This window comes from Inquilinus ginsengisoli, assembly GCF_031453975.1.
In the GTDB taxonomy this organism is placed as follows: domain Bacteria; phylum Pseudomonadota; class Alphaproteobacteria; order DSM-16000; family Inquilinaceae; genus Inquilinus; species Inquilinus ginsengisoli_A.
Genome location: NZ_JAVDPW010000004.1, coordinates 1 through 55831, shown reverse-complemented (window position 1 = coordinate 55831; position 55831 = coordinate 1). Strand labels below are relative to the sequence as shown.

Here is a 55831-nt window from a genome sequence, read left to right as displayed (position 1 = left end):
GGTGCAGGGGGACGGTGCGTTGCTGGGTCGCACCCTGGGGCGCTGCCGCCTGCGGATCGCCCGCGACTGCCTGCTGGTGTTCCGCGAGCGTCGCCACCTGCCGGAGGTGACCGGCGCGGCCGTCGGTTCATCCTTGCTCTGGGACGGCCGTTTCCGCATCGAAATGCCGGCCGATGCCGCCCCCGACGATCGGATCGCGGCCTGGGGCGAGGGGGCCGCCGGGGCCGCCCGGTCGCACGGAATGCCATTCGATGCCGCTGCGGTGCTGCCGGCGCTGTGGCGCGCCGAGGGGGTATTGCGTCCGCCAAGCCTGGAGGAAACGGCCGGAAACGGGCTTTCCGTGCGTTTCAGCCCATTGAGACCCGCGCTGACGAATGGATTCCCGGTTGTTTAGCCGAGGCGCTATATTATCTAGTAATGACTCCCTGGGCCTTCCGGGGCACCCACGATGCCGTGGATCCGCGCGAGCGGTGACCGCGGGACATGAGGCGACCGTCCGTGAATAATTTTGGCAAGAACTTCGCGCTCTGGATCATCATCGGTTTGCTGCTCCTGGCGCTGTTCAACCTGTTCCAGACCTCGGGCGGCCGCAGCGCTCAGGGAGAGCTCGCCTACAGCGACCTCGTGACCGCGGTCGAAAAAGGGCAGGTCTCCGACGCCAAGGTCCAGGGCAACACCATCACCGGCCACTACAATCCGACCGGCGGCGGCGGCTCGTTCCAGACCTACACGCCTGACGGCACCGATATCGTCAACCGGATGACCCAGGCCGGCGTCAAGGTCAATGCCGCGCCGATCGAGGGCCCGAACGTGCTGGTGGGCGCGCTGATCTCCTGGCTGCCGATGCTGCTGCTGATCGGCGTCTGGATCTTCTTCATGCGCCAGATGCAGTCGGGCGGCGGCAAGGCCATGGGCTTCGGCAAGAGCCGCGCGCGGCTGCTGACCGAACGCACCGGCCGGGTCACCTTCGACGACGTCGCCGGCATCGACGAGGCCAAGCAGGAGCTCGAGGAGATCGTCGAGTTCCTGAAGGACCCGCAGAAGTTCCAGCGCCTGGGCGGCAAGATTCCCAAGGGCGTGCTGCTGGTCGGCCCGCCCGGCACCGGCAAGACCCTGACCGCCCGTGCGGTCGCCGGTGAGGCCAACGTGCCGTTCTTCACCATCTCGGGCTCGGACTTCGTCGAGATGTTCGTCGGCGTCGGCGCCTCCCGCGTCCGCGACATGTTCGAGCAGGGCAAGAAGAATGCCCCCTGCATCATCTTCATCGACGAGATCGACGCGGTCGGCCGCCATCGCGGCGCCGGCCTGGGCGGCGGCAACGACGAGCGCGAGCAGACGCTGAACCAGCTGCTGGTCGAGATGGACGGCTTCGAGGCGAATGAGGGCGTGATCCTGATCGCCGCGACCAACCGGCCGGACGTGCTGGACCCGGCGCTGCTGCGTCCCGGCCGTTTCGACCGCCAGGTCGTGGTGCCGAACCCGGACATCATGGGCCGCGAGAAGATCCTCAAGGTCCACATGCGCAAGGTGCCGTTGGCACCGGATGTCGATGCCCGCGTCATCGCCCGCGGCACGCCCGGCTTCTCCGGTGCGGATCTCGCCAACCTCGTCAACGAGGCGGCGCTGCTGGCCGCCCGGCGCGGCAAGCGGGTGGTCGCCCATGCCGAGTTCGAGGAGGCCAAGGACAAGGTCATGATGGGCGCCGAGCGCCGTTCGATGGTCATGACCGACGAGGAGAAGAAGACCACCGCCTACCACGAGGCCGGCCATGCCATCGTCGGGCTGTACGTCCCCGAGCACGACCCGATCCACAAGGCGACGATCATCCCGCGCGGCCGTTCGCTCGGTATGGTGGTCAGCCTGCCGGAGAACGACCGCATCAGCTGGGCCAAGATCCAGATGGAATCGCGGTTGGCGATGACCTTCGGCGGCCGTCTGGCCGAGGAGCTGATCTTCGGGCCGGAGCGGGTGACCAGCGGAGCCGCCAGCGATATCCAGCAAGCGACCAACCTGGCGCGTGCGATGGTCACGGAATGGGGCATGTCCCCGCGGTTGGGCCGGCTGCGCTACAGCTCGAACGGCCAGGAGGTCTTCCTCGGCCATTCGGTGACGCAGACCCAGAACGTCTCGGAAGAGACCGCCAAGATCATCGACGAGGAGATGCGTCGCATGATCGAGGAGGCCGAAGGCAAGGCCAGGACCATCCTGACCGAGCATCTCGACCAGCTGCACCTGCTGGCCAACGCCCTGCTCGAATACGAGACGCTGACCGGCGACGAGGTGCGTGGCCTGATCCTGCGCGGCGAGGCGATCGTGCGGCCGGAGCCGAATGACGAGCCGCCGCCGCCGAAGCGCCCGACCAGCGGCAAGCGCACCTCGGTGCCATCGGGCGGCGCCAAGGGCATGGACCCGGAGCCCCAACCTGGTACGTAATCGGACCTGACCGGGTGAAGACCCCTGATCGTGACCCCGGGCCGCGCTTCGACGCGGCCCGGGCCGTTTTCCTCTCCGACGATTTTGCACCCTGGGCCAGCCGGCCCAGGGTGCGCCCGTATCTGCGCCCGCTCAGCCTGGCCGATCACGCGCCCGGCGCGCTGCCCCTGGCCGGCGGCCCGCTGTCCTTCGACCGCGTCGAGCTGATCCTGCGCGACGGGGCAGGGCAGAGCGAACGCGCCGTCGCCGATCTTGCCACGCTGCGCCGCTGGGCCGGGCTGCGCGGCCTCGATGCAGCGATCGCGGAACGGCTCGACCGGCTCAGCCGGCCGCGCCCGGCCTTCGCCGGCCTTGCCCTCGACCGGCCCCGGCTGATGGGCATCGTCAACGTCACCCCGGACAGCTTCTCCGACGGCGGTGACTTCGCCGATGCCGGCCGCGCCGTCGCCCATGGCCTGGCGATGGCCGAGGCGGGGGCCGAGATCCTCGATGTTGGCGGCGAATCCACCCGGCCGGGATCGGCCACGGTGTCGCCGGACCAGGAGATCGCGCGGATCGAGCCGGTGGTGCGCGACCTCGCCAATCGCGGCCTGACCGTCTCGATCGACACCCGCCATGCCGTGGTGATGGCCGCGGCGCTGGCGGCCGGCGCCCGCATCGTCAACGACGTCACCGGCCTCACCGGCGATGCCGAGAGTCTTGGGTTCGTCGCCCGCGCCGGCTGCCCGGTGGCGCTGATGCACATCCGGGGCGAGCCGCGGACGATGCAGGACGATCCGGTCTATGACGACGTCCTGCTCGACGTCCATGATTGGCTTGAAGCGCGGGTGGCGGCCTGCGTCGCCGCCGGCATCCCGGCCGGCCGCATCGCCATCGATCCCGGCATCGGCTTCGGCAAGCGGCCGCTGGCCCACAATCTGCCGCTTTTGCGTGGTCTCTCTCTGTTGCACGGGCTCGGCTGCCCCATCCTGCTCGGGGTGTCGCGCAAGCGCTTCATCGGCAGCCTGTCGGGCGCCGAGGAGCCGAAGGCGCGGGGCCCAGGGTCGATCGCGGCGGGGCTGTACGGCATCGCCCAGGGCGTGCAGATACTGCGCGTGCATGATGTCGGGGAGACGCATCAGGCGCTCGCGGTGTGGTCGGCGCTGCAGGCGGGAGTGAATTGAGGAGTGGGGGACAGATGACGCGCAAGCTCTTCGGCACCGACGGGATCCGCGGCCGCGCCAATGTCGAGCCGATGACGGCGGAGACGGCGCTGAAGGTGGCGACGGCGGCCGCGGCGCAGTTCCGTCGCGGCGACCACCGCCACCTCGTGGTGATCGGCAAGGACACGCGCCTGTCCGGCTACCTGCTGGAGCCGGCGCTGACCGCGGGCTTCATCGGCGCCGGCATGGACGTCATCCTGGTCGGCCCGATGCCGACCCCGGCCATCGCCATGCTGACCCGGTCGTTGCGCGCCGATCTCGGGGTGATGATCTCGGCCTCGCACAACCCGTTCGAGGACAACGGCATCAAGCTGTTCGGGCCGGACGGCTACAAGCTGTCGGACGAGGTCGAGAAGGCGATCGAGGACCGCATCGTCCTGCCGCCGGACGACCAGCTGGCCCCGCCGGCCAAGCTCGGCCGCGCCCGCCGGCTGGACGATGCCTCCGGCCGCTACATCGAATACGCCAAGAACACTTTCCCCAAGGGGCTGCGGCTCGACGGGCTCAAGGTGGTGGTCGATTGCGCCAACGGCGCCGCCTACAAGGTAGCGCCGGCGGTGCTGTGGGAGCTGGGGGCCGACGTCATCTCCATCGGCGTGGCGCCTGATGGACTCAACATCAACAAGGGCTGCGGCGCCACCGCGACCGATGTGATGCAGCAGGCGGTGGTGGCCCATGGCGCCCATCTCGGCCTGTCGCTCGACGGCGATGCCGACCGGCTGATCATGGCCGACGAGACCGGCCGCCAGATCGACGGCGACCAGCTGATGGCGATGATCGCGCGCGACTGGTCCGCCGGCGGCCGGCTGGCCCAGCCGGCGGTGGTGGCGACGGTGATGTCCAACCTGGGCATGGAGCGCTTCCTCGGCGGCCTCGGCATCGAGCTGATCCGCACCGCGGTGGGCGACCGCTACGTGGTCGAGACCATGCGCGAGCGCGGCTTCAACCTCGGCGGCGAACAGTCCGGCCACATCGTCATGAGCGACTACGCCACCACCGGCGACGGGCTGATCGCGGCGCTGCAGGTGCTGGCGGTGATCCAGCAGGCCGGCCGGCGGTCGAGCGAGGTGTTCCGGGTGTTCGAGCCGATGCCGCAGCGGCTGCGCAGCGTCCGCTTCACCCTGGCGGCCGGAGTCGCGTCGCCGCTGGAGCAGGCGCCGGTGAAGGACGCCATCGCCGCGGCCGAGGCCCGGCTGGGCAAGGACGGGCGGCTGCTGATCCGCAAATCGGGCACCGAGCCGGTGATCCGGGTGATGGCGGAGGGGGAGGACGCGGCGCTGATCGAGACCCTGGTCGGCGAGATCTGCGCCTCGATCGAGCACGCCGCGGCCTGATTTCCGTCCTTTCTCTTGTCATGCCACGGCTTGACCGTGGCATCCAGGGCCACCCAGGGCGGTTCTTCGTGGCCCCTGGATTGCCCGGTCAAGCCGGGCAATGACAAGTGAAGGGCGTGGCGTCGCTCAGAATTTCTCCGGTCGTCTGTGTTTCCGGCCCAACCGGACACCAGTGGGTCAAGCCCGAGGATGACGGTGAAAGTGGCGCAGCCTCCAAATACCGATTGACGGAACCGGGCCGATCTCTATCCTCCGCGGCGGGCCACGTCCCCCCACCGGGACGCTGCTATCTGGAAGGATAGACTATGACTGCGAGTGCGCTCGCCCCCACGCCCGGACTCCGTCCGCGCAACCCCAATTTCTCCTCCGGTCCCTGTGCCAAGCGTCCCGGCTGGTCGCTCGAGGCGCTGCAGGATGCCGCCCTTGGCCGGTCGCATCGCGCCGGCATCGGCAAGGCCAAGCTCGCTGACGTGATCGAGCGGTCGAAGCGCGTGCTGCGCATGCCCGCCGACTGGCGCCTGGCCATCGTGCCGGGGTCGGACACCGGCGCCGTCGAGATGGCGCTGTGGACCCTGCTCGGCGCCCGCGGCGTCGACCTGCTGGCCTGGGAAAGCTTCGGCGAAGGCTGGGTCACCGATGTGGTCAAGCAGCTGAAGCTGCCCGATGTCCGCACCTTCGCCGCCGCCTATGGCGAGCTGCCGGACCTCGGCCAAGTCGATTTCGACCGCGACGTGGTCCTGACCTGGAACGGCACCACCTCCGGCGTCCGCCTGGCCGATGGCGCCGCCATCCCGACCGGCCGCAAGGGCCTGGTGATCTGCGACGCCACCTCGGCCGCCTTCGCCATGGACCTGCCCTGGGACAAGCTCGACGTCGTCACCTGGTCCTGGCAGAAGGTGCTGGGCGGGGAGGGGGCTCACGGCATGCTGGCCCTGTCGCCCCGCGCGGTGGAGCGGCTGGAGTCCTACACCCCGGCCTGGCCGTTGCCGAAGGTGTTCCGCCTGACCTCCAAGGGCAAGCTGGCCGAGGGCCCGTTCAAGGGCGAGACCATCAACACCCCGTCGATGCTGTGCGTCGAGGACGCGATCGACGGCCTGCGCTGGGCCGAGGAGATCGGCGGCCTGGATAAGCTGATCGAACGTTCGGAGAATAATCTCGCCGCCGTCGCCGGCTGGGTCGCCCGCACCCCCTGGGTCGACTTCCTGGCGGTGCGGCCGGAGATCCGGTCCTGCACCTCGATCTGCCTCAGGATCGTCGACCCCGCCATCACGGCGCTGGACGACGAGGCCCAGGCCGCGGTGCCGAAGAAGATCGCCTCGCTGCTGGAGAAGGAAGGCATCGCCTTCGACATCAACGGCTATCGCGACGCGCCCCCGGGCCTGCGGATCTGGGGCGGCGCCACGATCGACACCGCCGATCTCGAAGCGCTGCTGCCCTGGCTCGACTGGGCGTTCGACCGCGCCCGGGCCGAGCTGAAGCTGGCCGCCTAGTCTCTCCCATCTTTCATCGTCATTGCGAGCGCAGCGAAGCGGTCCATAGGGCAGCCCGGACTGGCACCATGGATTGCTTCGTCGGCTTCGCCTCCTCGCAATGACGGCTGCTCTTACGGAGCCACGTCCATGCCCAAGGTTCTCATTTCCGACGCCCTGTCCCCGGCCGCCGTCGCCATCTTCCGCGACCGCGGTGTCGAGGTCGACGTCAAGACCGACCTCAAGCCCGAGGAACTCAAGGCCATCATCGGCCAGTATGACGGCCTCGCCATCCGTTCGGCCACCAAGGTGACCAAGGAGGTGCTGGCTGCCGCGACCAACCTCAAGGTCGTCGGCCGCGCCGGCATCGGCGTCGACAATGTCGACGTCCCGGCCGCCACCCAGCGCGGCGTGGTGGTGATGAACACGCCGTTCGGCAATTCGATCACCACCGCCGAGCACGCGATCGCCATGATGTTCGCGCTGGCCCGGCAGCTGCCGGACGCCAACGCCTCGACCCATGCCGGCAAGTGGGAGAAGTCCCGCTTCATGGGCGTCGAGCTGTACGGCAAGACGCTGGGCCTGATCGGCTGCGGCAACATCGGCTCGATCGTCGCCGACCGCGCCATCGGCCTGAAGATGAAGGTCATCGCCTATGACCCGTTCCTGTCGCCGGACCGGGCGCTGGACCTCGGGGTCGAGAAGGTCGAGCTCGACGGGCTGTTCCAGCGCGCCGACTTCCTGACCCTGCACACCCCGCTGACCGACCAGACCCGCAACATCGTCGACGCCGCGGCGATCGCCAAGATGAAGCCGGGGGTGCGCATCATCAACTGCGCCCGCGGCGGCCTGATCGTCGAGGAGGACCTGCTGGCGGCCCTGAAATCCGGCCATGTCGCCGGCGCCGCGCTGGACGTCTTCGCGGTCGAGCCGGCGAAGGAGAGCGCCTTCTTCGGCCTGCCCAACGTGGTCTGCACCCCGCATCTCGGCGCGGCGACCAGCGAGGCGCAGGAGAATGTGGCGCTGCAGGTGGCGGAGCAGATCTCGGACTTCCTGCTGTCCGGCGCCGTGACCAACGCGCTGAACATGCCGTCGGTGACGGCGGAGGAGGCGCCGAAGCTGAAGCCGTACTTGGCGCTGGTCGAGCAGCTCGGCGGCTTCGCCGGGCAGATCACCGAGACCCGGCTGAAGGCGGTCAACATCACCTATGAGGGCGATGTCGCCCAGCTCAACACCCGGCCGATCACCAGCGTCATCCTGGCCGGGCTGCTGCGGCCGCTCTTGGACAGCGTCAACATGGTGTCGGCGCCGGTGGTGGCGCGCGAATACGACATCGATGTCAGCGAGACCAAGCGCGAAACCTGCGAGGACTATCACACCCTGGTGCGGCTGACGGTGACGACCGAGCGCCAGACCCGGACCATTGCCGGGTCGCTGTTCGCCGGCACCAAGCCGCGCATCGTCGAGCTCGAGGGCATCTCGCTCGAGGCCGAGGTGGCGCGCAACATGCTGTTCGTGCGCAACGAGGACAAGCCGGGCTTCATCGGCCGGCTGGGCACGGTGCTGGGCGACGCCGGCATCAACATCGCCAACTTCAACCTCGGCCGCCGGCCGGAAGGCGGCAGCGCCCTGGCGCTGGTGTCGGTCGACAGCCCGGTGGCGGACGAGGTCGTCAAGGCCGTGCTGGCCCTGCCCAGCGTGGTCCAGGCCAAGGCGCTGAACTTCTGAACGGGCGCCACTGATCCTAAAGAGAAACCCCGGCCTTGAAGGCCGGGGTTTTGCTTTTTGTTCGTCATTGCGAGGAGGCGAAGCCGACGAAGCAATCCATCTCACCACCTGGCATGGATTGCTTCGCTGCGCTCGCAATGACGGAGAGGGGGACGTCCCTCCTCAGAACGGCGAGTCGGGGTAGTAGAACTCCTTGGCGTTGTCCTTGGTCACCAGCGTGGCGTCGAGGATGTAGCGGCCGCGCACCGGCAGCTGGGCGTAGAGGTTGGCGGCGGTCAGGTCCATCGCCACCGCGACCATCGCCGGCGGGTACAGCACGTCGACCGGGATCATCTTGTCGCCGTCCATCACCCGCTTGACCATGTCCTTCATGCCGGCGCCGCCGACCACGAACTTGATGTCGGTGCGGTTGGCCTGCTTGATCGCCTCCAGCACGCCCACGGCCATGTCGTCGTCCTGGCACCACACCGCATCGATCTGCGGATACTTCGCCAGGTAGTCCTGCATCACCTTGAAGGCGTCGTCACGGCTCCAGTTGCCGAACTGCTTGTCCAGCACCTTGATGCCGCTGCCCTGGATCGCCTCGTCGAAGCCCTTGATCCGCTCCTCGTCGATCACGATCGGCAGGCCGCGGATGACCACGACGTTGCCGGTGCCCAGCGTGTCCTTGATGTAGCGGCCGGCGACGCGCCCCAGCTCCGGGTTGTTGCCGGCGACGTAGAGGTCCTGGATCGACGGGTCGCTGAGCGCCCGGTCGACCACGGTGATGAACACGCCCTTGCTCTTGACCTGGCGCAGCGGGTCGGTCAGCTCGTCGGAATTGTGCGGCAGGGCCACCAGGGCGTTGATGCCCTGGGTGGTCAGGTCCTCCAGCGCATTGGCCTGGGACGCGCCGTCCGGCGAGGTCTTGACGATGACCTTGAGCCCGGGATAGCGGGCCTCCAGCGCCTTGGCCGCCTGCTCGGCGTGATACACCACGCCGCCGGTCCAGCCATGGTCGGCGGCCGGGATCGACACCGCCATGGTCTTGGCCTCCTGCGCCTGGGCCGTGCCCGCGATCGCCAGCAGCGCCGCGGCCGCCAGGCCGATGAAACGGAACTTCATGATTCCTCCCCACAGATCGAGCCCTGTTGTCGGACGGGCGGCTCTTTCCCGCGTTCAACTACCGCCGGGCCGGCGCAGCAGTGACCGCTGCACCAGCATGGCGATGATGATGATGGCGCCCTGCACCGCGCTGATCAGGTACTCGCTGACCAGGTTGGACAGGGTCATGACGTTGCCCACGACCTCCAGGATCAGGGCGCCGCAGATGGTGCCCCAGATCCGGCCGACGCCGCCGCGTAGCGCGGTGCCGCCGACCACCACGGCGGTGATCGCCTGCAGCTCCCACAGCAGCCCGGTGGTCGAGGTGGCGGAGCCGAGGCGGGGCACATAGACCAGCACCGCGACGGCGACGCAGACGCCCTGGATGACATAGGTCAGCGTCCGCACCCGGTCGACCGAGATGCCGGAATAGCGCGCGACCTCCTCGCTCGACCCCACCGCGCGGACATGGCGGCCGAAGGCGGTGCGGTAGAGGACGAAGGCGCCCAGCGCGCCGACCGCCAGGATCACCAGGATCGGGACCGGCACGCCGAACACCGTGCCGAAATAGACCGGCCGGTACAGGGCGCGCAGGTCGGGCGCCTTCATCGCGATCGACCCGCCCTCGGCCAGCCAGATCAGCAGGCCGCGGAAGATGCCCATGGTGCCGAGGGTGACGATGAACGGCTCGATCCGCCCCACCGTGGTGACCAGCCCGTTGCCCAGGCCGCACAGCGCGCCGAGGCCCACTGCGGCGACCATCGCCAGCGCGATCATGCCGTGGCCGTCGACCACCGGGGCCGCGTTCATCAGCAGGATCATCGCCCCGGCGACGAAGCCGGACATCGACCCGACCGACAGGTCCAGCCCGCCGGCGGTGATGACGAAGGTGGCGCCGACCGCGATGATGGCGATGAAGGCGCTGCGCGTCGCGACATTGAGCAGGTTGTCGGCGGTGAGGAAATTCGGGTTCAGCAGCGCACCGACCACGATCAGCACGGCCAGCGCCAGGAATGGCGCCAGGCTGCGCAGGTCGAATCGGAAGCCGCGTCCGGCGGGTGTCGTTGTGGTGGTGCTCATGCCTCCCCCGCCGGCCGTTCGGCCGGGTTCGTTGTTCGCACGCCGGTGGCGTAGGTGACGATCTCGTCCTCGGTCATCGCGTCGCCGGCGACCTCGCCGACGATGCGGCCGGACCGCATCACCAGGATGCGGTGGCACAGGCCGATCAGCTCCTGCATCTCCGACGAGATGACGATCACCGATTTGCCCTGGGCCGCCAGTTCGGCGATGAAGCTGTAGATCTGCTGCTTGGTGCCGATGTCGATGCCGCGGGTCGGCTCGTCGATCACCACGATCTCCGGCTCCAGCAGCATCATCTTGCCCAAGAGCAGCTTCTGCTGGTTGCCGCCGGACAGCTGCCCGGCCAGCAGGTCCTTGCGGCGGGTCCGCACATCGAAGGCGGCGATCGCCTTGTCCAGCTCGGCCCATTCCTTCGCCGTGTCGATCACCGGGCCGCGGGTGAAGCGCTTCAGGGCGGCGAGGGTCAGGTTGATCCGCAGGTCCTGGGCCAGCAGCAGGCCTTTGCCCTTGCGGTCCTCGCTGAGATAGACGATCCCGGCCGCCATGCTGTCGCGCACCGTGGCGAAGCGGGCGGGCTTGCCGGCGCGGCGGATCTCGCCATGGCCGGGCCTCAGCCCCAGCACGCCTTCCAGCAGCTCGGTGCGGCCGGCGCCGACCAGCCCGGCGAAGCCCAGGATCTCGCCGCGCCGCAGGGTGAACGAGGCATCCTGCGCATATCCCGGCACGGTCATGGCCTTGACCTCCAGCACCGGCTCGCTCGCCGGGGCCGGGGTGCGCGGCGGGTACAGGTTGGCCATGTCGCGGCCGACCATCATCCGGGCCATGTCCAACGGCTCCAGCGCCGCCGCCTCATGGGTGCCGATCAGCCGGCCGTCGCGCAGCACCGTGACCCGGTCGGCGATGGTCTTCACCTCGGGCAGGCGGTGCGAGACGTACAGCACGGCCACGCCCTTGGCCCTGATGTCGCGGATCACGGCCAGCAGGGCGTCGGTCTCGATCGGGGTCAGCGACGCCGTCGGCTCGTCGAAGATCACCAGGCTGTGCGGCACCAGCAGGGCGCGGGCGATCTGCACCAGCTGGCGCCGGGCGATCGACAGCTGCGCCACCACCGCGGTCGGGTCGATCTCGGCGCCCAGCGCGCGCACCGCCTCGGCGGCCTTGGCGTTCATGGCCCGGTCGTCCAGCGCCAGGCCGCGGCGCTGCTCGCGCCCCAGGAACAGGTTCTCGGCGACGGTCAGGTGCGGCGCCAGCAGGATCTCCTGATGCACCAGCACGATGCCGTGGCGCTCGGCATCGACCGGCCCGGCCAGGCGCAGCGGCGCGCCATGCATCGCCAGGGTGCCGGCGCTCGGCGCCAGGTGGCCGGCCAGGATCTTCATCAGGGTCGATTTGCCGGCGCCGTTCTCGCCGATCACGGCGTGCACCTCGCCCGGCCGCACGTCGAAGGCGATGTCCTGCAGCACCGCGACCGGGCCGAAGGACTTGCCCAGGCCCTGGACGCTCAGCAGCGGCCCCTCGAAGGACGCCGGAATCGGGGCAGGGGCGGCGGTCATGGCAGGTTGTCCCGGATGAAGATGTCGATCCGGATCCGCTCCTGGTCCGGCACGATCGGCACGTTCTCGCGCAGCGCCAGCATCACCCGGATGCTGCTGCGCGCCATGTGGCCCGGATCCTGGTTGATGACGGCGGCGATGGTGCCGCGGATCAGGTGGCGGCGGGTGAATTCGGTCAGCTCATGGCCGATGAACACCACCTCGCGGGCGCGGCCGGTGGCCTCCAGCGCGGCGACGACGCCCTGCGCGCCGGCGCCGACATTGTATAGGCCGACCAGGTCGGGATTCTCGTCCAGGAGGGTGCGGGCCGCGGCCTCGACCCGGGCGGTGTCGTCGCGCGCCTCGCGCAGCGGCAGCACTTCGAGATGGGGGTATTCGCCTGATATCACCTGCTCGAAGCCGAACTGCCGCTCGATGTGGTCGCGCAGCTGCAGGGAGCCGGCGATCAGCCCGACCTTGCCGCGCCGCGGGCCGATGAAGCGGCCCAGCAGGCTGGCCGCGGTGCGCCCGGCGGCGTGGTTGTCCAGCCCGACATAGTGGCTGCGCCGGGCGCCGGGCAGGTCGGAGACCAGGGTGACGACGGTGACCCCGCGCGCCGTCAGGGCGTTCAGCGCCTCGGCCACAGCGGGGTGGTCGAGCGCGACCACCGCGACGCCGTCGAGCTCCTGCGGCAGCCGCTCCAGCGCCTCGGCCAGGGCGTTGCCGTCGAACACGTCGACCAGGATGATCTCGATGCCGACCCGCTCGGCTGCATGGCGGAGAGCGAGGGTGCGGAACTCGCGCTGCAGGCTGTGCATGAAGTCGTTGGTGCCGACCGGCAGGATCGCGACGAATCGGAAGTCGCGGGCCCGCGACAGGCGCGAGGCCAGCCGGTCCGGCTCGTAATGCAGGCGTTCGACCGCGGCTTTGACGCGATCGACCATCCGCGCATGGATCCCGGCACGCCCGTTCAGCACGCGGTCGACGGTCGCGACACTGACACCGGCTTCGCGGGCGACGTCTTGCAGCGTCGTCTTGGCCACGGAAGCTCCTCCCTGCTGAAGGGATAGCATCAAAATTTGATGAAGGGAAATCAAACCGGGATGGAGGCGGTCCGACCGTCGTCGCCGCCACCCTCTCCGTCATTGCGAGGAGGCGAAGCCGACGAAGCAATCCATCGGGCAGCTCGTGCGGCCCGATGGATTGCTTCGCTGCGCTCGCAATGACGAAGGGGGGCTGAAGCGCCCTATCGCCGCTTACCGCCGCACGAGACACCCTCGCAGGAAAATCTCCACCGACTCGGCGACATGCCGGTCGATCTCGTCGCGCGGGGGCAGGGGGGCGATGCCGAGGGTGGCGGCGCGCAACGGCTCGGCGATGGCCATCGAGACCAGCATCCGGGCGGCACTCATGCTGTCGTCCAGCCGCAGCACGCCATGGCGGCGCTGCGTCTCCAGCCAGACCGCCAGCGCCTCGGCGTTGCGCACCGGGCCGGCCTGGTAGAAGGCCTGCGCCATCGCCGGAAAGCGCAGCGCCTCGGCATAGACCAGCCGGTTCAGCGCCACCGTCTCCTCCGACAGCACCAGCCGCGCCAGCTCCTGCAGGAACTGGTGCAGCGCCCGCTCCGCCGCCACCGGGTCGGGGCCGGCATCGTGCCCGATCGGCGACCGCAGCGCCGCGGACCGGGTGTCGATCACCGCCTCCAGCAGCTTCTCCTTGGTGGCCACGAACCGGTAGATCGTCTTCTTCGACACCCCCGCGGCCTGGGCCACGGCCTCCATGCTGGTGGCACCGAAGCCCTGGGCCAGGAAGATCCCGGTCGCCGCCCCGACGATCAGGGCGCGGGTCTCGGCGTCGCCGCGCTGCTGCGGCCGCCCGCGCGGGCGCTTCGGCGTTTCCTGCATGTCTGGCCTCTCCGACGCGCAATTGCGTCCTCCGTCTCTGTGTCCCATCTTTCGTTGGAAACCGTCAAGTTTCCTAAATACCCAAGTCGCAATCCCGGCGTTGCATCCAGGTGGATGCCGGGCGGCGGCTTCCGGTTTCTGCTTTGGAGGGCAAGAGCCATGACGCATCAGGTCCAGCCGGTCCAGCTGCGCGCCACCCCGGCGCCGGACGCCAGCGAAGCCGCACCGCCGGCCACGCCGGCGAAACCGCGCGGCCGTCTTGGGCGAAAGCTGCTGCTGATCCCGCTCGGCGTGGTCGTACTGGCCGGAGCCGCCTGGTTCGGCTGGAACTACTGGACCGTCGGCCGCTTCCAGGAATCGACCGACGACGCCTATGTGAAGGCCGATTCCACCATCATCGCGCCGAAGGTCTCGGGCTATCTCGCCGAGGTGCTGGTCGCCGACAACCAGGCGGTGACCGCCGGACAGCCTCTGGCCCGGATCGACGACCGCGACTACGCCGTGGCGCTGGACCAGGCCAAGGCCGACGTCGCCGCGGCGCAGGCGGACATCGCCAATGCCGAAGCCGCCATCCAGCAGCAGGGCGCGGCGATCGACCAGGCCCGCGCCACCACCGTGGTGGACCAGGCGAACCTGACTTTCGCCCAGCAGCAATACGACCGCTACACCGCCCTGGCCGATCGCGGCAACGGCAGCGTCCAGCAGGCCCAGCAGATGGCCGCGAACATCGAATCGGCGAAGGCGACGCTGCAGCGCGACCAGGCGGCCGTGACCGCCTCGGAAAAGCAGCTCGACGTGCTGCGGGCCCAGCGTGACAAGGCCAACGCCACCCTGAAGCACGACCAGGCGGTGCAGGGCCAGGCCGAGCTGAACGTCAGCTACACCACCATCACGGCGCCTTTGGCCGGGACCGTCGGCAACCGCACGCTGCGGGTCGGCCAGTACGTCCAGGCCGGCACCCAGCTGATGGCCGTAGTGCCGCTGTCCGAGACCTATGTCGTCGCCAACTTCAAGGAGACGCAGCTGACCGACGTGCATCGCGGCCAGCCGGTCGACATCTCGGTCGACACGTTCCCGGACGCGGCGATCAAGGGCCATGTCGACAGCCTGGCGCCGGCCAGCGGCCAGGAATTCGCCCTACTGCCGCCGGACAACGCCACCGGCAACTTCACCAAGATCGTCCAGCGCATCCCGGTCAAGGTCGTGCTCGACCGCAACGACCCGCTGGCCGGCGAGCTGCGCCCCGGCATGTCGGTGATCGCCACCATCGACACCAAGCAGGCCGACACCAAGCAGGCCGACGCCAAGTAGGCGACGCAAGGGCAGCGACGCGGCGCCGTCAGGCGCCGCCGCTGACCGCCGGGTCGGGAGGCCCGCACCATGTCCTCGATCACCAGCGTCACAGCCGCGCCGCCGGCCACCCCGGCCGCGGGCGCCAGCCTGACCACCTGGATCTCGGTCTTCTCCGGCCTGCTCGGCGCCTTCATGGCCGTGCTGAACATCCAGATCACCAACGCCTCGCTGCCGCAGATCGAAGGCGGCATCGGCACCGGCGTCGACAACGGCGCCTGGATCTCGACCTCCTACTTGATCGGCGAGATCATCGTGATCCCGCTGACCGCCTATCTCAGCCAGGTCTTCGGCTTCCGCCGCTTCCTGCTGGTCAACACCGCGCTGTTCCTGACCTTCTCGGTGGCCTGCGCCTTCGCCGCCAATCTCGGCCAGATGATCATGCTGCGCGGCATCCAGGGCTTCACCGGCGGCGTGCTGATCCCGATGGCCTTCACCCTGGTCATGACCCGGCTGCCGATGCACCAGCGGCCGATGGGCATGGCGCTGTTCGCCATCACCGCCACCTTCGCCCCGGCGATCGGCCCGACCATCGGCGGCTGGCTGACCGACAATTACGGCTGGGAATACATCTTCTACATCAACCTGGTGCCCGGCGCCGCCATGCTGGCGGGGCTGGCCCTGACGCTCGAGCGCGAGCCGATGCGGCTGGGTCTGCTGAAGGAGGGCGACTGGTTCGGCATCGGCGCCATGGCGATCGGCCTGGCCGCGCTGCAGACGGTGCTGGAGGAGGGCAACAAGGACGATTGGTTCGGCTCGCCCTTCATCGTCCGGCTGACGGCGATCGCGGTGGTGGCCCTGTCGCTGTTCCTGTGGATCGAGCTGAAGGTGGCCAAGCCGGCGGTCGATCTTCGCCTGCTGCTGCGCCGGAACTTCGGCTTCGGCACCCTGGCCAATGTCTTCCTCGGCTTCGCCCTGTACGGCTCGGCCTACCTGCTGCCGCAGTACCTGGCCCAGGTGCAGGGCTATGATTCCGAGCAGATCGGCGGCGTCATGGCCTGGACCGGCCTGCCGCAGCTGCTGATCATCCCGATGGTGCCGATGCTGATGGGACGGCTCGACGGGCGCTGGCTGGTGGCCGGCGGGCTGATGGTGTTCGCCGCCAGCTGCTTCATGAACACCCATATGTCGCTGGTCTATGGCGGCGACCAGCTGTTCATGCCGAACATCGTCCGCGCCATCGGCCAGGCGGTGGTGATGGCGCCCTTGTCCGCCATCGCCATGGCCGGCATCGCGCGGCAGGAATCGGCCGCCGCCTCAGGCCTGTTCAACATGCTGCGCAACCTCGGCGGCGCTTTCGGCACGGCGCTGCTGGGCACCATCGTCACCAAGCGCGAGCAGTACCACTCCAACATCATCGGCCAGTCGGTGACGCTGCTGCGCGACGAGGTGCGGACGCGGATCGACCAGATGACCAGCTACTTCATGGCGCATGGCGTGTCCGATCCGGCCACGGCGAAGCATCAGGCCATCGTCGCCATCGGCCGGTCGGTCAAGGCGCAGTCGCTGGTGATGGGCTTCAGCGACACCTTCGCGGTGCTCGGCGTCATCCTGGTGGCCTCGGCCGCCTGCGTCTTCGTCATGCGCAAGGGGGCCGCCTCCGGCGGCGGAGGTCACTGAGCCCAGCAGGTTGGCTTCGCCCGAGAGCGACCCAACCTGCGAAGGCAGGCGGCAGTGCCGTCCGTCAGTTCACCAGCTTGCGGTAGAGGTGCCAGGTGGCGTGGCCGAGCACCGGCATGACGACGATCAGCCCGACGAAGAGCGGGATCGAGCCGACCACCAGGCCGACGGAGACGATCAGGCCCCACACCGCCATCGGGATCGGGTTGGCGGCGACCGCGCGGACCGAGGTCCAGATCGCGGTGTCGATCCCGACGTCGCGGTCCAGCAGCAGCGGGAACGACACCACGCCGATCGCCATCGCCACCACCGCGAAGACGAGGCCGACGCCGCAGCCGATGATGATCAGGGCCCAGCCGGCATTGGTGGTGAACACATCGTGCAGGAACGAGCCGACCGAGGCCGGTGCGCCGGGCCCGAGGGTGTTGTTGTAGATCACGTTGGCCAGGAACATCCAGACCACGAAGATCGCCGCCAGCACCGCGCCCAGCATCAGGATGACGCCGAAGCGGGGGGTGCGCAGCACGCCGAAGGCCGCGCCCCAGCTGGAGGGGTCGCCATGTTCGCGCCGCCGGCTCATCTCATAGAGGCCGATGGCGGCGAAGGGGCCGATCAGGGCGAAGCCGGAGGCCAGCGGGAACAGCAGCGGCAGCATGTTCTCGCCGAACATCGCCCGCGCCAGCACCAGGCCGACGACCGGATAGATCAGGCAGAGGTAGAGGACGTCGGTGCGGTACGCGCCGAAATCGTCGAAGCCTTTGACCAGGGCATCCCGCAGGTCCGCCAGCCCGATGCGGTGCACTGCCGGGGCCAGGACGTTGGGATTCTCTTCCGCGTGGAACACGGTGCGGCTGCCCGACCTCACGGCCTGGCTGCCGAATTTGAGCTGATCCGCTCCCCATTCCAGGGGATTCCGGATGGTCATGTCCATTCCTCCCGAACCATGGTCCGAGGGGGCCTGCGTCGACCGTTGGCAGTGCGGCCGGGATGGCCGCCGGTCACGCTCGCCGCGACCCGCCATGGCCCAAAGTATAACCCGATTGCGACAATCCGTCCCCTCCCATCTCGCCGCGAATCGCGGATCCCGGCCTCGGCCCTTGAAGCGATCGGCCGAAAGCGGGAGGATCGGGGGAACACCAGGAGAGGATCGACGCCGCGGCGCGATCGACAGCCGGCCCCGATGGCGCGGCTGCGGCGGTGAACGGCCAGGCCCCGATCGGATGCGGGACGGGCCAAGCAGGGCAGGCGCAGCGGCGGCCCCGCCGTGGTCTCACCTGGAGGAAGCGTGATGATGCGTTCGACCCTGATCGGCATCCTGGCCCTCGCGGCCCTGACCTCGGCGGCCCGGGCGGATGGCGACCCTGCCGCCGGCGAGAAGGTGTTCCAGGTGTGCCGCGCCTGCCACCAGATCGGCGAGACCGCCAAGAACGCGGTGGGGCCGGAGCTGAACGGCCTGTTCGGCCGCCATTCCGGCTCCGTCGCCGGCTACAACTACTCCGACGCCAACAAGAACTCGGGCATCACCTGGGACGAGACGGTGTTCCGTGAATACATCAAGGCTCCGCGGGCCAAGATTCCGGGCACCAAGATGACCTTCATCGGCCTGAAGGACGACCAGAAGATCGACGACCTGATCGCCTTCCTCAAGCAGTTCGACGCCGACGGCAAGAAGAAGGAGTGACGTCAGGCGCCTGACCGGGCCGAGTCGACCGGCTGGGCAGGCTGGCGGCGCAAGCCAATACAGTGCCACGGCGGGCCATGTCCCGACATCGATTGACAATGGCGGCGGTGTCATCTCATCATCAAATTACAGGCCGCGGTCGGTAAAGACCGGCGCTGTATGGGTCGGCTTCGCGTCGACTGCGACGCGGAGTCCGCCCGGACGAGCGACGGAACCGGCCGAGCCTTGGCGAATGCGAAGGCCGCCCACGATGAAGATGTGGCCCAATTCTCCAGGGAATCGACTGCACCGGCCCGACGGGACCGGATGCGGGATCGCCCCGGAATTGTGCCGTCGCGCCCCGCCCGACCCCGATCGGACCGCATCCCGGCCTCGCCATGCCTGTGCATTGCCCAGGGCAGGAAGGGACCGGCGATGAAGACTGCGCTCATCCTCGTGCTGGTCGCCGTCGGCTCGGTGGTGTTCCACCTGCTGAGCCCGTGGTGGTGGACGCCGATCGCCTCGAACTGGCACTACATCGACGGCACCATCACGATCACCTTCTGGATCACCGGGATCGTGTTCACCGCGATCGTGCTGTTCACGGCCTATTGCGTGTACCGCTTCCGCCACCGGGAGGGCGTGGTCGCCGACTACCAGCCGGAGAACAAGCGGCTGGAATCCTGGCTGACCATCGGCACCGCGGTCGGCGTGGCGGCGATGCTGGCGCCGGGCCTGGTGGTCTGGGCCCAATACGTCACCGTGCCGGACGACGCGACCGAGGTCGAGGTCATGGGCCAGCAATGGCAATGGGCCTACCGGCTGCCGGGCAAGGACGGCAAGCTGGGCACCGCCGACGCCCTCGACGTCACCGCGGACAACCCCTTCGGCATCGCCCCGGCCGACCCCAACGGCAAGGACGACGTGCTGATCCAGGGCGGCGAGCTGCACCTGCCGATCGGCAAGCCGGTCAAGGTCCTGCTGCGCGCCATCGACGTGCTGCACGATTTCTACGTGCCGCAGTTCCGGGCCAAGATGGACATGATCCCCGGCTCGGTCACCTACTACTGGTTCACCCCGACCCGCACCGGCACCTTCGAGGTGCTGTGCGCCGAACTCTGCGGCGTCGGCCATCCCTACATGCGCGGCACCGTCGTGGTCGACACCCAGGCCGACTACGACGCCTGGCTGCTGCAGCAGCAGACCTTTGCCCAGGCGTCGGCGCCGGGAGAGATGCACGCGGCCAACTGACCGGGCCTCACGCAAGGGGGAGGGCCCCCGGTTTCGGAGGGAAGCATCTGCTGGATCAGGCCCGACCCCCATCGGATCTGACCGGGAGGAAGCGAGGAGGACACGCCGATGGTGGACGTCATCCGTGAGCCGGTCGAGCCGGTGCCGCCTGCCGAGGTCCCGGAACTCGAGCTGTACCATCCCAAGAGCTGGATCACGACCTGGGTGTTCTCGCAGGACGCCAAGGTCATCGCCGTCCAGTATGCGGTGACCGCGCTGGCGATCGGCATGGTCGCCCTGGTGCTGTCCTGGATGATGCGGCTGCAGCTGGCCTTCCCGGATTCCTTCTCCTTCATCGACGCCAACGGCTACTACCAGTTCATCACCATGCACGGCATGATCATGGTGATCTACCTGCTCACCGCCCTGTTCCTCGGCGGCTTCGGCAACTACCTGATCCCGCTGATGCTGGGCGCGCGGGACATGGTGTTCCCCTACGTCAACATGCTGAGCTACTGGATCTACCTGCTGGCCGTGCTGGTGCTGGTGGCGGGCTTCTTCGCGCCCGGCGGGCCGACGGGGGCCGGCTGGACCCTGTACCCGCCGCAGGCCATCCTGTCCGGCACGCCCGGGGGCCGCGAATGGGGCATCATCCTGATGCTGTCCTCGCTGATCCTGTTCATCATCGGCTTCACCATGGGCGGGCTGAACTATGTGGTGACGGTGCTGCAGGGCCGCACCCGGGGCATGACGCTGATGCGCATGCCGCTGACGGTGTGGGGCATCTTCACCGCCACGGTGATGGCGCTGCTGGCCTTCCCGGCGCTGTTCGTGGCCTCGGTGATGATGCTGATCGACCGGCTGCTCGGCACCAGCTTCTTCATGCCGTCGCTGGTCGAGATGGGCGAGCACCTGAAATACGCCGGCGGCAGCCCGATCCTGTTCCAGCACCTGTTCTGGTTCTTCGGCCACCCCGAGGTCTACATCGTCGCGCTGCCGGCCTTCGGCATCGTCTCCGACCTGATCAGCACCCATGCGCGCAAGAACATCTTCGGCTACCGCATGATGGTGTGGGCGATCGTCGGCATCGGCGCCCTCAGCTTCGTGGTCTGGGCCCACCACATGTATGTCAGCGGCATGAACCCGTATTTCGGGTTCTTCTTCGCCACCACCACGCTGATCATCGCCATCCCGACGGCGATCAAGGTCTACAACTGGGTGCTGACCCTGTGGCGCGGCGACATCCACCTGACGCCGCCGATGCTGTTCGCCATCGCCTTCATCGTCACCTTCGTCAATGGCGGGCTGACCGGTCTGTTCCTGGGCAATGTCGTGGTCGACGTGCCGCTGTCCGACACCATGTTCGTGGTCGCCCATTTCCACATGGTGATGGGGGTGGCGCCGATCTTCGTGGTGTTCGGGGCGATCTACCACTGGTACCCCAAGATCACCGGCCGGATGCTGGACGACACGCTGGGCAAGATCCATTTCTGGGTCAGCTTCGTCGGCGCCTACGCGATCTTCTTCCCGATGCATTATCTCGGCCTGATCGGGGTGCCCCGCCGCTACTACGAGCTCGGCGAGACCGCGTTCATCCCGCCTTCGGCCCATGATCTGAACATCTTCATCACCGTCGCGGCGCTGACCGTGGGCGCGGCCCAGCTGGTGTTCCTGTTCAACCTGATCTGGAGCCTGCGGCACGGCAAGGATGCCGGCGGCAACCCGTGGCGGGCGACGACGCTGGAGTGGCAGACGCCCACGACCCCGCCGCCGCACGGCAATTGGGGCGATGCCCAGCCGGTGGTCTACCGCTGGGCCTACGACTACAACGTGCCGGGCGCCGAGCAGGACTTCCTGCCGCAGAACTGGCCCGCGCCGTCGCGGCCGGGCTGAGGGCGCCGGGCATGGTCATCATCATCCTGTTCATGACCGGGGCCGTGGCCGCCGCCTTGTGGTGGCTGTCGCGCCAGGGGCTGATGACCAAGCCGTGGCTGGAGCAGAGCACGGTGGGCGACGTTCCCGCCACCGGTGCCTCGTCGCTGCCGGCCGCCAAGATCGGCCTGGGCATGTTCCTGACCGTGGCCGGGTCGCTGTTCGCGCTGCTGGTCAGCGCCTACGCCATGCGCATGGCGATGCCCGACTGGCGGGCGCTGCCGATGCCGATCCTGTTGTGGATCAACACCGGCGCGCTGGTGGTCAGCAGCGCCGCGCTGCAATGCGCCCAGGGCGCCGCCCGGCGGCAGGACCTGGCCGATGTGCGCACCGGCCTGCTGGCCGGCGGGGCGGGCGCCCTGGTGTTCCTGGCCGGGCAGCTGCTGGCGTGGCAACAGCTGAACGCCTTGGGCTATTTCCTGGCGACCAACCCGGCCAACGCCTTCTTCTACCTGCTCACCGCGGTGCATGGCGTGCATGTGGCCGGGGGCATGGTCGCCCTGGGTCGCACAGGGACCAGGGCGTGGCGCGGCGACCGGCCGGACCGGCTGCGCCTGAGCGTCGAGCTGTGCACGATGTACTGGCATTTCCTGCTGCTGGTCTGGCTGGTGCTGCTGGGCCTGCTGATGGGCTGGGCGGACCGCTTCGCCGACATGTGCCGCCAGCTGCTGAGCTAGGGGAGGGCTGAGATCATGGCCGAACCGCACCCGGGAGGATTGATCGCGCGGCCCGACGGCTGGCGCGGGGTCGCCGCCGACTGGGCCTCGGACCAGCGCGCCTTCAAGAGCGCGTCCTGGGGCAAGGCGATGATGTGGATCTTCCTGCTCAGCGACACCTTCGTCTTCAGCTGCTTCCTGCTGTCCTACATGACGGTGCGGATGTCCACCGCCCAGCCCTGGCCGAACCCGAGCGAGGTCTTCGCCCTCGACATCGGCGGCCAGCCGGTGCCGCTGATCCTGATCGCGATCATGACCTTCGTCCTGATCAGCAGCAGCGGCACCATGGCCATGGCGGTCAATTACGGCTACCGGCGCGACCGCAGGAAGACCGCGGCGCTGATGCTGGTGACCGCGGCCTTCGGCGCCACCTTCGTCGGCATGCAGGCCTTCGAATGGACCAAGCTGATCGGCGAGGGCGTGCGGCCCTGGGGCAACCCCTGGGGCGCGCCGCAATTCGGCTCGGCCTTCTTCATGATCACCGGCTTCCACGGCACCCATGTCACCATCGGGGTGATCTTCCTGGTGCTGATGGCGCGCAAGGTCTGGCGCGGCGACCTCGAAACCCAGAAGCGGGGCTTCTTCACCAGCCGCAGGGGCAATTACGAGATCGTCGAGATCACCGGCCTGTACTGGCACTTCGTCGATCTGGTCTGGGTGTTCATCTTCGCCCTGTTCTATCTGTGGTGAGGGAGGGGGCCATGGCACACGCCGCGCATGCGCATGACGACGACATCCACCCGCACACGGCGCACGCCCAGGGGCAGCAGCATCCGATCAGGCTGTACCTGGTGGTCTGGGGCTGGCTGTTCGTGCTCAGCGCCTGCTCCTACATGGTCGACTATGTCGGCCTGCAGGGATATCTGCGCTGGGGCCTGATCCTGCTGTTCATGATGCTGAAGGCGGGGCTGATCGTCGCCGTGTTCATGCACATGGCCTGGGAACGGCTGGCCCTGATCTACGCCATCCTGGTGCCGCCGGTGGTGCTGCTGGTGTTCGTCGCCCTGATGGTGCTCGAATCCGACTACACCCTGCTGACCCGGATGCTGTTCCTGGGCGGGCGGTAGGGGCTGCCGCCCGTAGGTTGGGTTCGCGTTGCGAACCCAACACTTGTCCCGCCGTTGCGATGTTGGGTTCGCGACGCGAACCCAACCTACGCCTTGAGCACCCCCGCCACGATTTCCTGGATCAGCTCCGGCAGCACCTCGAAGGCGTAGGGCCGATGCAGCCGCTCCAGCGGCGTGTGGTAGTCGCGGCCCCAGGGGCCGGCGTTGACGATCGGGATCTGCGCCAGGGCAGGGCCCTCCGGCCAATGCAGCCCGGCGCCCCAGGCCGGGGTGTTGGCGGCGATGGCGCCGACCGAGGATTCGTCGCCCTGGCCCAGGAAGCTCATGTCCGAGATGCCGGGGAAATAGCCCTCCAGCCCGATGGTGGTGCCGTGGCGGGCGGCGATGGTGGCCGCGGCGTCGCGGGTGGCGCGGTCCAGCCGGCGCGCCGCCGCATCCTCGCCCAGCACCACCGGCAGATAGGGCATCGAGGCGAAGCCCAGCACCACCGCCGGGCCGCTGCGGCCGCTCAGGCGCCACACCGCCTCGGTGATGCGGCGGCATTGCTCCGGCAGGTCCAGTCCGGCCTCGGCCACCTCCTCGGCCAGCGCGGCGATCGCCGCCGCGGCCTCGGGCGATCGCGCCAGTACCTCCTGCCGCAGCGCGTCGAAGCGCAGCACCGGGATGTCGGGCACGTCGGCGCCGCCGCGCTGGCGCAGCTGCGCCGCCACGCCGCCGACCGCGCCCTCGACGATCCGGGTCAGCGGCGCCAGCACATCCTCCGGCCCGCGCCGGTACAGCGCGGTGTTCCAGAACATCCACACCGTGCCGGGGGTGGTGACGTCGTAGGCGGGCTTGCCGTCCTTCATGCCCAGCAGCGTCGCGGGCGTGCCGGAGCTGTTGCCCAGGCTCTCGGTCAGCTCCGGCGCCCATTCCACCGCGGCGGCGACGGCGCCGGCCAAGGCGGCGGCGCTGACACCACGGATGGTGTCGGCGGCGTGCACCGCCCGGCCGACCACCAGGGCGCTGGGCAGCAGCTTGCCGACGCTGCCCAATGCCACCGACCGGCCGAAGCGGCCGTCGCCGGTGTCGCCCAGGCAGTCCAGGTTGATCGCCGCGTCGAGGCTCAGGCCCAGCGGTCCGGCCAGGGCGGGCAGGGCGCGGGCGGCGCTGCGGGCGCCGGCGGAATTGACCTCCTCATCCGGCACCGCCAGGAACAGCAGGTTGCCCTCGCGGTCCGGATCGGCCGCCGCCGCCTCCAGCACCGCCAGGCCGACGGCGAGGCCGCCCTTCATGTCCAAGAGGCCGCGGCCCGGCAGGAAGTCCGGGCCTGACAGGTCGGCCAGGGCCAGCTTCTCGCGCTCGCCCTGGGCGGTCTTGCCCAGCCGGGCCAGCAGCGCCTGCTTCAGCGGTTCCGGGTCGATCGCGACCGGCAGGAGGTCGCCGTAATCGGCGGTCGTCACCGTGTCGAAATGGCCGGTCAGCACCACCGTGCGGGTGCCGCGGCCGCGCAGCAGCGCCGCGACGCTGGCGCGGCCCAGCCGGTCGCCGGTGGGGATGGTCCAGACGTCCCCGGGCCGGTCGCGGAAGGCCGGGCTGGCGCGCAGCAGGCCGGCCAGCGTGTCGGCATAGGCGACCTCGTCCGGCGTGCCGGTGACGCTGGGGATGCGGGTGAGGGTCAGCGCCCAGTGCTCGGCGCGCGCGGCAAGGCCGTCAGTCATAATGCGGATCGATCCTTGGGGCAGAGGCGGCGACGTCGGAGTGCGAGCGCGGCTCAGCCCTTGCCGGCGAAGGCGTTGAAGGTGATCAGCGTCATCGTGTCCTTGATGTGGGGCAGGGCGTGGATCCGGCTGTTGACGAAGCGGCCGACATCCATGTCCTCCGGCAGGTAGCATTTGACCATCAGGTCGAACTGGCCGGAGATCGAGTAGATCTCCGACACCTCCTCGATCTCGTCGACCGCATGCTCGGCCGTGTCGTAGGCGCGGCCCAGCTCGCATTTGACCATGATGAAGATCGGACGCATCCGGCGCTCTCCGTGACTCGGGGTGAAGCGATCCTAGAGCATCCGGCGCCGGCTTGTCGTCCCGGTCGCGGCCCGTCTCAGGGGCCGCCGGCCCGGTCGGGGCCGCTTAGGGCCGCTGGTCCGGCCCCGGGCCGCGCACCGTGCGGCGCCACACCAGGGGCGCCGGGACCGTCAGCCGCTGCGGCGCGGCGGTCCCTGGCCCCTCCAGGATCGCCATCACCGCATCGCTGACCGCTTCGGCCGACTGGTCGAAGGTGGTCAGGTCATAGGCGGACCAGGCGGCCTGGTCGGTGTTGTCGAAGCCGATGACGCAGAGATCCTCCGGCACCCGCAGGCCGATGTCGTGGCGCGCCGCGTCGAGGAAGCCGAAGGCGACCAGGTCGTTGATGCAGAAGGCGGCGTCGGGCCGGTCCGGGCGCAGCAGCAGGTCGTGCGCCGCGGCCCGGCCGGTGGCGTAGACGGTGCGCCCGGCGCGCCAGATCGCCGGCTCGATGCCTTCGGCCCGGGCCGCCGCGACGAAGCTGGCCTCGCGCGCCAGCAGGCTGGGCGTGCCCTGGGCCGAGGTCACCAGGCACAGCCGTCGGCAGCCGGCGCGGCGGAAGGCGGCCACCGCCAGCTGGCCGGGCAGGGCGCTGTCGATGGCGATGTTGTCGGGTCCCTCGGCCCGGTCGTCCCGGTTGATCAGCACCACCCGCTGCCCGTTCTCGATGCAGGTGCGGGTGATGGTCTCCGACGGCGTGCCGGACAGGATCACGGTGGCGTCGGCACGGTAGTTCAGGATCTGCCGCAGCGCCGCCTCGGCATCCTCGCCGCCCGGCCCGCTGGTGTTGATCAGCATGGCGACGCGGCCGCTGTGCTGCAGCCGCTCGGTCAGCGTGCCGATCATGCGCGAGCGCAGCGGCGTCTCCAGGTCGGCGGCGACGATGCAGACGATCCGGCTCGATTGCCGGGTCAGCCCGCGGGCGAGGTGGTTGACGTGGTAGCCCAGCGCCTCGGCCGCCTGCATCACCCGCTGCCGGGTCTCGACCGACACGCTGGCGCCGGGCGTGAAGGTGCGCGAGACGGCGGAGCGGGACACGCCCGCCCGGTCGGCCACCTGCTGGGCGCTGGCGAAATTGCGGCGTCGCGTCACGGATGGGCCTGCGGCTGAGATCGCATGCGGCGATCGATAGTGGATCTTATGCACAGCCGTCCAGTTGGCAAGCACCACAGCTAGTCAAATTCCACAAGAAATCGCCCATAAATGGTTGACAGGCCGGGGCAATCGTGTCGACCTTGCACAGCTGTGCAACACCGTGGGCCGATGGCAGGGATCATGAGTTTCGACCGCGACGCCGTCCGCGCCCGCCATGCTTTCGCCCTCGGCCTTGGCCGGCGGGCCGGGGCGTTGGCGCTGGACTTCTTCGAGCGTCGCGACGCGCTGGTGATCGAGACCAAGAGCTCCAGCCAGGATCTGGTCAGCCGCGCCGACCGCGAGGTCGAGGAACTGATCCGAACCGCCATCGCCGAGGCCTTCCCGCAGGATGGCTTGCTGGGCGAGGAATACGGGCTGCAGGACGGGCGCTCGGGCTTCACCTGGGTGATCGACCCGATCGACGGCACCGCGGCCTTCCTGAACGGCATCCGCTCCTGGACCGTCTCGATCGGGCTGACGACGGGCGGCCCGACGGGGGACGAGGAGATCGTCGCCGGCGTCATTTACGACCCCTGTGCCGACGAGCTGTTCGACGCCATCGCCGGTGGCGGCGCGCGTCTGAACGGCCAGCCGATCTCGGTCGCCGCGGCCGGCGGACTCGGCGACGGGCTGATCGGCTTCGGCATCAACCTCAAGGTGCCGCCCGCGGTCGGCGCCGGCTTTCTCGAACGGCTGCTGATCGAAGGCGGCGCCTTCCTGCGCCTCGGTTCGGCGGCGCAGATGCTGGCCCATGTCGCGGCTGGACGACTGATCGCCTTCTACGAACCGCTGCTCAGCCGCTGGGACTGTTACGCCGGCTTCTGCCTGATCCGCGAGGCGGGCGGCTGGGTCGACGATGTCTTCTGGCGTGACAGGGGCAGCCTGGGCGGCATCGCGCTCGGCGGCGCGCCGGGCGTGCGGGCGGCGCTGACGCGGATCGTCGACATCGGGCAGCCGGCAGAGCCGTTGCGCGCCACGGCGTGAGCTGATCAAGACCAGGGCCAGTACCCTGGCATTTTGGAATGAGACGGGAAGGCCGTTGGGAGGCGGCTCCCGGGGGATGAGAAGGGAGAGGCGGGGTTATGGGACAATCGCTTGGACGGGATCGGCTCGAGGCTTTGGCGGGCGCGCTGCGGGAGCGGCGGTCGCGCATGGAGTTCAGCTCGCGCACCGCGCGGCTGATCGACAGCGGCGTGCCCAAGATGGCGCAGAAGCTGGTCGAGGAGGCGGCCGAGGTCGCGATCGACGCGGTGCAGGGCGAGCGCCAGCGGGTGGTCGAGGAATCCGCCGACCTGATGTTCAACCTGACCGTGCTGCTGACCGAGATGGAGATCAGCCCGGCCGAGGTCTGGGAAGAGATGGACCGCCGCCAGAAGCTGTACGGCCTGGCCGAGAAGCTGCCGAAGGACAAGTAGGGGCGGACCGGCTGGCCTTTGTCCTGCGCTATCGCCATGCGATAGTTCAGCCGACAAAGCGAGGCCCCATGAGCGGCTATGATCTAGGCATCTGGTTCACCGACGTCGCAATGGACCGCGGGCAGGCGGCCGCATTCCTGGACCACGTCGGCAGGGATCAGGTCATCGTGCGGCGGCACCCGTCCTTCGATGCGTTCTGGATCGAACTCCATACCCGGTTTCCGGATGGTGGAGGGGGCGGCAATCGCCTTGCCGATCTCGACTTGCCGCCGATGTCGATGCTGTCCTCATTGGAGGAGATCAGGTCGGCGGCGCTGGCCTTCGTCGGAAACGCGAACCCGCCCCCGATATTGCCTGATGAGACGATCTGGGCCGAGGGACCACTCCGCGCCCAAGGGTGCATCGCAATCCTTTCGGTGGCTTGGAGCCATGCAGGGGATATCGTGCCGCAGATTCAGGCACTGGCTGCCCGTCACGGCCTCGTTGTCTTCGATACGCAATCCGGCGAGGTGACGTTGCCGCCCGGGCTGGATGCCGGCCCGAGCAACATTCCGGAAGCACGACTCCGACTTGAGGTGACCGGATCCGTCCCAGCCTTCAACATCAGCATTCTGCTGGACGGTCAGCCAGTCTCGGCATTTGTCGCCCCGTCGAGGCAGGATGCGCATGCGCGGGCCCGATCCATCGCGTTGGAACGCGGATTGCCGTTCTACGAGGTGTCGGATCCTGACTCCGTGGCACAATCCATTCGCCCCAGGTCGTCGGTAAAGCCACTCTCTCCCGACGACCCCAAGCTTGGATATATCGAAAAGTTCCTGGCGGGATTTGACATCGCGCCCGACTTTCCGTCCAAAGCAAAATAGCGGACAGGCCGATGCCGGCGTGGATCTATCCGGGTTGCGTCCGCCGTCCTCCGGGGGCACGGTAGCCGCGGCCCGGCGAGGCACGCGGGGCCGCGGGATTTTCCGGACGGACCGAACCATGACCCACGATCACGACCATGATCACGAGCCCGAAGCCAAGGACTGGCGTCTCAACGGCGTGCGGGTGATCCGCGGCACCGATCTCGACCCCAACACCGCCCAGACCCCGGGCATGGACCGCAAGGCGGCGATCAACGCCGCCCGGGTCGGGGCGCAGAAGATCTGGGCCGGCACCGTGACCATCCACCCCGACGCCAAGACCGGCGCCCACCACCACGGCGCGCTGGAAAGCGTGATCTACGTCGTGCGCGGCCGGGCCCGCATGCGCTGGGGCGAGAAGCTGGAATATGTCGCCGAGGCGCAGGCCGGGGACTTCATCTTCGTGCCACCCTATGTGCCGCACCAGGAGATCAACGCCTCGACCGACGAGCCGCTGGAATGCGTGCTGGTGCGCAGCGACAACGAGGCGGTGGTGGTCAATCTCGACATCGAGCCGGTGGAGAAGCCGGAAGCGGTCTACTGGGTCGACCCGATCCACAAGCATCCGTGAGGGATGGGCGCGGGCGGCTGCTACAGCCGCCCGGCCTCACTTGCCCGTCTTCTCCCGGGCATAGACCCCGGTGAAGGTGACGTTCATGCCGCCGCAACGCAGGTTGTCGGCCGCCACCAGATAGTCCCCCAGGCGCCACAGCCGGATGCGGCAGGCTGAATCGTCCCCAGGGTTGGCGTCGACCGGCAGCACCTTGCCGTCGAGGTCGAGCGAGAAGGCGGCCTTGCCGGCGGCGGGTGTCACCGTCGCGCTGAACTGGCCGACATTGACCGCGCCGCGCGCCACCCGCTCCGGATCGTCGCCGCCGTAACTGGCATAGCCCTCCAGGGCGAAGGCGCTGCCGGCGGCCGGCTTGATCTCGATCTGCTGCTCGTCGCCGCTGTGCCAGGCGCCGCGCCAATCGGTGCTGGGGCGGGCCGGGACGTCGGTCAGCGCGGCCAGCGGCAGGAAGCCGCTGCTGGTCGGGAAGGTCGGGGCATGGCCGGTGAAAATGGCGCAGGCATAGGCGCCGGTGGTCGAGGTCACGATCACCCGGTCATCCGCCACCAGATAACGCTTGGCGGCGCAGGACGCGATGTCCTTGGGGCAGCCGGGCTGCTCGCTGCCGTCCTTGACGAAGCGTGCCCGCTGCCGGTCCGGCGCGACCGCCTGCAGCTTCGGCTCGGCGCCGGGGGCCATCAGGTCGGTCAGCGCGTTGCAGACGGGCACGGCCTCCTCGGCACCGGCGCGGCCCGATATCAGGGCCAGTGACAGCAGGAGCGGCAGGGTGGCGAAACGGCGCATCAGGGTCTCCAGGATTCGGATGACCCTAACGCACCGAATTTATCCCGTCAGCCGCCGAAGCGCTGCTTCAGCGAGTCGAAGCCGGCCTGGAACACGCCCTGGCCGATCAGCTTGCGCATCGCCGCCTCGTTCTCCGCCGTGACGTCGAATTCGGCGGTCCATTCGGCGAAGCTGCGGTTGCCGTCGGTGACCGGGACCAGACGCAGCGTGGCGACGTAGTTCTCGACCGGCATCGGCGCGGACAGGATCGCATAGGTCACGGAATGGTCGGAATCGGAGAGGGTCAGCAGCCGCTCGCGGACGGTGCCGCCATTGTCGGCCAGCTCCATGCTGCGGACGCAGCCGATGCGGTCGGACGGGCCGCCATTCTCGACCTTGCTGCTGGCGATGACAGGATGCCAGCCGGGCATGGCATTGAAATCGCGGACGGTCTTCCAAACGGTCTCGACCGGGGCGTTGATCACGCTGCTGGTGGTCACTCGGATCATGGTCGCGTCTCCCTGGGGGTGGCTGGGGGTCAGAACGTCACCTGCTTGAAGGCGCGGGTCTGCGCCGTCAGCGCCTGCTCGGTCGGCAGCCGCTCCATCGAGCTGGCGCCGTAGAAGCCGTGGCAGCGCCGGCAGCGCTGCAGCACATAGGCCGCGTCGGCGGGCGACGAGATCGGCCCGCCATGGCACAGCACGATGATGTCCGGCCGCACCGCCAGCGCCGCCTCGGCCCATTCGTCGACCAGCGCCACGCAGTCGTCGAGCGTCTTCGCCGTTTCGGCCCCGATCGACCCGCCGGTGGTCAGGCCCATATGCGGCACGATGATGTCGGCGCCGGCCTCGGCCATCGCCACCGCCTCCGCGGCGGAGAACACATAGGGCGTGGTCAGCAGGTCCAGGGCATGGGCGCGGGCGATCATCTCGACCTCCAGCCCATAGCCCATGCCGGTCTCCTCCAGGTTCTGGCGGAACAGGCCGTCGATCAGCCCGACGGTCGGGAAGTTCTGCACCCCGGCGAAGCCCATCGCCTTCAGCTCGGCCAGGAAAGGATCGGTCAGCATGAACGGGTCGGTGCCGTTGACCCCGGCGAGCACGGGGGTCTTCTTCACCACCGGCAGCACCTCGCGCGCCATCTCGACCACGATCTCGTTGGCGTTGCCATAGGCCAGCAGCCCGGCCAGCGACCCGCGCCCGGCCATGCGGTAGCGGCCGGAATTGTAGATCACGATCAGGTCGATGCCGCCGGCCTCCTCGCATTTGGCGGACAGGCCGGTGCCGGCGCCGCCGCCGACGATCGGCTCCCGCCGCTCCACCATGCCGCGGAACTTGGCCAGGAGGTCGGCGCGGGCGAAACGGGTCATTCCAGGATTCCTCGGACGTCGGTCAATGGGCCACCAGCGCCCGGAACTCGCGCACCAGGGCGGCGGCGAATTCGGGGGCGTTGATGGCATGGGGCAGGCGGATCAGCCGGCGGTTCGGGGTCTGGCGCACCGTCGCCTCCAGCGCCTGGAACAGCGCCGCATCGGCGGCCGGGTCGTGGAAGGGCAGGCCGGGCGCGTCGATCACCGACACCCCGCCCTCCGGGATCAGGAAGCGGACCGGCCCGTCCATCCGGTTCAGCTTGGCGCCGATCCAGCGGCCCATCTCGGCATTCTCCGCCGCGGTGGTCCGCATCAGCGTCACCTGCGGGTTGTGGACGTAGAGGGTGCGGTTCAGGAACCGCTCCGGCACCGTCTCCATCGCCCCGAAATTCACCATGTCGAGCGCGCCGCAGGAGGCGACATAGGGGATGCGGGTGCGGATGATGCTGTCGAAGCGGTCCTCGCCGCACGGGAACACGCCGCCGAACAGCAGGTCGCACACCTCCGTCGTGGTGATGTCGATGACGCCGCCGATCAGGCCGGACTCGACCAGCTTCTCCATCGACTGCCCGCCGGTGCCGGTGGCGTGGAACACCAGGCAGTCGTAATCCGCCTCCAGGGCGCGGCTGACCTGCTCGACGCAGGGGGTGGTGACGCCGAACATGGTCAGGCCCAGCGCCGGCTTGTCGGCTTCACTCTTGGGCGCCGGGTGGGCCACCATCCCGGCCAGGGCGTGGGCGGCGTTGCCCAGCACGGCGCGCGAGATGCGGTTGATCCCGGACACGTCGGTCACCGAATACATCATCATGATGTCCGCCGGCCCGACATAGGGCGCGACATTGCCCGAGGCGACGGTCGAGACCATGATCTTGGGAACGCCGACCGGCAGGTCGCGCATCGCCGGGGTGATCAGCGCCGTGCCGCCGGACCCGCCCAGGCCGATGACGCCGCCGATGTCGGACCGGCTGGCCAGGAAGCCGCGCAGCGCCTGGGCCATGGCGGCGACCGCCTGGCCGCGATCGTCGCTGAACACGGCCTCGGGCCCGTCGGGATGATGCCGCGCCACTTCCTGCGCCGACACGTCGGGGCGGGGGACATCGGCCGCGATCTCGCCCGGCCGGGTGCCGACATCGACCAGCACCGCCTCGACCCCACGGGCCTCGATCAGCGCCTGGACATGGGCCAGCTCGCGCCCTTTGGTGTCGCAGGTCCCGACGACATAGGCCTTCATGGCACGTCCTTCCCCGATAGCGGTCTGCTGCCGCCATGCCGATTCTTATCCCCGTTTGTCGCGCCGCCACGGGGGCGGACGCAAGGGGTCGCAGGGAGGAGATGCGCTTCCGGCTTCTTTCGTCCGACAATCCGGGTCTATGCTTGGGGCAACGACTCAAGGCATCCGGCCGGGGAGACCGCCCATGACCACGCTGACGCGCCTGGACCACGTCAACATCTGGACCGCCGACCTGAAGCGGCTGATCGGCTTCTACCGCGATGTGCTCGGCCTCGAGCCGGGGCCGCGGCCGGACTTCCCGTTCGGCGGCGCCTGGCTGTATCTCGGCGCCCAGGCGGTGGTGCATCTGGTCGAGGTCAAGAAGGCGCTGCATCCCGGCGAGGTGCAGCTGTCGCATTTCGCCTTCCAGAGCAGCGGCAAGCTCGAGGATTTCCTGGCCGAGATGAAGCGCCACGGCATCGAGACCGAACTCGGGCGGCCGCCGCGCTCCGGCCTGGTCCAGGTCAATTTCCACGACCCCGACGGCAACCACATCCATGTCGACTTCTTCGACGGCAGCACGCCCGACCTGGTGCCGTACCGCGAGGCCTGACCGCGCCGTCATGCTGAAACCGATCGCGTTCGCTGGCCTGCTGGGCGTCCTGGCGGCGCCGGCCGGCTTCGCCGCCCAGGGGCAGGAGACGCTGGTCTTCGTCCGCCATGGCGAGAAGCCGGCGCAGGAGATCGGGCAGCTCGACTGCCAGGGGCTGAACCGCGCCCTGGCGCTGCCCGACGCGCTGGCCCGCTTCGGCAAGCCGGATTTCATCTTCGCCCCTGACCCCAGCGTGCAGATCGGCGACAAGGGCGGCCCGAAGCAGAACTACTTCCGGCCGCTGGCGACGATCCTGCCGACCGCGATCCGCCTGGGCCTGCCGATCGACATCCGCTTCGGCTACAACGACATCTCGGGGCTGGAGGGTGAGTTGCTGGGCCCGAAATACCGGGATGCGCTGGTCTTCGTCGCCTGGGAGCACAAGGAGCTCGACAAGCTGGTCCGCGCCATCGTCGAGGACAAGGGCGGCGACCTCGGCGTGGTGCCGAAATGGCCGGGCGACGACTTCGACAGCATCTTCGTGGTCACCATCGGCCCGGACGGCACGCCGGTCGGCTTCCGCCACGAACAGGAAGGCATCACCGGCCTCAGCGACTCCTGTCCGAAGTGAAAGTAGGTGCTGCTGAACGGCGCCAAGACGGTGGTGTCCGCTGACGTCCGCTCCGCGCCGTCTTCCGAGGCCCGCCTGACCCCGTCCGGCGCTGCGTTTGACAGCGCCGCGCCGGTGTTTTAACTTAACTCTAAAGTTAAGTGTCGGCGCCCGCGATCCTGGTCGCAGGGCCGGCTCGGCAGGTCGGGGGAGGCGGTGATGGCACAGAAGGTCGTCGTCCTGGTCGGCACCAAGAAGGGTGCGTTCGTGGCCGAAAGCGACGCCGTCAGGCGGTCGTGGCGGCTGCGCGGCCCGTTCTGCGAGACCTGGCCGATGAACCATGTCGTCGCCGATCCCGCGACCGGCACGATCTATGGCGGCGGCGGCAACGAATGGTTCGGCCCGGCGGTCTGGAAATCCACCGATCTCGGCGAAAGCTGGACCCATTCCAGCGACGGCCTGTCCTATCCCGCGGGCGAGGAGCCGATCAAGGCGGTGTGGAGCCTGGCGGCGGGCGACGGCTGCCTCTATGCCGGGGTGCAGCCGGCCGGCCTGTTCCGCAGCGACGACGGTGGCCAGTCCTGGACCCATGTCGAGGGCCTGCAGCAGCATCCCTCGCGGCCGGAATGGAACCCGGGCGGGGCGGGGCTGATCCTGCATTCGCTGGTGCCGCATCCGCGCGACCCGGGGCAGATCTGGGTCGGCATCTCCGCCGCCGGGGTGTTCCACACCGGCGACGGCGGCAAGACCTGGGAGACCCGCAACCGCGGCACCCGCGCCGACTTCATGCCCGAGGACCAGCGCTATCCCGAATTCGGGCAGTGCGTGCACTGCCTGGTGATGGCGCCGGGCCAGCCCGACCGGCTGTACCAGCAGAACCATTGCGGCATGTACCGCAGCGACGATGGCGGCCGGCGCTGGAACAGCATCGAGGCCGGGCTGCCCTCCAGCTTCGGCTTCCCGGCCGCGGCGCATCCGCGCGATGCCGACACGCTGTTCCTGCTGCCGCTGAACGGCGACACCAAGGGCCGCTTCGTGCCCGACGGCCGCGCCGCGGTGTGGCGGACGCGGGACGGCGGCGCCCACTGGCAGGCGCTGCGCCAGGGGCTGCCGCAGGAGAACGCCTATTTCGGCGTGCTGCGCCAGGCCATGGCCACCGACCGGCTGGACCCCGTCGGGGTCTATTTCGGCACCTCGGGCGGCGCCCTGTTCGCCAGCGCCGACGAGGGCGAGAACTGGGATTGCGTCGCCCAGCACCTGCCGACGATCCTGTCGGTCGAGACGCTGGTGGTGGACGGTTAGCCATGGCCGACGGACAGGTCGCAGACAGAACAAGACTGGAGGCGACGGCCGCGCCGGTGGTGGTCCGGCTGCCGGCGGTCCTGACCATCCTGTTCCCCGGGGCCGAGCGGCGGGTGGACCTGCGCGCCGGCACCGTCGCCGCGATGATCGACGGGCTCGATCAACGCTGGCCGGGGATGGGCGACCGCATCCGCGATTCCCGCCCGGCGATCCGGCGCCACATCAACATCTATGTCGGCGGCCGCCGCGCCACGCTCGACACGCCGCTGGCGCCCGGCGCCGAGGTGATCGTGCTGACCGCGATCAGCGGGGGCTGAGGTCCCGGCTGACCGATCCGATGCGTTGTTGAAGCGTCACGTTCACTGTCATCCTCGGGCTTGACCCATCCCTACTTTGTCATGCCACGGCTTGACCGTGGCATCCAGGGGCGGCCAGAGCGGCTCTTGGTGGTCCCTGGATTGCCCGGTCAAGCCGGGCAATGACACTAAAAGTTGAGCGCCGTACCTCCACCACATCCGGGAAAGCTCAGCCGGACACTTCGGACCTGACCCAGCAATGACAGGTCGGGGCGATCAGCGGCGGCTGACCGACCAGGTGGCGTGCGCCTGGGCCGCCATGGCCAGCAGCGCCAGGCACAGCAGCGACGCCGCCAGCCCGGCCCCGGCCGCCGCCGTCCAGCCCCATTGGGTCGCGGCACCGGCCAGGAGAGGCGGGCCCAGCAGCGAGCCGGAGGCGCCGCCCTGGGCCAGCAGGCCGTTCGCGGTCGCCATGTCGCCGCGCGGGCCCACCACCTCCGGCAGCCGGGCGAAGACCACGGCGGGGACCACGCCGGACAGGGCGTTCAGCGCGATCGCCGCGGCCGCCGGCCAGGCCCAGGCCTCGTCGAGCGGCGCGAAGACCAGGAACAGCAGCAGCGCCGGCACGGCGATGCCGACCGCCATCAGCCCGCCGGTCGGCCGGCTGCCGCGCATCCACCAGGCGGCCAGGATGCCGCCCAGCACGGTGGCGCCCGCTGCCGCGCCGGTGACCAGGCCGGCGGTGGACGGCGCCAGCCCGTAGCGCCCGGCGAAGTAGGAGGGCAGCACCGCCAGCATGCCGACCTCGAACACCGTGTAGCAGGCGAAGCCGAGCGCCAGCAGCCAGGCGCCGGCCGGGGCCTGCAGGGGATGCAGGCCGTCGCTGCGGGCGCCATCGCGCGGGGCGGGCAGGCGCCAGGCCGGCACCAGCAGCAGGGCGGTGATGACGCCGCTGCCCAGCAGCACCATCCGCCACGGCACCAGGTCGGCGGCGGCGCCGGCCAGCACGCTGCCGCAGGCGAAGCCGACCGGGAAGAAGGTGCTCCACAGCGCCAGCGCCGTGGCCCGCTGGGCGGTCGAGGCCACCGCGACCACCAGGGTCGGGGCGGCGACCACCAGCGCCAGATAGGCCGCGGCCTCGACCAGCCGCCACAGGTACAGGCCGGCCGCGGCCGAGGTCGCGCTCATCCCGGCGCTGGCGACGGCCAGCAGCAGGAGGCCGGCCAGCAGGGCTTTGCGCGGCCCGGCGCGCCGCACGGCGAGGCCGGCGAACAGCCCCAGCGTGGCGCCGCCGATCTCGATCAGCGACACCAGCAGCGCCGCGGTGGTGAGGTCGAGCGACAGGTCGTGCCGCATCAGCGGCAGCAGCGCCGACATCTTGCCCAGCTGGGCCGAGGCCAGCACGCCGGCGATGTAGATCACGACGATCGGCAGCCAGGCGCTTCGGGACGGCATGGTCGCTCCAGGGTCAGGAATGGCCCGATCCTAGCGACGCGTTCGTGGAGGCGGCGGAATAAGATATTCAGGATCGGCTCAGAGACCGTCTCTCAGGCGATGGTCTCGGCCAGGCGGACGAAGGCGCCGTCGGAGAGCTGGAACCGGGTCCAGCGCAACCGGCCCGGGCGGATCGGCACGATCGGGGAATCGTTGGCGCCGGTCGCGACCTCGATCGCCGGGGGATCGGGCTCGAACCAGCCATGGTCGGACAGGGCCTGTTCGGCGGCGGCGATCTCGGGCGTGGCGTAGGGCCACAGCGAGACGCCGATCAGCTCCGGCGTGCGCAGGCCCCAGTCGCGGCTGCGCTGCGGCGACGCCGCCAGCAGCCGGTGGGTCAGGTCGCAGACCAGATGGGCGGTGCCGCCCGAGCTGGCGACCAGGCGGGCCAAAGCGTGGTCCGCGGCGCTGTCCAGCCGGGCCGCCATCAGCCGCCGCAGCAGTGCCTGCTCGTCGATCGTCGGGACCTGGGTCCCGGCCTCCCAGCGCGACACCATCGCCTGGGACACACGCAGCAGCTCGGCGGCGTGGTTCTGCTTCACCCGCCGCAGCGCCCGCCATTGGCGAAGCGACCGGCCGAGCCGGTCGGCAGGGCAGATGCTGTATCCGGACGCGGTCATGATCCCGCAAGGATGGGCCGCCGGGCGCATGCCTGCAAGGTTCTTCGGCATTCCCTCATCGTCATTGCGAGGAGGCGAAGCCGACGAAGCAATCCATGGTCCCGCACGAGTGGCCCGATGGATTGCTTCGCTGCGCTCGCAATGACGATTGGAGAGCGAGCGACCCCTCAGCTGTCCCAATCCGAGTTCAGGATGAGGTCGGTGAAGTTGACGCGCTGGTAGCTGGGGTCGCGCAGCGCCAGGACGTCGGCCTTCACATTGCCGAAGGTGGTGTGCGGCTTGTGGATGGTGCCGTGGGCGAAGGCGTCGATGATGCCGTTCTTGAAGCCGTCGCCGCGCGGATGGGCGTTCACCACCTGGCGGCGCTGCTCCTGCGTGAAGTCGTGGAAGGCGAGGCCCAGCACGTCCATCTCGACCCCCGCCGTCACCAGCGCCACCACCGGGTGCTTGTGCTCGGGGATGCCGGGGGTGGTGTGCAGCGCGATCGAATCCCACACCAGGTCGATGTCGGCGTGGCCGATGCCGTGGCGCTGCAGGAAGTCGCGGGCGACATTGGCGCCGTCGACCTCGAAGCGCAGGTCCTTGCTGGAATAGGCGTCGACCAGGCCCATGTCGTGGAACATCGCGCCGGCATAGAGCAGTTCGGGGTCGAACTTTAGCCCCTTGCGCTGCCCGGTGAGGGCGCCGAACAGGTAGACCCGGGTCGAGTGGTGGAACAGCAGGTCGCTTTCGGTGTCGCGGACCAGCTGGGTGATCTCCCGCGCCATGGCGCTGTCGGGGATGCGGATGCCGGCGATATCATCGGTCATGGTCTTGGCTCCTGGTCGGGGTGGGGTCGTGTCTCTGATGTGCGCCCCGGGGCGGCCCGCCTCAACGCGGCGGGGGCGGCGCTTCCTGCCAAAGGCACGCGCAAATCGGACATTGCCGCCGGGGCTGCGGCCATGGGATGGGTCGAGGTGACCATAGGGAGAGTCAGGGATGCCGGTGCGCACCGTCGCGGTCGCCATCTTTCCCGGCGTGCAGGCGCTGGATGTCGCCGGGCCGGTCGACGTCTTCGCCGAGGCCAACGGCCTCATCGCCGCCGCGGACCGCTACGAGACCCTGCTGGTCGCGGCGGACACCGCGCCGCTGCGGGCCTCGAACGGCATGCAGATGATCGCCGACCGCAGCTTCGGCGAGGCCGACGGCCCCTACGCCATGGTGCTGGTCGCCGGCGGGCCGGGGCTGCCCGAGGGAGCGCCCGACCCGCGCCTGTCGCGCTGGCTGGCCGCCGCCGCGCCGCGGGCGGAGCTGCACGGGTCGATCTGCACCGGCGCCTTCGCCTTCGGCCATGCCGGCCTGCTGGACGGAAGGCGGGTGACGACGCATTGGCAGAACGCCCCGCGCCTGGCCCAGCTGTTCCCCAAGGCGCAGGTCGATTTCGATCGGATCTATCTGCGCGACGGGGCGCTGGTGACCTCGGCCGGGGTCACCGCCGGGATCGACCTGGCGCTGGCCCTGGTGAAGGAGCATCACGGTCCCGCGGTGGCGCTGGCGGTCGCCAAGCGGCTGGTGGTGGTGGCGCAGCGCCAGGGCGGCCAGTCGCAGTTCAGCCCGTTCCTGACCGTGCCGGCCGATGACGGGTCGCCGATCGCCCGGGCGCAGGCCCATGTCATGGAGCATATCGGGGCCGACATCACGGTCGACGCCCTGGCCGAGGTGGCGGGCATGAGCGCGCGCAACCTGGCCCGGCTGTTCGTGAACGAGACCGGGGTGACGCCGCACGAGTTCGTCGAGCGCGCCCGGGTCGACGCCGCCCGCAACCTGCTGGAGGGCAGCGACCGCGCCCTCAAGGCCGTGGCCTATGATTGCGGCTTCGGCAGCCCGGACCGCATGCGCATCGTCTTCGCCAAGCGCCTCGGCGTCACCCCGGCCCAGTACCGCGCCAGCTTCCGCGTGCGCGGCCGCGGGCTGAAGGGGTAGGGCGGGGCCCACCAAAGCCCGGCTGACCAAACGCCCGGAGTCGGTTACGCTGAGCCAGTCCGGAGAGACGCCATGATCACTCTTTTTTCCTACCCCGAACTTTTCGGCGTCGCCGACAACAATGGCTACGGGCTCAAGGTATTTGCGTTCCTCAAATTGACGGGCCTGCCATTCGTCCATCAACACATTTTCGACGCCTCGGCCGCCCCGCGCGGGCAACTTCCCTACATCATCGACGAAGGCGAGGCGATCGGTGACAGCGACGCGATCATCGGGCACCTTATTCGCAAATATGGTCTGGCCATCGATGATGGGCTAAGCGACACGCAGCGCGACACGGGCCATCTGATCACGCGCATGCTCGACGATCTCTATTGGGTCATGTCCTATTCACGCTGGAAGGATGAGCAGTTTTGGCCGGCCTTCCGCGATGCGCTGCGCCGGGAGCATCCGATCCTGACGGAAGACGGGCTGCGCAAGGCGCAGGAATTCAATTCTCAGCGCTACTATTACCAAGGTATCGGCCGCTATGCTCCGGCTGCCGCCTATGCGCGTGGGCTTGCGGATCTTCGGGTGCTGGCAAACCTCATTCCGGCGACCGACTACCTGTATGGGCCGAAGCCGACCAGCATCGACGCCGGTATCTACGGCTTCATCGCCAATATCTACTTCTACCCGATCGATACACCGCTCAAGCAGTTCGTCGCCTCGCATGCCAATCTCGTTCGCCATTGCACTGCAATCCACGCCGCCGTCAGCTCAACTGCCCAACACGCGGAGCCCATATCCGACCCATGATCGACCGGGTCGAGGTCGACGACGACGAAATCCGTAACGGCTCGAACCGAGCCCCACGCCGATAGCGCTCCGAACCTACGCGGCCGGGCCTGTCCCTGGCCCGAACTCCCCACCGCCCCAGCGCTCGGCCAGGAAATCGACGAACAGCCGGATCTTCGGCGACAGCAGCCGGTTCGGCAGGAACAGGGCCTGGACCGGCGTCGACGGCCGCTCATAGCCGGTCAGCACCGGCACCAGGCGGCCGGCGGCGACGGCATCGGCCAGCTGCCAGGACGGGGCCCGCACCAGCCCGGCGCCGCCCAGCGCCGCCGCCACCACCGCATCCAGGCTGTTGGCGCGGATCCGGGAGGATACCGGGACCATCACCCGCCCCTCCGGCATCTGGAACGGCCAGGACGCGGCACCGGGCGCCTCGGCGAAGACCAGGCAGTCATGCCCGGCCAGGTCCGCGGGCGTGGCCGGCGCGCCGCGGCGGGCGAGATAGCCGGGCGCGGCGCAGACCTGCATGCGCAGGGTGCCCAGCCGGCGCGCGATCAGGCTCGAATCCGGCTGCCGGCCGATGCGGATCGCCACGTCGATCCCGTCCTCCACCAGATTGACCGGACGATCGGTCAATGTAAGGTCGACATCCAGGCGGGGATGGCGCCCCAGGATCTCCGGCAGCAGCGGCGCCAGCCGCAGCCGGCCGATCAGCGTCGGCGCCCCGACATGCAGCCGGCCGGCCGGTTCGGCCTGCTGAGCGGCCAGGGCCTGCTCCGCCTCCTCGACCTCGGCCAGGATGCGCCGGGCCTGGGCGTGGTACAGGCGGCCCTCCTCGGTCAGGGCCAGCCGCCGGGTGGTGCGCACCACCAGCTGGGTGCCCAGCCGCTGTTCCAGCGCCGTGATCTGGCGGCTGACCGAGGTCAGCGACAGGCCGAGCCCGCGCGCCGCCGCCGACAGGCTGTCGGACTCGGCCACCTTCACGAACACCGCCATCGCCTCGAACCGGTCCATGCGGGCGCTCATCCTTGCGGAATGCGGAAGGATGATAGACGAACCGGATCGATACCGGCAATTCGCGTGGAGGCGATAGACTTCAGGCAGGCGCAGCTGTCCCGGAGGATCTCACCATGGCCTCGTCGTCCCGCCTCACCGATCCGGCAGATGGGTCTTCACTGGCCTGCGTCTGCGGCGTGGCGGCGACCGGCCTGGCCGCAGGGCTTGTGGCGGCGTTCGGGCCGCCGGGCAGCGACCTGGCGGTGGCGCAAGCGCTGTTCGTCCTCCCGGGCGCCGCCGCCGCGGTCGGCCTGGGCTTCGGCCTCGCCATGCTGCTGGCGCGGCGCTGAGGCCCGGCGCCGCCGGTGGTTTGAAGCGGATGCGCCATTACACCGGAATGGTGTAATGCTGCGGCAACGCACGCCGCCCGGCCGATGGCCGGAGGAAGACCGATGGACGACGCCAAACTCGACGCGCTGGCCAACTGGATCACCGAGGCCGGGCTGATCGGCCTGCTGGAGACCCAGCTGCTGGCCGGCTTCTGCGCCCGCGCAGTCTTCGCCGGCCTGCCGATCGCCAGCGGCCTGCTGGTGATCGACACGCTGCATCCGGTCTATGAGGGCAATGCCGTGCGCTGGCGCCGCGGCGAGGCCGAGGCCAGCTTCACCGGCTATGGCCGCACCGACAGCGACGAGCGCGAGGAGAAGTGGCGCGCCAGCCCGTTCTTCCTGCTGATCGAGACCGGCGAGGAATGGATGCGCCGGCGGGTGACGCCGGAGAGCGCGGCCGAGTTCTCCGCCGTGGCCACGGCGCGGGACGAGGGGATGACCGACTATGTCGGCATCCTCAACCGCTTCGAGGCCGAAGGCGCCATCGCCGATTGGGACGGGCTGTTCTCGGCCTGGACCACCGACCAGCCGGGGGGCTTCAGCGACGAGGAGATCGCGGCGCTGCTGCGCCTGATGCCGATCCTGGCCATGGCGATGAAGGCGATCACCCTGGCGCGGATGGCCTCGACGCTGCTGGAGACCTATCTGGGCCGCGACGCCTGCAACTCCGTGTGGTCCGGGCGGATCGCCCGCGGCGTCGCCGACCGCATCGACGCCGTGCTGTGGTTCAGCGACCTGCGCGGCTACACCAAGATCACCGACACCGCCGCGCCGGAGCAGATCATCCCGCTGCTCAACGACTATGCCGACGCCGTGATCTCGGCGGTGCAGGAGGCGGGCGGCGACGTGCTGAAGCTGATCGGCGACGGCGTGCTGGCGATCTTCCGGACGGAGGCCAACGGCTCCGACGGCCGCGCCGCGGCGTGCCGGGCGGCGCTGGAGGCCGTGCGCCGGGCGGAGGCCGCGATCGAGGAGCTCAATCCGCGCCGCGAGGCCGAAGGCCTGCCGGTGACGCAGATGTATGCCGGGCTGCATATCGGCGAGGTTTTCTTCGGCAATGTCGGCAGCGCCAACCGGCTGGACTTCACCGTGGTCGGCCCGGCGGTGAACGAGACCAGCCGCATCGCCGACCTGTGCCGGTCGGCCGACCAGCCGATGCTGGTCTCGGCCGCCTTCGCCGCGGCGGCGGGCGGGGCCGAGGCCAAGCTGGTCTCGGTCGGCCGCTACGCGCTGCGCGGCGTGCGCGTCCCGCAGGAGCTGTTCACGCTCGAGCCGGAGTAGCTCACAGCGCCCAGACCCGCAGCCCGCGCATCCGGTCGCCGTGGATCAGCACGGCCGACAGGCAGCCGGTGGCGAAGGCGCCGGTGTCGACATCGATGCGGTGCGGGTGGTCCAGGTCCAGCCGGTCGGCCGGGGTGTGGCCGTGGATCACGGCGACGTTCTCGGGGAAGGCGCCGGGCCAGTCCAGGAACGGGCGGCGGATCCACAGCAGCGTCTCGCGCTCCTGCTCCGCCAGCGGGCGCCTGGGGTCGATCCCGGCATGGACGAACAGCAGGTCGCCGATGCGGTGGCTGACCGGGCAGCCGCGCAGCCAGTCCAGCACCTCCGCCCCGATCGCGGCCCGTGCCGCGGCGCGCCAGTCGCCGTGCAGGATGTCGGTGACGCCGCATTCGGCCAGAACGGTGTCGCCGCCATAGGTCAGCCAGAACTCCAGCCCGGTCCGGTCGGCCGCGTCGTCCAGCACCGACAGCATGCGGTCGTCATGGTTGCCCAGCAGGGTGATGGTCTCGGCGCCCGGGATGCCGTCGCGCGCCAGGGCCAGGGCGCGCCGGTTCTCCGGGCCGCGGTCGACCAGGTCGCCGAGATGGATCAGGGTGCATTCGGTGCCGGCCGGCAGGGCGGTGAACTCCGCCGCGATCAGCCGGTGCAGCGCCGCCAGCAGTTCGGCATGGCCGTGCACATCGCCGATCGCGGCCACCGCCCGACCCGGCGGCAGCGGCCGGATCGCCGGGCGCCAGGCGTCGCGGCGCGGGTCGAGATGGGGCGGCAGCCGGTCGAACTCCTCCGGCCTCAAAGCATGTCCTCGCGGTTCGATCGGGTCATCGACTCTCCTCTCGCCTTTGCGGTGCCGCTCCATCCTAGCATCGTTGTCCTATCGCCCGGGATGCCGCAGCCTCTGCGCCGGTCTGGAACCACCCATGCGATCCATGGGTTGAAGGCGCTCCGGCACTGCCGTTCAGGCACTCTTCCGCGCCTCCGGTCCACAGGAAAGTTTCGATGCCGATGACCGCCCGTTCCCCTGTCGTCTGCCGCGTCCTCGGCGCGAACGACGGCTCGATCACCCTGCGCGACGGCGACTGACGGCGATTCCCCTCCGCCGACGGCCCCCAATTGGGGCCCCAATCGGGGGATTGCCGCAGCCGCTTCGATCCGGCGATCGTCATGATGGTGTACGCCCTGGGAAGGAGCCATCATGTCCGCAGCCCCCGCCGGCCGGCAGGCCCCGGTCACGCCCGAGCTCATCATGCAGCTGGGGTTCGGCTTCTGGGCCTCGAAGACCCTGTTGAGCGCGGTCGAGCTGGAGGTGTTCACCGTGCTGACCGGCGGCCCGCTCGACGCCGAGGCGCTGCGGACGCGGCTCGGCCTGCATCCGCGCGGCGCGCGCGACTTCTTCGACGCGCTGGTGGCGCTGCGTCTCCTGGACCGGACCGACGGCGCCTATGCCAACACCGCCGAGACCGATCTCTATCTCGACCGCGGCAAGCCCTCCTATGTCGGCGGCATATTGGAGATGGCCAACCGACGGCTCTACCCGTCCTGGGGGAACCTGACCGAAGCGCTGTGCACGGGCCGGCCACAGAACGAAGCCAAGGCGGGCGGCGACCCTTTCGCCGCGATCTATGCCACCCCCGAGGGCGTCGCCGGCTTCCTCAACGCCATGACCGGCGTCAGCCTGCCGCTGGCGCACGCGCTCGCCGCCCGCTTTCCCTGGGCCGGGTACCGCAGCGTCATCGACATCGGCGCCGCGGCGGGGTCGGTGCCGGTCGAGCTCGCCCTCGCCCATCCCCATCTCGAGGCGGGCGGTTTCGATCTGCCCCCGGTGCGGCCGGTCTTCGAGGCCTATGTGGCGCAGCGCGGCCTGGCCGGCCGGGTGCGCTTCCACGACGGCGACTTCATGCGCGGGCCGATGCCCTCGGCCGACGTGCTGGTGATGGGCCACATCCTCCACGACTGGGACCTGGAGGAGAAGCGGATGCTGGTGGCCAAGGCCCATGCGGCGCTGCCGCAGGATGGGGCTCTGATCGTCTACGACCGGATGATCGACGATGACCGGCGCGAGAACGCGGCCGGCCTGCTGATGAGCCTGAACATGCTGATCGAGACGCCGGGCGGCTTCGACTATACCGGCGCGGACTGCATCGGCTGGCTGCGCGAGGCCGGCTTCGCCTCCATCCGGCAGGAAAGCCTGGTCGGCCCCTATTCGGTGGTGGTCGGGATCAAGTAGCCGGCCAGAGAGGGTGCCCAAGTCCGGCGAGCCTGTGGCAGGATCGGCCCCTGATTCCGAGGAGGGGACCATGACCGACCACGCCGCCCGCACCGCCGAGCTGGAGGCCGAGGAGACGCGGCTGGCCTTCGACCGCTTCGACTTCGCCGAGGCCTGGGCGATCGGCCGGGCACTGGTCGAGGCCGCGTCGGCGCCGATCGCCATCCGCATCCAGGTCGCCGACCGGGTGCTGTTCGCCGCCGCGCTCGACGGAACTTCGGCCGACAACCAAATCTGGCTTGATCTGAAGTTTGCCGCCGTCCGTCAGTTCGGTCACAGCACCCTGTGGCTGCACCACCGGCTCAAGGCGCGCGGCCGCACCCTGGCCGAGAGCCCGTCGGTCCGCACCCCGATGATCGACCATGGCGGCGGCTTCCCGATCCGCATCGGCGCCCAGGTGGTCGGCGTCATCGGCGTCTCCGGCCTGCCGCACGAGGACGACCACCGGCTGATCACCGACACGATCGCGGCGTGGAAGGCAAGCCACGCGTAGGTCGGGTTCGCGGTTCGCGAACCTAACGGGCCGGAGCACCGGTTGGATGTTGGGTTCGCAAGGCGCGAACTCGACCTACGCTTGAGGAGCCTATGAGCTACATTCGAGTCCAGTGGGTTCATTCATTTCCAGATGAGCCCGTCTGGCTGATTTCCGAACTTGACGGCAACCGCAGGGAGACGCGGAAGGTCGAGATCTTCGCCGATGGCTCGAAGGGATATGCCGCGGAAGGCGTGGAGATCGGAGGAACGCGCCTGGGATTCGAGGCCGCGCCAACACTCAAGGAAATCGGCTCGGACCCCCAATTCCTCCCCGAGGAGATCACAAAGGAGGAATTCGAGGAGATCTGGCGCGCCCGTATTGCGACCCACTGAGGGCGGAGCATCGGTCGGGTGTTGGATTCGCAAGGCGCGAACCCAATCACGCCTTACGACGACCTTCCCTATACTGTCATTGCCCGGCTTGACCGGGCAATCCAGGGGCCACAAAGAGCCGCTCTGGCCGCCCCGGGATGCCACGGTCAAGCCGTGGCATGACAACTGGGGTGAGTAGGTGCGAGCGGCCGGGTCTTCAGCCGAGAACCCAACCTACGCCTGGGAATTCCTTTCCCGCCACAGCGTCGCCGCCCGCTCCAGATGGGCGGCATGCGCGGCGTCGCCGCTGTCGCCGGCGATGATGGCCAGGGCGACGGCGGCGGTGCCGATCACGGTCGCCTCGGCCACCGCATCCTCGGCGGCGCCGGTCCACACCGCGCGGCAATGGTCGAGGTCGCTGCGCGCCACCTTCTCGCCGCGGCCTTCGCCCAGCATCGGCGCCACCGTCTCGTCCAGCGCCTCGCCGGCCACCAGCCGCTGCAGCGACAGCGCCTTCAACGGCGTGCGCTCGGCCTCGCCGCCGGCGCCCTTGACCACGCAGAGGTCGCTCTGGCCCAACAGCCGCGCGGTGTCGCGGTGCAAATCCTGATAGGCCGGGTGGAACACGCCGACGAAGCTGGCCTTGGCCTCGAACGGGTTCAGCAGCCGCGCCGCTGAGTTGACCGGGCTGCGCAGGCCCAGCACCGGCCGCAGTTCCATCAGCTGGGTCAGGGTGCGGCTGACCGCGCGCAGCGGCAGATAGGCGAAGCGGGTGGCGTCCAGCGTCTTCGCCGCCTCGCGCGGGGTCTCCGCCACCGGCAGGCCCAGCGCGCGCACCGCATCCTCGGTCTCGATGCCCTCGGTGACCCGGACGTTGACGCCGTGCATCAGCACGGGATGGCCGGCGCGGGCGACCAGCAGGGCCGACAGCAGGAACCAGGGCGCGCCGCGGGTCTTGCCGGCGGCGTAGGACGGCCAGTCCAGCGCCGGCCGCGTCGCCGGGGCCGCCGACACCACCGCCCGCGCCGCCCGGATCATGCCGGCCAGCTCCGCCGCCGTCTCGCCGCGATAGCGCTCCAGCAGCAGGAAGGCGCCGACCTGCATCGGGTCGGCCTCGCCGGACAGGATGATGCCGAAGGCGTCCTGCGCCTCGGCCTCGGTCAGTGGCCGCGACCGTCCGGGGCCGCGCCCGATCGCCGCCAGATGCGCCGCCATGCGCTGCCGCGGCGGCGAGTCCGGGGTGGCGGTCACGGTTTCGACGTCGCTGGCCATGCCGAGGATCTTTCGGAGTGTCGGACCGGGAATGGCTATGGTTAACGCGCGGCGCCCGGCGCGTCGAGCATGGTGGCGCGCGCTGTTCATTGTGCGATCCCCGGCCTTGTAGGAAGATCGTCGGAGACGACGAAAAACCAAGGCGAATCGGGGAGTTGGCGATGGCGGTGATGAGGGCGACCGGTCGATGACCAGGGCGATCGGAAGTTTCGACTATGTCATCGTCGGTGCCGGCTCGGCCGGCTGCGTCCTGGCCAACCGGCTGTCGGCCGACCCGAAGGTCTCGGTGCTGCTGCTCGAGGCCGGGGGCAAGGCCAACCACATCTGGATCCACATCCCGGTCGGCTACCTCTACACCCATGGCGACCCGCGGCTGGACTGGTGCTTCAAGACCGAGCACGAGGCCGGGCTGGGCGGGCGGGCGATCAACTATCCCCGCGGCAAGGTGCTGGGCGGCTGCTCCGCCATCAACGGCATGATCTACATGCGCGGCCAGGCCCGCGACTACGACCAGTGGCGGCAGCTCGGCAATGCCGGCTGGGGCTGGGACGATGTGCTGCCGGTGTTCCGCAGATCCGAGGATCATTGGCAGGGCGCCTCGGCCGCCCATGGCGCCGGCGGGGAATGGCGGGTCGAGCCGCAGCGCCTGTCGTGGAAGATCCTGGAGGCGTTCCGCCAGGCCGCGGCCGAGACCGGCATCCGCCCGACCGAGGACTTCAACACCGGCGACAACGAGGGCTGCGGCTATTTCCAGGTCAACCAGCGCCGCGGCATCCGCTGGACCACCGCCAAGGGCTTCCTGAAGCCGGCGCTGTCGCGGCCCAACCTTCGGGTCGAGACCCACGCCCAGGTGCTGAAGCTGCATCTGGAGGGAAAGCGCGCCGCCGGCGTGGTGTTCCGCCGGCCGGACGGCACCGAAGCCTATGCCGCGGCCTCTGGCGAAGTGATCCTGGCGGCCGGCGCCATCGGGTCGCCGGCGATCCTGCAGCATTCCGGCATCGGCCCGGCCGACCTGCTGGCGGCGCATGAGGTGCAGCCGATGCACGACCTGCCGGGGGTGGGCGAGAACCTGCAGGACCATCTGCAGCTGCGCCTGATCTACAAGGTCAGCGGCGTCCCGACCTTGAACGAGCGGGCAGGGCGGCTGCTCGGCAAGCTCGGCATGGGGCTGGAATACGCCCTGCGGCGCAGCGGGCCCCTCAGCATGGCGCCCAGCCAGCTCGGCGCCTTCGCCCGCAGCGATCCGGCGCAGGAGACGCCGAACCTCGAATACCATGTCCAGCCGCTCAGCCTCGACCGCTTCGGCGAGCCGCTGCACGCCTTCCCGGCCTTCACCGCCTCGGTGTGCAACCTGCGGCCGCACAGCCGCGGCTCGGTCCGGATCAAGAGCCCGGACCCAACCGCGTCGCCGGCGATCCGCCCGAACTACCTGTCGGAGGAGGCCGACCGCCATGTCGCGGTCGAGGCCATCCGGCTGACCCGGCGGATCGCCGCGGCGCCGGCGCTGGCGGTGTACCGGCCCGAGGAGGTGCTGCCCGGCCCGGCGGTCGAGAACGAAGGCGACCTGGCCGAGGCCGCCGGCCGCATCGCCACCACCATCTTCCACCCGGTCGGCACCTGCAAGATGGGCCGGGACCCGCTGGCGGTGGTCGACGAGCGGCTGCGGGTGCACGGGCTGGCGGGTCTGCGCGTGGTCGACGCCTCGATCATGCCGACCATCACCTCCGGCAACACCAACTCGCCGACCATCATGATCGCCGAGAAGGCTTCCGCCATGATCCTGGAGGATCGGCGGGAGCCTGTCCGATAATTCGCCTGGCGCGGCCGTCTGATGGCGGTCTCTGCGCTTCCGGTGCTCACGGACGACCATGTCCGCTGCGCGCCGGTTCTCGAGACCACCACCAGCCGACTCACGCCAGACGAATTCTCGAACGGGCTCGGATCAGCTCGGTGGCGAGGTAGCCGGATCGACCAGCGATGACGGTGAAGGCATGGTGATAATCCAGTAGGGTCGGTGATCTGACCCAGTCGCGCGAGGAGACCATCATGGAATTCCAGGACCGTCACGTCGTGGTCACCGGCGGCACCGGCGCGCTCGGCTCGGCCGTGGTCGGGCTGCTGCTGGAGGCCGGGGCCACCTGCCACATCCCGGTCCGCAGCCTCACGGATTCGCGCCGTTTCGCCCATCGCGGCCACGACCGGGTGGTGCTGGCCCCGGTGCCGGACCTGACCGACGAGGCGGCGGTGACGGCGTTCTACGCCGCGCTGCCGTCGCTGTGGGCCTCGATCCATGTCGCCGGCGGCTTCGCCATGGCGCCGATCGCCGACACCGACAAGGCGGCGCTGCAGCAGCAGCTCGACACCAACCTGGTCACCGGCTTCCTGTGCTGCCGCGCCGCGGTGGCCGCGATCGGGCGTGGCGCCGGCGGCGGCCGCATCGTCAACGTCTCCTCCCGCCCGGCGCTGGAATGGCGCCAGGGCGCCGGCATGGTCGCCTACACCGCGGCCAAGGCGGCGCTGGCCGCCCTGACCGTGGCCCTGGCGCAGGAGGTGGCGGGGCAGGGCATCCTGGTCAACGCCGTGGCGCCCTCGACCATGGACACGCCGGCCAACCGCGCCGCCATGCCCAAGGCCGACCACGCCGCCTGGGCGAAGGTGGAGGAGGTGGCGGCGACCATCCTGTTCCTGGCCTCGCCGCGCAACCAGGTCACTCGCGGCGCCGTGGTGCCGTCCTACGGGAAATCCTGATCCCCGGACCCGGGGGCTGCGCTCAACTGCAGGTTATCGCCGCACGCCGTCGGCCGACTTGTCTGATTTATCTGATCGGTCTAGCGTCTCGCGGTTGCGAAAAAAAAGACAGGGCAAGGCACGGATGGAGATCACGCCGGACCGGCGGGACGGGATTTGCATTGGCCGCCGCCGGGGCGGGGCCTGACCGGCGATGCATCGCTTCCGCTTCGTCCTCACCCGACCGCTGCAGCTGATTCCGGTGCTGTTCGGCATCAGCATCATCACCTTCGTCCTCGTCCGCTCGATTCCCGGCGACCCGGCGCGGGTGCTGCTCGGCTTCAAGGCCACGCCCGACGCCATTGCCCGGATCCGCGCCCAGTTCGCGCTCGATGAACCGCTGTGGACGCAATACGTCTACTTCCTGCAGAACCTGGCCCATGGCGAGATGGGCCGGTCGATCCTGTACAAGATCCCGGTGCTGGGGCTGATCGTCGAACGGATCGAACCGACTTTCTTCCTGGTGTTCGGCAGCGTGCTGCTGTCGCTGCTGATCGCGGTGCCCTTCGCCGCGATCGCCGCCCGGCGCCGCGGCCGCCTGGCCGACCATATCATCCGCGTGGTCTCCACCACCGGCCTCGGGCTGCCGCCGTTCTGGCTCGGGATCATGCTGATCATCGTGTTCAGCCTGACCCTCGGGCTGTTCCCGGTGGCGGGCTATGGCGAGGACTGGGCCGACCGGCTGCACCACCTGGTGCTGCCCTGCCTGACCATCGCCCTGGCGCTGTCGGCGGTGCTGACCCGGACGCTGCGGGCCGGGATGATCGCCGAGCTGCGCTCGGACCAGGCCACCGCCGCCCGGGCGCGCGGCCTGCCCGAGGGCATGGTGTTCTGGCGCCATGTCGTGCCCAACGCCATCGTGCCGACCATCAACCTGCTGGCGGTCAACATCGGCTGGCTGATCGGCGGCACCGTGATCATCGAGAACGTGTTCTCGATCCCCGGCATGGGCCAGCTGCTGGTGCGCGGCATCTTCACCCGCGACTACATGGTGGTGCAGGGGGTGGCGATGGCCTTCGCCGTGTCCAGCGTCGCGGTCAACTTCCTGGCCGACATCCTGACCGTCGCCATCGATCCGCGGGTAAAGCTGTGAGCGCCGTCGTCGGCATCCCGCCCGCCCGCCCCCGATCTAGACTCGGCCTCCGCCTGCCGCGGCTGCCCGGGGCGCTGTGGTGGGGCGCCGCCGTGGTCGCCGGCTTCGTCCTGGTGGCGCTGCTGGCGCCGTGGATCGCGCCCTACGACCCGATCGCGCAGGACACGGCGAACGCGCTGCTGCCGCCCGGGCTGGACCATCCGCTCGGCACCGACAATTTCGGCCGCGACGTGCTGTCCCGCCTGATCTGGGGCACCCGGATCGACCTGATGATGGGGGTGATCGGCGTCTTCTTCCCCTTCGTCTTCGGCACCGCGATCGGCTGCGTCTCCGGCTATTTCGGCGGCTGGGTCGACATGGTGGTGATGCGCATCGTCGACATCGTCCTGGCCTTCCCGTTCCTGGTGCTGATGCTGGCGATCATCGCCATCCTCGGCCCCGGGCTGGTCAGCTTCTACATCGCCCTGGCCCTGGTCGGCTGGGTGTCCTACGCCCGGCTGGTGCGGGCCCAGGTGCTGGTGCTGAAGGCCAGCGACTTCGTCACCGCCGCGCGCAGCCTGGGCTATGGCCATATCCGGATCATGACCCGGCACATCCTGCCGAACGCGGTGGTCAGCTCGATCGTGTTCTCGATGTCCGACGTGGTGCTGACCATGCTGCTCGGCGCCTCGATCAGCTATCTCGGCCTCGGGGTCCAGCCGCCGACCGCGGAATGGGGGCTGATGGTGTCGGAAAGCCAGAACTTCATCATCCGGGCCTGGTGGATCGCGGCCTTCCCCGGCGTGGCGCTGGCGGTGATCGCGCTCGGCTTCAGCCTGCTGGCCGACGGGCTGGGCGAATGGCTCGGGGTGCGGGAATGATGGCACCACGAATGACGGGGCCGCTGCTCGATGTCCGCGGCCTCTCGGTGGCGGTGGCCCAGGCCGGGCGCGAGGTCACCCTGGTCGACCGCGTCTCCTTCGCGCTCGAGGCGGGCGAGGTGCTGGGGCTGGTCGGCGAGAGCGGGTCGGGCAAGAGCGTCACCTGCCGGGCCCTGATCGGGCTGCTGCCGGGATCCCTGCGCATCGCCGGCGGGTCGGTGCTGCTGAAGGGGCGCGACCTGGTGCGGCTGGACGAGGCGGCGCTGCGCGGCGTGCGCGGCGGCGAGATCGGCATGATCTTCCAGAACCCGTCCAGCCATCTCGACCCGGTGATGCGGATCGGCGACCAGATCGCCGAAAGCATCCGCTTCCACCGCGATGCGTCGCGGCGCGAGGCGCGGGCCGCCGCGGTGGACCTGCTGCGCCAGGTCGGCATCCCGGACCCGGAGCGGCGGGCCGGCAACTACCCGCACGAATTCTCCGGCGGCATGCGGCAGCGGGCGATGATCGCGACAGCCTTGGCCTGCGACCCGGAGATCCTGATCGCGGACGAGCCGACCACCGCGCTCGACGTCACCGTGCAGGCGCAGATCCTGCGGCTGCTGCTCGACCTGCGCGACCGGCGCGGCCTCGCCATCATCCTGATCACCCACGATCTCGGCGTGGTCGCGCAGGCCTGCGACCGCATCGCGGTGATGTATGGCGGCACGCTGTGCGAGACCGGGACCAAGCGGGCGGTGCTGTCGGCGCCGCGGCACCCCTACACCGCGCGGCTGATCGCCTGTCAGCCCGCCTCGGCTGGGGCCGGCCGCCTGATGCCGTTCATTCCCGGCCAGCCGCCGTCCCTGGCCGACCTGCCGTCGGGCTGCCGCTTCCACCCGCGCTGCGACCGCGCCTTCGCCCGCTGCTCGGCGGAGCGGCCGGAGCCGTCCTGGCCGGCGCCGGGCCACATGGCGGCCTGCCACCGGGTCATCGAGGACGCGGCATGACCCTGCTCGACGTCCAGGACCTCGAGGTCCATTTCCGCGCCGGCGGCCTGCCGCTGCCGGGCCGCCCGACGCGGCTGGTGCGGGCGGTCAACGGCGTCTCCTTCACCCTGGCGCCGGGCGAGGCGCTGGGCCTGGTCGGCGAATCCGGCTGCGGCAAGTCCACGCTCGGCCGCGCCATCCTGCGCCTCGGCGACCTCACCGGCGGCGCCATCCGCTTCGGCGGCGCCGATGTGGCGACCGGCGGCCGCGACGGGCTGGCCCGGCTGCGCCGCGAGACCGCGATGATCTTCCAGGACCCCTATGGCGCGCTGAACCCGCGCATGACCGTGGGCGAGGCCGTCGCCGAGGTGCTGCGCGTCCATCGCAAGGTGCCGCGCGACCAGGTCCCGGCGCGGGTGGCCGAGCTGCTGACCCTGGTCGGGCTGCGGCCGGAGCACGCGACCCGCCGTCCGGCCGCGCTGTCCGGCGGCCAGTGCCAGCGCGTCGGCATCGCCCGGGCGCTGGCGGTCGAGCCGAAGCTGATCATCGCCGATGAATGCGTCGCCGCCCTCGACGTCTCGATCCAGGCCCAGATCATCAACCTGCTGATCGAGCTGAAGGCCCGGATGAACCTGGCGCTGATCTTCATCGCCCATGACCTCGCCGTGGTGCGGCGGCTGTGCGACCGGGTGGCGGTGATGTATCTCGGCCGGATCGTGGAGGAGGGGGCGGCGGAGACGGTGTTCGCCGCGCCGAAGCACCCCTACACCCAGGCCCTGGTCCGCGCGATCCCGGAGATTGATCCCGACCGGCGGCTGCCGGCGGAGCTGCTGGGCGGCGAACCGCCCAGCCCGCTGGACCTGCCGCCGGGATGCGCCTTCCATCCGCGCTGCAGCTTCGCCATGCCGGAATGCCGGGCCGGGCTGCCACCGGCGCTACGCCCGGCCGAGGGCCGCTTCACGGCCTGCCATCTCTATCCCGCAATCCCCGCCCGATCCTGAGGCGGGGAGCAAATCACAGGAGGCTTTTCGATGACACGAAGCAGCAGGAGACATCTCGGCGCCTTCTCGGCCGCCTTCCTGGCGGCGCTGGTCGCCGGCGGCGCCATGGCCGAGGCGGCGGGCGTGCTGACCATCGCCCGGCGCGAGGACGGCACCACCTTCGACCCGATCAAGACCTCGCAGAATGTCGACTACTGGGTGTTCTCGAACGTCTATGACGTGCTGGTCCGGGTCAGCAAGGACGGCACCAAGCTGGTCCCCGGCCTGGCCGAAAGCTGGACCATCTCCGACGACGGCACCGTCTACACGCTGAAGCTGCGCGACACCAAGTTCTCCGACGGCTCGCCGCTCACCGCGGGCGACGCCGCCTTCTCGCTGCTGCGGGCGCGCGACAATCCGGGGTCGCTGATCGCCGACAACTACAAGGTGATCAAGACCGCCGAGGCCAAGGACGACCACACGCTGGTGATCACCCTGACCCAGCCGGCGACGCCGTTCCTGGCCAGCCTGGCGCTGCCGGGCACCGCGGTGCTGCCGCAGAAGGTGGTGACCGCGATGGGCGAGGACGCCTTCGCCGAGAAGCCGATCGGCTCCGGCGCCTTCACCATGGAGGAGTGGCGCCGCGGCGAGAAGGTGGTCTTGAAGAAGAACCCGAATTTCTGGCAGGCGGACCAGGTCAGCCTCGACGGCGTCGAATGGCTGTCGATCCCGGACGACAACACCCGGATGCTGAAGGTCCAGGCCGGCGAGATCGACAGCGCCATCTTCGTGCCCTTCGCCAAGGTGGCGGAGCTGGAGAAGGACCCCAACCTGACGATGCACAAGGATCCCTCGACTCGCGAGGACCACCTGCTGATCAATCATTCGCATGCGCCGCTCGACAAGCTCGAGGTGCGCGAGGCGATCGACTACGCCATCGACAAGAAGTCGATCGTCGACACCGTGACCTTCGGCATCGGCAGCGTCGCCAACTCCTACATCCCCAAGGGCGCGCTGTATCACACCGACGACAACGGCGCGCGGCCCTATGACCCGGAGAAGGCCAAGGCCCTGCTGAAGCAGGCCGGGGTCGGCAACGTCACCCTGACCTACCTGGTCCAGACCGGCGACACGGTGGACGAGCAGGTCTCGGTGCTGGTGCAGCAGCAGCTGGCCAAGGTCGGCATCACCGTCAACCTGCAGAAGGTCGACCCGAGCCAGAGCTGGGACATGGAGGTGGCGGGCGACTACGACCTGGCGATGAACTACTGGACCAACGACATCATCGACCCCGACCAGAAGACCACCTTCGTGCTCGGCTACGACGCCAACCTGAACTACTACACCCGCTATAAGAACGACGCGGTGGTGGCGCTGGTGGCCAAGGCCCGGGTCGAGACCGACCCGGCCAAGCGCGAGGCGATGTATGTCGACCTGCAGAAGATGGCCAAGGCCGACGTCAACTGGATCGACCTGTATTACAGCCCGTACCTGACCGTCTCGCGGAAGAACATCGAAGGCTTCGGCCAGACCCCGCTGGGCCGGTTCTTCCTCGAGGACGTGAAGAAGAACTGAGCTTCGTGGGGTGGGGGGGGGGGCGGGCCCACCACCCCACCCGGCGGCTCAGGGGGGGGGCGCGGCCCCCCCCCCGCGTACCCCCCCGAGCGGGGTGGTGAGCGGGGGGGGTAGGGTGGG

The 55831-nt window shown here is 69.6% G+C and carries 55 protein-coding genes (1 of these 55 cut by a window edge); 36 read left to right on the top strand and 19 right to left on the bottom strand.

The window, feature by feature from the left end:
• The 6 genes from tilS to serA all read left to right on the top strand — a co-directional run.
• Positions 1-394, top strand: the 3' portion of a protein-coding gene (tilS, locus tag E9232_RS11730) for a tRNA lysidine(34) synthetase TilS (protein ID WP_309794182.1). 899 nt of this gene lie to the left of the window's left edge; only the last 394 of its 1293 coding nucleotides appear in the window; its start codon lies beyond the left edge, outside the window; it ends in the stop codon at positions 392-394.
• 104 nt (positions 395-498) lie between these two features.
• Positions 499-2433: an ATP-dependent zinc metalloprotease FtsH gene (gene ftsH, locus E9232_RS11725; RefSeq protein WP_309794181.1), complete on the top strand. Its 1935-nt coding sequence runs from the start codon at positions 499-501 to the stop codon at positions 2431-2433.
• 14 nt (positions 2434-2447) lie between these two features.
• Positions 2448-3596: a dihydropteroate synthase gene (gene folP, locus E9232_RS11720; RefSeq protein WP_309794179.1), complete on the top strand. Its 1149-nt coding sequence runs from the start codon at positions 2448-2450 to the stop codon at positions 3594-3596.
• 14 nt (positions 3597-3610) lie between these two features.
• A complete protein-coding gene (gene glmM / locus E9232_RS11715) occupies positions 3611-4969 on the top strand; it encodes a phosphoglucosamine mutase (protein ID WP_309794177.1) in 1359 nt (452 codons plus the stop codon).
• Between the two features lie 305 nt (positions 4970-5274).
• Positions 5275-6459: a phosphoserine transaminase gene (locus E9232_RS11710; RefSeq protein WP_309794176.1), complete on the top strand. Its 1185-nt coding sequence runs from the start codon at positions 5275-5277 to the stop codon at positions 6457-6459.
• A gap of 129 nt (positions 6460-6588) precedes the next feature.
• A complete protein-coding gene (gene serA, locus E9232_RS11705) occupies positions 6589-8166 on the top strand; it encodes a phosphoglycerate dehydrogenase (RefSeq protein WP_309794175.1) in 1578 nt (525 codons plus the stop codon).
• Between the two features lie 162 nt (positions 8167-8328).
• Here the strand turns inward: serA and E9232_RS11700 are convergent, their stop codons facing one another.
• The 5 genes from E9232_RS11700 to E9232_RS11680 all read right to left on the bottom strand — a co-directional run bounded on the left by E9232_RS11700 (position 8329) and on the right by E9232_RS11680 (position 13765).
• Positions 8329-9270: an ABC transporter substrate-binding protein gene (locus E9232_RS11700; protein ID WP_309794173.1), complete on the bottom strand. Its 942-nt coding sequence runs from the start codon at positions 9268-9270 to the stop codon at positions 8329-8331.
• Between the two features lie 54 nt (positions 9271-9324).
• Positions 9325-10329 carry an ABC transporter permease gene (locus E9232_RS11695; protein ID WP_309794171.1) on the bottom strand — a complete coding sequence of 335 codons (1005 nt, stop codon included), beginning with the start codon at positions 10327-10329 and terminating at the stop codon, positions 9325-9327.
• Entirely contained in the window at positions 10326-11882 is a 1557-nt protein-coding gene (locus E9232_RS11690) for a sugar ABC transporter ATP-binding protein (protein ID WP_309794169.1), read from the bottom strand. The genes E9232_RS11695 and E9232_RS11690 overlap by 4 nt, the downstream gene beginning before the upstream one ends.
• The gene (locus E9232_RS11685; RefSeq protein ID WP_309794168.1) at positions 11879-12904 is read right to left on the bottom strand and encodes a LacI family DNA-binding transcriptional regulator; all 1026 of its coding nucleotides are present in this window, start codon (positions 12902-12904) and stop codon (positions 11879-11881) included. The genes E9232_RS11690 and E9232_RS11685 overlap by 4 nt, the downstream gene beginning before the upstream one ends.
• A 213-nt stretch (positions 12905-13117) precedes the next feature.
• Positions 13118-13765 (bottom strand): TetR/AcrR family transcriptional regulator, encoded by a 648-nt coding sequence (locus tag E9232_RS11680; protein ID WP_309794167.1) that lies wholly within the window; start codon positions 13763-13765, stop codon positions 13118-13120.
• 159 nt (positions 13766-13924) lie between these two features.
• On the opposite strand from E9232_RS11680, the gene E9232_RS11675 reads away from it, so the two are divergent.
• Positions 13925-15076, top strand: coding sequence for an HlyD family secretion protein (locus E9232_RS11675; RefSeq protein WP_309794165.1), 1152 nt, complete (start codon positions 13925-13927; stop codon positions 15074-15076).
• A 69-nt stretch (positions 15077-15145) separates the two neighbouring features.
• Complete coding sequence (locus E9232_RS11670; protein ID WP_309794164.1) at positions 15146-16735, top strand: MDR family MFS transporter; 1590 nt, start codon at positions 15146-15148, stop codon at positions 16733-16735.
• Positions 16736-16799: 64 nt separating this feature from the next.
• Here the strand turns inward: E9232_RS11670 and E9232_RS11665 are convergent, their stop codons facing one another.
• Entirely contained in the window at positions 16800-17660 is an 861-nt protein-coding gene (locus E9232_RS11665) for a DUF2189 domain-containing protein (RefSeq protein ID WP_309794162.1), read from the bottom strand.
• Between the two features lie 363 nt (positions 17661-18023).
• On the opposite strand from E9232_RS11665, the gene E9232_RS11660 reads away from it, so the two are divergent.
• From E9232_RS11660 to E9232_RS11635, 6 genes are all read left to right on the top strand, one after another.
• Positions 18024-18416, top strand: a complete 393-nt coding sequence (locus tag E9232_RS11660) for a c-type cytochrome (protein WP_309794160.1) — start codon at positions 18024-18026, stop codon at positions 18414-18416.
• A 414-nt stretch (positions 18417-18830) separates the two neighbouring features.
• Positions 18831-19646, top strand: a complete 816-nt coding sequence (locus E9232_RS11655) for a cytochrome c oxidase subunit II (protein ID WP_309794159.1) — start codon at positions 18831-18833, stop codon at positions 19644-19646.
• A 108-nt stretch (positions 19647-19754) separates the two neighbouring features.
• Positions 19755-21518, top strand: a complete 1764-nt coding sequence (gene ctaD / locus E9232_RS11650) for a cytochrome c oxidase subunit I (RefSeq protein WP_309794158.1) — start codon at positions 19755-19757, stop codon at positions 21516-21518.
• 11 nt (positions 21519-21529) lie between these two features.
• Positions 21530-22234 (top strand): cytochrome c oxidase subunit 3, encoded by a 705-nt coding sequence (locus E9232_RS11645; RefSeq protein ID WP_309794157.1) that lies wholly within the window; start codon positions 21530-21532, stop codon positions 22232-22234.
• A 15-nt stretch (positions 22235-22249) separates the two neighbouring features.
• Positions 22250-22963 carry a heme-copper oxidase subunit III family protein gene (locus E9232_RS11640; RefSeq protein WP_309794156.1) on the top strand — a complete coding sequence of 238 codons (714 nt, stop codon included), beginning with the start codon at positions 22250-22252 and terminating at the stop codon, positions 22961-22963.
• An 11-nt stretch (positions 22964-22974) separates the two neighbouring features.
• Positions 22975-23340 (top strand): cytochrome C oxidase subunit IV family protein, encoded by a 366-nt coding sequence (locus E9232_RS11635; protein ID WP_309794155.1) that lies wholly within the window; start codon positions 22975-22977, stop codon positions 23338-23340.
• A gap of 86 nt (positions 23341-23426) precedes the next feature.
• On the opposite strand, the gene E9232_RS11630 is transcribed toward E9232_RS11635, so the two are convergent.
• The 3 genes from E9232_RS11630 to E9232_RS11620 all read right to left on the bottom strand — a co-directional run bounded on the left by E9232_RS11630 (position 23427) and on the right by E9232_RS11620 (position 26477).
• The gene (locus E9232_RS11630; RefSeq protein WP_309794153.1) at positions 23427-25040 is read right to left on the bottom strand and encodes a M20/M25/M40 family metallo-hydrolase; all 1614 of its coding nucleotides are present in this window, start codon (positions 25038-25040) and stop codon (positions 23427-23429) included.
• Positions 25041-25093: 53 nt separating this feature from the next.
• Entirely contained in the window at positions 25094-25345 is a 252-nt protein-coding gene (locus tag E9232_RS11625; RefSeq protein ID WP_309794151.1) for an Lrp/AsnC ligand binding domain-containing protein, read from the bottom strand.
• A 106-nt stretch (positions 25346-25451) separates the two neighbouring features.
• A complete protein-coding gene (locus E9232_RS11620; RefSeq protein ID WP_309794150.1) occupies positions 25452-26477 on the bottom strand; it encodes a LacI family DNA-binding transcriptional regulator in 1026 nt (341 codons plus the stop codon).
• 183 nt (positions 26478-26660) lie between these two features.
• Between E9232_RS11620 and E9232_RS11615 the strand changes: the two genes are divergently transcribed.
• The 4 genes from E9232_RS11615 (at position 26661) to E9232_RS11600 (ending at position 29407) form a co-directional block, all read left to right on the top strand.
• Positions 26661-27503 carry an inositol monophosphatase family protein gene (locus E9232_RS11615; RefSeq protein WP_309794149.1) on the top strand — a complete coding sequence of 281 codons (843 nt, stop codon included), beginning with the start codon at positions 26661-26663 and terminating at the stop codon, positions 27501-27503.
• Positions 27504-27601: 98 nt separating this feature from the next.
• Complete coding sequence (gene hisE, locus E9232_RS11610) at positions 27602-27934, top strand: phosphoribosyl-ATP diphosphatase (RefSeq protein WP_309794147.1); 333 nt, start codon at positions 27602-27604, stop codon at positions 27932-27934.
• Between the two features lie 68 nt (positions 27935-28002).
• Positions 28003-28797: a hypothetical protein gene (locus tag E9232_RS11605; protein ID WP_309794146.1), complete on the top strand. Its 795-nt coding sequence runs from the start codon at positions 28003-28005 to the stop codon at positions 28795-28797.
• Between the two features lie 118 nt (positions 28798-28915).
• A complete protein-coding gene (locus E9232_RS11600) occupies positions 28916-29407 on the top strand; it encodes a cupin domain-containing protein (protein WP_309794144.1) in 492 nt (163 codons plus the stop codon).
• A gap of 36 nt (positions 29408-29443) precedes the next feature.
• Here the strand turns inward: E9232_RS11600 and E9232_RS11595 are convergent, their stop codons facing one another.
• Genes E9232_RS11595 through E9232_RS11580 form a run of 4 tightly spaced genes read right to left on the bottom strand, consistent with a single transcriptional unit; the run spans position 29444 to position 32769 of the window.
• Positions 29444-30190, bottom strand: a complete 747-nt coding sequence (locus E9232_RS11595) for a hypothetical protein (RefSeq protein WP_309794143.1) — start codon at positions 30188-30190, stop codon at positions 29444-29446.
• Between the two features lie 47 nt (positions 30191-30237).
• On the bottom strand, positions 30238-30678 hold the full coding sequence (locus E9232_RS11590; RefSeq protein ID WP_309794142.1) for an SRPBCC family protein: 441 nt from the start codon (positions 30676-30678) through the stop codon (positions 30238-30240).
• 29 nt (positions 30679-30707) lie between these two features.
• Complete coding sequence (locus E9232_RS11585; RefSeq protein ID WP_309794140.1) at positions 30708-31538, bottom strand: phosphoenolpyruvate hydrolase family protein; 831 nt, start codon at positions 31536-31538, stop codon at positions 30708-30710.
• A gap of 22 nt (positions 31539-31560) precedes the next feature.
• Positions 31561-32769: a Tm-1-like ATP-binding domain-containing protein gene (locus E9232_RS11580; protein ID WP_309794139.1), complete on the bottom strand. Its 1209-nt coding sequence runs from the start codon at positions 32767-32769 to the stop codon at positions 31561-31563.
• 184 nt (positions 32770-32953) lie between these two features.
• Between E9232_RS11580 and E9232_RS11575 the strand changes: the two genes are divergently transcribed.
• The 4 genes from E9232_RS11575 (at position 32954) to E9232_RS11560 (ending at position 35569) form a co-directional block, all read left to right on the top strand.
• A complete protein-coding gene (locus E9232_RS11575; protein WP_309794138.1) occupies positions 32954-33361 on the top strand; it encodes a VOC family protein in 408 nt (135 codons plus the stop codon).
• 10 nt (positions 33362-33371) lie between these two features.
• Positions 33372-33971, top strand: a complete 600-nt coding sequence (locus E9232_RS11570) for a hypothetical protein (RefSeq protein ID WP_309794136.1) — start codon at positions 33372-33374, stop codon at positions 33969-33971.
• A gap of 198 nt (positions 33972-34169) precedes the next feature.
• Positions 34170-35252, top strand: coding sequence for a WD40/YVTN/BNR-like repeat-containing protein (locus tag E9232_RS11565; RefSeq protein WP_309794134.1), 1083 nt, complete (start codon positions 34170-34172; stop codon positions 35250-35252).
• Between the two features lie 2 nt (positions 35253-35254).
• Positions 35255-35569 carry a MoaD/ThiS family protein gene (locus E9232_RS11560; RefSeq protein ID WP_309794132.1) on the top strand — a complete coding sequence of 105 codons (315 nt, stop codon included), beginning with the start codon at positions 35255-35257 and terminating at the stop codon, positions 35567-35569.
• Between the two features lie 255 nt (positions 35570-35824).
• Here the strand turns inward: E9232_RS11560 and E9232_RS11555 are convergent, their stop codons facing one another.
• The 3 genes from E9232_RS11555 to E9232_RS11545 form a co-directional block, all read right to left on the bottom strand.
• Entirely contained in the window at positions 35825-37003 is a 1179-nt protein-coding gene (locus tag E9232_RS11555) for an MFS transporter (RefSeq protein WP_309794130.1), read from the bottom strand.
• A 92-nt stretch (positions 37004-37095) separates the two neighbouring features.
• Entirely contained in the window at positions 37096-37662 is a 567-nt protein-coding gene (locus tag E9232_RS11550; protein ID WP_309794129.1) for a helix-turn-helix domain-containing protein, read from the bottom strand.
• 167 nt (positions 37663-37829) lie between these two features.
• Positions 37830-38471 (bottom strand): HD domain-containing protein, encoded by a 642-nt coding sequence (locus E9232_RS11545; RefSeq protein WP_309794128.1) that lies wholly within the window; start codon positions 38469-38471, stop codon positions 37830-37832.
• A 169-nt stretch (positions 38472-38640) separates the two neighbouring features.
• Between E9232_RS11545 and E9232_RS11540 the strand changes: the two genes are divergently transcribed.
• Together E9232_RS11540 and E9232_RS11535 are read left to right on the top strand one after the other, a co-directional pair.
• Positions 38641-39624 carry a GlxA family transcriptional regulator gene (locus tag E9232_RS11540; protein ID WP_309794126.1) on the top strand — a complete coding sequence of 328 codons (984 nt, stop codon included), beginning with the start codon at positions 38641-38643 and terminating at the stop codon, positions 39622-39624.
• 72 nt (positions 39625-39696) lie between these two features.
• A complete protein-coding gene (locus E9232_RS11535) occupies positions 39697-40422 on the top strand; it encodes a glutathione S-transferase family protein (protein WP_309794125.1) in 726 nt (241 codons plus the stop codon).
• Positions 40423-40497: 75 nt separating this feature from the next.
• Here E9232_RS11535 and E9232_RS11530 read toward each other — a convergent pair whose 3' ends face one another.
• Positions 40498-41415, bottom strand: coding sequence for a LysR family transcriptional regulator (locus tag E9232_RS11530; RefSeq protein ID WP_309794123.1), 918 nt, complete (start codon positions 41413-41415; stop codon positions 40498-40500).
• A 116-nt stretch (positions 41416-41531) separates the two neighbouring features.
• On the opposite strand from E9232_RS11530, the gene E9232_RS11525 reads away from it, so the two are divergent.
• Positions 41532-41747: a hypothetical protein gene (locus E9232_RS11525; RefSeq protein WP_309794121.1), complete on the top strand. Its 216-nt coding sequence runs from the start codon at positions 41532-41534 to the stop codon at positions 41745-41747.
• Between the two features lie 102 nt (positions 41748-41849).
• Positions 41850-43067, top strand: a complete 1218-nt coding sequence (locus E9232_RS11520; RefSeq protein WP_309794120.1) for an adenylate/guanylate cyclase domain-containing protein — start codon at positions 41850-41852, stop codon at positions 43065-43067.
• A 1-nt stretch (position 43068) separates the two neighbouring features.
• On the opposite strand, the gene E9232_RS11515 is transcribed toward E9232_RS11520, so the two are convergent.
• Positions 43069-43860, bottom strand: coding sequence for a metallophosphoesterase (locus E9232_RS11515; RefSeq protein ID WP_309794118.1), 792 nt, complete (start codon positions 43858-43860; stop codon positions 43069-43071).
• Between the two features lie 399 nt (positions 43861-44259).
• On the opposite strand from E9232_RS11515, the gene E9232_RS11510 reads away from it, so the two are divergent.
• The 3 genes from E9232_RS11510 (at position 44260) to E9232_RS11500 (ending at position 46197) form a co-directional block, all read left to right on the top strand.
• Positions 44260-45291 (top strand): methyltransferase, encoded by a 1032-nt coding sequence (locus E9232_RS11510; RefSeq protein ID WP_309794117.1) that lies wholly within the window; start codon positions 44260-44262, stop codon positions 45289-45291.
• A gap of 70 nt (positions 45292-45361) precedes the next feature.
• Positions 45362-45823 carry a heme-degrading domain-containing protein gene (locus E9232_RS11505; RefSeq protein ID WP_309794116.1) on the top strand — a complete coding sequence of 154 codons (462 nt, stop codon included), beginning with the start codon at positions 45362-45364 and terminating at the stop codon, positions 45821-45823.
• A gap of 92 nt (positions 45824-45915) precedes the next feature.
• Positions 45916-46197 carry a DUF6881 domain-containing protein gene (locus E9232_RS11500; RefSeq protein WP_309794114.1) on the top strand — a complete coding sequence of 94 codons (282 nt, stop codon included), beginning with the start codon at positions 45916-45918 and terminating at the stop codon, positions 46195-46197.
• 213 nt (positions 46198-46410) lie between these two features.
• On the opposite strand, the gene E9232_RS11495 is transcribed toward E9232_RS11500, so the two are convergent.
• A complete protein-coding gene (locus E9232_RS11495; protein ID WP_309794113.1) occupies positions 46411-47448 on the bottom strand; it encodes a glycosyl transferase family protein in 1038 nt (345 codons plus the stop codon).
• A gap of 187 nt (positions 47449-47635) precedes the next feature.
• Between E9232_RS11495 and E9232_RS11490 the strand changes: the two genes are divergently transcribed.
• The 7 genes from E9232_RS11490 to E9232_RS11460 all read left to right on the top strand — a co-directional run bounded on the left by E9232_RS11490 (position 47636) and on the right by E9232_RS11460 (position 55711).
• Positions 47636-49258: a GMC family oxidoreductase gene (locus E9232_RS11490; protein WP_309794112.1), complete on the top strand. Its 1623-nt coding sequence runs from the start codon at positions 47636-47638 to the stop codon at positions 49256-49258.
• A gap of 236 nt (positions 49259-49494) precedes the next feature.
• A complete protein-coding gene (locus E9232_RS11485) occupies positions 49495-50196 on the top strand; it encodes an SDR family NAD(P)-dependent oxidoreductase (protein ID WP_309794110.1) in 702 nt (233 codons plus the stop codon).
• 193 nt (positions 50197-50389) lie between these two features.
• Entirely contained in the window at positions 50390-51328 is a 939-nt protein-coding gene (locus E9232_RS11480) for an ABC transporter permease (protein ID WP_309794109.1), read from the top strand.
• Positions 51325-52188, top strand: coding sequence for an ABC transporter permease (locus E9232_RS11475; protein WP_309794107.1), 864 nt, complete (start codon positions 51325-51327; stop codon positions 52186-52188). Before E9232_RS11480 ends, E9232_RS11475 begins: the two co-directional genes overlap by 4 nt.
• Positions 52189-52199: 11 nt before the next feature.
• Positions 52200-53177, top strand: a complete 978-nt coding sequence (locus tag E9232_RS11470) for an ABC transporter ATP-binding protein (RefSeq protein ID WP_309794105.1) — start codon at positions 52200-52202, stop codon at positions 53175-53177.
• Positions 53174-54157 carry an ABC transporter ATP-binding protein gene (locus E9232_RS11465; RefSeq protein ID WP_309794104.1) on the top strand — a complete coding sequence of 328 codons (984 nt, stop codon included), beginning with the start codon at positions 53174-53176 and terminating at the stop codon, positions 54155-54157. The genes E9232_RS11470 and E9232_RS11465 overlap by 4 nt, the downstream gene beginning before the upstream one ends.
• A gap of 30 nt (positions 54158-54187) precedes the next feature.
• The gene (locus E9232_RS11460) at positions 54188-55711 is read left to right on the top strand and encodes an ABC transporter substrate-binding protein (RefSeq protein WP_309794102.1); all 1524 of its coding nucleotides are present in this window, start codon (positions 54188-54190) and stop codon (positions 55709-55711) included.
• Positions 55712-55831 lie beyond the last annotated feature (120 nt).

Bases quoted from the DNA above. Each gene is read 5' to 3' on its own strand.
- E9232_RS11630 (WP_309794153.1), bottom strand. From the start codon at position 25,040: ATGACTGACGGCCTTGCCGCGCGCGCCGAGCACTGGGCGCTGACCCTC.
- E9232_RS11520 (WP_309794120.1), top strand. From the start codon at position 41,850: ATGGACGACGCCAAACTCGACGCGCTGGCCAACTGGATCACCGAGGCC.
- E9232_RS11465 (WP_309794104.1), top strand. From the start codon at position 53,174: ATGACCCTGCTCGACGTCCAGGACCTCGAGGTCCATTTCCGCGCCGGC.
- E9232_RS11645 (WP_309794157.1), top strand. From the start codon at position 21,530: ATGGTCATCATCATCCTGTTCATGACCGGGGCCGTGGCCGCCGCCTTG.
- E9232_RS11710 (WP_309794176.1), top strand. From the start codon at position 5,275: ATGACTGCGAGTGCGCTCGCCCCCACGCCCGGACTCCGTCCGCGCAAC.
- E9232_RS11495 (WP_309794113.1), bottom strand. From the start codon at position 47,448: ATGGCCAGCGACGTCGAAACCGTGACCGCCACCCCGGACTCGCCGCCG.
- E9232_RS11535 (WP_309794125.1), top strand. From the start codon at position 39,697: ATGATCACTCTTTTTTCCTACCCCGAACTTTTCGGCGTCGCCGACAAC.
- E9232_RS11575 (WP_309794138.1), top strand. From the start codon at position 32,954: ATGACCACGCTGACGCGCCTGGACCACGTCAACATCTGGACCGCCGAC.
- E9232_RS11595 (WP_309794143.1), bottom strand. From the start codon at position 30,190: ATGCGCCGTTTCGCCACCCTGCCGCTCCTGCTGTCACTGGCCCTGATA.
- E9232_RS11500 (WP_309794114.1), top strand. From the start codon at position 45,916: ATGAGCTACATTCGAGTCCAGTGGGTTCATTCATTTCCAGATGAGCCC.
- E9232_RS11655 (WP_309794159.1), top strand. From the start codon at position 18,831: ATGAAGACTGCGCTCATCCTCGTGCTGGTCGCCGTCGGCTCGGTGGTG.
- E9232_RS11530 (WP_309794123.1), bottom strand. From the start codon at position 41,415: ATGGACCGGTTCGAGGCGATGGCGGTGTTCGTGAAGGTGGCCGAGTCC.
- E9232_RS11615 (WP_309794149.1), top strand. From the start codon at position 26,661: ATGAGTTTCGACCGCGACGCCGTCCGCGCCCGCCATGCTTTCGCCCTC.
- E9232_RS11670 (WP_309794164.1), top strand. From the start codon at position 15,146: ATGTCCTCGATCACCAGCGTCACAGCCGCGCCGCCGGCCACCCCGGCC.
- E9232_RS11480 (WP_309794109.1), top strand. From the start codon at position 50,390: ATGCATCGCTTCCGCTTCGTCCTCACCCGACCGCTGCAGCTGATTCCG.
- E9232_RS11460 (WP_309794102.1), top strand. From the start codon at position 54,188: ATGACACGAAGCAGCAGGAGACATCTCGGCGCCTTCTCGGCCGCCTTC.
- E9232_RS11700 (WP_309794173.1), bottom strand. From the start codon at position 9,270: ATGAAGTTCCGTTTCATCGGCCTGGCGGCCGCGGCGCTGCTGGCGATC.
- E9232_RS11625 (WP_309794151.1), bottom strand. From the start codon at position 25,345: ATGCGTCCGATCTTCATCATGGTCAAATGCGAGCTGGGCCGCGCCTAC.
- E9232_RS11485 (WP_309794110.1), top strand. From the start codon at position 49,495: ATGGAATTCCAGGACCGTCACGTCGTGGTCACCGGCGGCACCGGCGCG.
- serA (WP_309794175.1), top strand. From the start codon at position 6,589: ATGCCCAAGGTTCTCATTTCCGACGCCCTGTCCCCGGCCGCCGTCGCC.
- E9232_RS11660 (WP_309794160.1), top strand. From the start codon at position 18,024: ATGATGCGTTCGACCCTGATCGGCATCCTGGCCCTCGCGGCCCTGACC.
- E9232_RS11680 (WP_309794167.1), bottom strand. From the start codon at position 13,765: ATGCAGGAAACGCCGAAGCGCCCGCGCGGGCGGCCGCAGCAGCGCGGC.
- E9232_RS11675 (WP_309794165.1), top strand. From the start codon at position 13,925: ATGACGCATCAGGTCCAGCCGGTCCAGCTGCGCGCCACCCCGGCGCCG.
- E9232_RS11580 (WP_309794139.1), bottom strand. From the start codon at position 32,769: ATGAAGGCCTATGTCGTCGGGACCTGCGACACCAAAGGGCGCGAGCTG.
- E9232_RS11525 (WP_309794121.1), top strand. From the start codon at position 41,532: ATGGCCTCGTCGTCCCGCCTCACCGATCCGGCAGATGGGTCTTCACTG.
- E9232_RS11555 (WP_309794130.1), bottom strand. From the start codon at position 37,003: ATGCCGTCCCGAAGCGCCTGGCTGCCGATCGTCGTGATCTACATCGCC.
- ctaD (WP_309794158.1), top strand. From the start codon at position 19,755: ATGGTGGACGTCATCCGTGAGCCGGTCGAGCCGGTGCCGCCTGCCGAG.
- E9232_RS11545 (WP_309794128.1), bottom strand. From the start codon at position 38,471: ATGACCGATGATATCGCCGGCATCCGCATCCCCGACAGCGCCATGGCG.
- E9232_RS11470 (WP_309794105.1), top strand. From the start codon at position 52,200: ATGACGGGGCCGCTGCTCGATGTCCGCGGCCTCTCGGTGGCGGTGGCC.
- E9232_RS11640 (WP_309794156.1), top strand. From the start codon at position 22,250: ATGGCCGAACCGCACCCGGGAGGATTGATCGCGCGGCCCGACGGCTGG.
- E9232_RS11590 (WP_309794142.1), bottom strand. From the start codon at position 30,678: ATGATCCGAGTGACCACCAGCAGCGTGATCAACGCCCCGGTCGAGACC.
- E9232_RS11695 (WP_309794171.1), bottom strand. From the start codon at position 10,329: ATGAGCACCACCACAACGACACCCGCCGGACGCGGCTTCCGATTCGAC.
- E9232_RS11565 (WP_309794134.1), top strand. From the start codon at position 34,170: ATGGCACAGAAGGTCGTCGTCCTGGTCGGCACCAAGAAGGGTGCGTTC.
- E9232_RS11690 (WP_309794169.1), bottom strand. From the start codon at position 11,882: ATGACCGCCGCCCCTGCCCCGATTCCGGCGTCCTTCGAGGGGCCGCTG.
- E9232_RS11505 (WP_309794116.1), top strand. From the start codon at position 45,362: ATGACCGACCACGCCGCCCGCACCGCCGAGCTGGAGGCCGAGGAGACG.
- E9232_RS11540 (WP_309794126.1), top strand. From the start codon at position 38,641: ATGCCGGTGCGCACCGTCGCGGTCGCCATCTTTCCCGGCGTGCAGGCG.
- E9232_RS11570 (WP_309794136.1), top strand. From the start codon at position 33,372: ATGCTGAAACCGATCGCGTTCGCTGGCCTGCTGGGCGTCCTGGCGGCG.
- E9232_RS11510 (WP_309794117.1), top strand. From the start codon at position 44,260: ATGTCCGCAGCCCCCGCCGGCCGGCAGGCCCCGGTCACGCCCGAGCTC.
- E9232_RS11490 (WP_309794112.1), top strand. From the start codon at position 47,636: ATGACCAGGGCGATCGGAAGTTTCGACTATGTCATCGTCGGTGCCGGC.
- E9232_RS11600 (WP_309794144.1), top strand. From the start codon at position 28,916: ATGACCCACGATCACGACCATGATCACGAGCCCGAAGCCAAGGACTGG.
- E9232_RS11560 (WP_309794132.1), top strand. From the start codon at position 35,255: ATGGCCGACGGACAGGTCGCAGACAGAACAAGACTGGAGGCGACGGCC.
- E9232_RS11635 (WP_309794155.1), top strand. From the start codon at position 22,975: ATGGCACACGCCGCGCATGCGCATGACGACGACATCCACCCGCACACG.
- E9232_RS11550 (WP_309794129.1), bottom strand. From the start codon at position 37,662: ATGACCGCGTCCGGATACAGCATCTGCCCTGCCGACCGGCTCGGCCGG.
- E9232_RS11665 (WP_309794162.1), bottom strand. From the start codon at position 17,660: ATGACCATCCGGAATCCCCTGGAATGGGGAGCGGATCAGCTCAAATTC.
- E9232_RS11585 (WP_309794140.1), bottom strand. From the start codon at position 31,538: ATGACCCGTTTCGCCCGCGCCGACCTCCTGGCCAAGTTCCGCGGCATG.
- E9232_RS11605 (WP_309794146.1), top strand. From the start codon at position 28,003: ATGAGCGGCTATGATCTAGGCATCTGGTTCACCGACGTCGCAATGGAC.
- glmM (WP_309794177.1), top strand. From the start codon at position 3,611: ATGACGCGCAAGCTCTTCGGCACCGACGGGATCCGCGGCCGCGCCAAT.
- hisE (WP_309794147.1), top strand. From the start codon at position 27,602: ATGGGACAATCGCTTGGACGGGATCGGCTCGAGGCTTTGGCGGGCGCG.